The 57671-nt window shown below is 68.0% G+C and carries 40 protein-coding genes and 3 rRNA genes (1 of these 43 cut by a window edge); 18 read left to right on the forward strand and 25 right to left on the reverse strand.

Annotation, left to right across the window (positions count from 1 at the left end; translation table 11 throughout):
* The 3 genes in view from QE449_RS00600 to QE449_RS00610 are tightly spaced (at most 50 nt apart) and all read left to right on the forward strand, a layout consistent with a single transcriptional unit that may run on beyond the window.
* Positions 1-824, forward strand: partial view of a 6-pyruvoyl-tetrahydropterin synthase-related protein gene (locus QE449_RS00600; RefSeq protein ID WP_307107997.1) — the end only. It extends 892 nt beyond the left edge of the window; 824 of the gene's 1716 nt are visible here — the last part of the coding sequence; its start codon lies off the left edge, out of view; its stop codon occupies positions 822-824.
* Between the two features lie 47 nt (positions 825-871).
* Entirely contained in the window at positions 872-4141 is a 3270-nt protein-coding gene (locus tag QE449_RS00605) for an arabinosyltransferase domain-containing protein (protein WP_373428234.1), read from the forward strand.
* A gap of 50 nt (positions 4142-4191) precedes the next feature.
* Positions 4192-7503 (forward strand): arabinosyltransferase domain-containing protein, encoded by a 3312-nt coding sequence (locus QE449_RS00610; protein ID WP_307107998.1) that lies wholly within the window; start codon positions 4192-4194, stop codon positions 7501-7503.
* Positions 7504-7513: 10 nt separating this feature from the next.
* On the opposite strand, the gene QE449_RS00615 is transcribed toward QE449_RS00610, so the two are convergent.
* The 14 genes from QE449_RS00615 to glf form a co-directional block, all read right to left on the reverse strand.
* Positions 7514-8773, reverse strand: a complete 1260-nt coding sequence (locus tag QE449_RS00615; RefSeq protein ID WP_307107999.1) for a lipase family protein — start codon at positions 8771-8773, stop codon at positions 7514-7516.
* Between the two features lie 24 nt (positions 8774-8797).
* Complete coding sequence (locus QE449_RS00620) at positions 8798-10339, reverse strand: acyl-CoA carboxylase subunit beta (RefSeq protein ID WP_307108000.1); 1542 nt, start codon at positions 10337-10339, stop codon at positions 8798-8800.
* Positions 10336-15504: a polyketide synthase Pks13 gene (gene pks13 / locus QE449_RS00625; RefSeq protein ID WP_373428236.1), complete on the reverse strand. Its 5169-nt coding sequence runs from the start codon at positions 15502-15504 to the stop codon at positions 10336-10338. The genes QE449_RS00620 and pks13 overlap by 4 nt, the downstream gene beginning before the upstream one ends.
* 29 nt (positions 15505-15533) lie before the next feature.
* Positions 15534-17429 (reverse strand): long-chain-fatty-acid--AMP ligase FadD32, encoded by a 1896-nt coding sequence (fadD32, locus tag QE449_RS00630; RefSeq protein ID WP_027507279.1) that lies wholly within the window; start codon positions 17427-17429, stop codon positions 15534-15536.
* 196 nt (positions 17430-17625) lie between these two features.
* Positions 17626-18630, reverse strand: coding sequence for an LLM class F420-dependent oxidoreductase (locus QE449_RS00635; protein WP_027507278.1), 1005 nt, complete (start codon positions 18628-18630; stop codon positions 17626-17628).
* 113 nt (positions 18631-18743) lie between these two features.
* Positions 18744-19733, reverse strand: a complete 990-nt coding sequence (locus QE449_RS00640; RefSeq protein WP_081821493.1) for a cutinase family protein — start codon at positions 19731-19733, stop codon at positions 18744-18746.
* 10 nt (positions 19734-19743) lie between these two features.
* Positions 19744-20289, reverse strand: coding sequence for a DUF732 domain-containing protein (locus QE449_RS00645; RefSeq protein WP_027507276.1), 546 nt, complete (start codon positions 20287-20289; stop codon positions 19744-19746).
* A gap of 140 nt (positions 20290-20429) precedes the next feature.
* A complete protein-coding gene (locus tag QE449_RS00650) occupies positions 20430-22289 on the reverse strand; it encodes an alpha/beta hydrolase-fold protein (protein ID WP_307108001.1) in 1860 nt (619 codons plus the stop codon).
* Positions 22290-22520: 231 nt separating this feature from the next.
* The gene (locus tag QE449_RS00655; protein ID WP_261770348.1) at positions 22521-23477 is read right to left on the reverse strand and encodes an alpha/beta hydrolase family protein; all 957 of its coding nucleotides are present in this window, start codon (positions 23475-23477) and stop codon (positions 22521-22523) included.
* Between the two features lie 398 nt (positions 23478-23875).
* Complete coding sequence (gene zomB / locus QE449_RS00660) at positions 23876-25696, reverse strand: flagellar motor control protein ZomB (RefSeq protein WP_307109651.1); 1821 nt, start codon at positions 25694-25696, stop codon at positions 23876-23878.
* A 49-nt stretch (positions 25697-25745) separates the two neighbouring features.
* Positions 25746-26651 carry a decaprenyl-phosphate phosphoribosyltransferase gene (locus QE449_RS00665; RefSeq protein WP_027507272.1) on the reverse strand — a complete coding sequence of 302 codons (906 nt, stop codon included), beginning with the start codon at positions 26649-26651 and terminating at the stop codon, positions 25746-25748.
* On the reverse strand, positions 26648-27193 hold the full coding sequence (locus tag QE449_RS00670; RefSeq protein ID WP_056444193.1) for a phosphatase PAP2 family protein: 546 nt from the start codon (positions 27191-27193) through the stop codon (positions 26648-26650). Before QE449_RS00670 ends, QE449_RS00665 begins: the two co-directional genes overlap by 4 nt.
* A gap of 19 nt (positions 27194-27212) precedes the next feature.
* Complete coding sequence (locus QE449_RS00675) at positions 27213-29105, reverse strand: glycosyltransferase (protein ID WP_307108002.1); 1893 nt, start codon at positions 29103-29105, stop codon at positions 27213-27215.
* Positions 29102-30301, reverse strand: coding sequence for a UDP-galactopyranose mutase (gene glf / locus QE449_RS00680; protein WP_307108003.1), 1200 nt, complete (start codon positions 30299-30301; stop codon positions 29102-29104). The genes QE449_RS00675 and glf overlap by 4 nt, the downstream gene beginning before the upstream one ends.
* Before the next feature lie 223 nt (positions 30302-30524).
* Here glf and QE449_RS00685 point away from each other — a divergent pair, with 223 nt between their 5' ends.
* Entirely contained in the window at positions 30525-32615 is a 2091-nt protein-coding gene (locus QE449_RS00685) for an N-acetylmuramoyl-L-alanine amidase (RefSeq protein WP_307108004.1), read from the forward strand.
* A 10-nt stretch (positions 32616-32625) separates the two neighbouring features.
* On the opposite strand, the gene QE449_RS00690 is transcribed toward QE449_RS00685, so the two are convergent.
* Positions 32626-33477: a Cof-type HAD-IIB family hydrolase gene (locus QE449_RS00690; RefSeq protein ID WP_027507268.1), complete on the reverse strand. Its 852-nt coding sequence runs from the start codon at positions 33475-33477 to the stop codon at positions 32626-32628.
* Between the two features lie 94 nt (positions 33478-33571).
* Here QE449_RS00690 and QE449_RS00695 point away from each other — a divergent pair, with 94 nt between their 5' ends.
* The 3 genes from QE449_RS00695 (at position 33572) to QE449_RS00705 (ending at position 37274) form a co-directional block, all read left to right on the forward strand.
* Positions 33572-35254: an ABC-F family ATP-binding cassette domain-containing protein gene (locus QE449_RS00695; protein WP_307108005.1), complete on the forward strand. Its 1683-nt coding sequence runs from the start codon at positions 33572-33574 to the stop codon at positions 35252-35254.
* 111 nt (positions 35255-35365) lie between these two features.
* Entirely contained in the window at positions 35366-36748 is a 1383-nt protein-coding gene (locus QE449_RS00700; protein ID WP_307108006.1) for a GntP family permease, read from the forward strand.
* A 1-nt stretch (position 36749) separates the two neighbouring features.
* Entirely contained in the window at positions 36750-37274 is a 525-nt protein-coding gene (locus QE449_RS00705; RefSeq protein ID WP_373428237.1) for a gluconokinase, read from the forward strand.
* A gap of 108 nt (positions 37275-37382) precedes the next feature.
* On the opposite strand, the gene rrf is transcribed toward QE449_RS00705, so the two are convergent.
* From rrf to QE449_RS00720, 3 genes are all read right to left on the reverse strand, one after another.
* Positions 37383-37499, reverse strand: a 5S ribosomal RNA gene (rrf, locus tag QE449_RS00710).
* A 143-nt stretch (positions 37500-37642) separates the two neighbouring features.
* Positions 37643-40777, reverse strand: a 23S ribosomal RNA gene (locus QE449_RS00715).
* Positions 40778-41116: 339 nt separating this feature from the next.
* Positions 41117-42635 (reverse strand): 16S ribosomal RNA (locus QE449_RS00720).
* Together the 16S, 23S and 5S rRNA genes form the textbook arrangement of a ribosomal RNA operon.
* 615 nt (positions 42636-43250) lie before the next feature.
* On the opposite strand from QE449_RS00720, the gene QE449_RS00725 reads away from it, so the two are divergent.
* Complete coding sequence (locus QE449_RS00725; protein WP_027507307.1) at positions 43251-43679, forward strand: VOC family protein; 429 nt, start codon at positions 43251-43253, stop codon at positions 43677-43679.
* Here QE449_RS00725 and QE449_RS00730 read toward each other — a convergent pair whose 3' ends face one another.
* Entirely contained in the window at positions 43680-44438 is a 759-nt protein-coding gene (locus tag QE449_RS00730) for a 1-acyl-sn-glycerol-3-phosphate acyltransferase (protein WP_307108007.1), read from the reverse strand.
* Between the two features lie 61 nt (positions 44439-44499).
* Positions 44500-45513 (reverse strand): NADP-dependent oxidoreductase, encoded by a 1014-nt coding sequence (locus tag QE449_RS00735; RefSeq protein ID WP_307108008.1) that lies wholly within the window; start codon positions 45511-45513, stop codon positions 44500-44502.
* Between the two features lie 67 nt (positions 45514-45580).
* Between QE449_RS00735 and QE449_RS00740 the strand changes: the two genes are divergently transcribed.
* Positions 45581-46009, forward strand: a complete 429-nt coding sequence (locus QE449_RS00740) for a TetR/AcrR family transcriptional regulator (protein WP_307108009.1) — start codon at positions 45581-45583, stop codon at positions 46007-46009.
* A 199-nt stretch (positions 46010-46208) separates the two neighbouring features.
* The gene (locus tag QE449_RS00745; RefSeq protein ID WP_235579598.1) at positions 46209-46604 is read left to right on the forward strand and encodes a hypothetical protein; all 396 of its coding nucleotides are present in this window, start codon (positions 46209-46211) and stop codon (positions 46602-46604) included.
* Between the two features lie 115 nt (positions 46605-46719).
* On the opposite strand, the gene serS is transcribed toward QE449_RS00745, so the two are convergent.
* A complete protein-coding gene (serS, locus tag QE449_RS00750; RefSeq protein WP_307108010.1) occupies positions 46720-47982 on the reverse strand; it encodes a serine--tRNA ligase in 1263 nt (420 codons plus the stop codon).
* A gap of 28 nt (positions 47983-48010) precedes the next feature.
* The gene (locus tag QE449_RS00755; protein ID WP_027507313.1) at positions 48011-48421 is read right to left on the reverse strand and encodes an ankyrin repeat domain-containing protein; all 411 of its coding nucleotides are present in this window, start codon (positions 48419-48421) and stop codon (positions 48011-48013) included.
* 35 nt (positions 48422-48456) lie between these two features.
* On the opposite strand from QE449_RS00755, the gene QE449_RS00760 reads away from it, so the two are divergent.
* The 5 genes from QE449_RS00760 to QE449_RS00780 all read left to right on the forward strand — a co-directional run bounded on the left by QE449_RS00760 (position 48457) and on the right by QE449_RS00780 (position 52425).
* The gene (locus QE449_RS00760; RefSeq protein WP_081821501.1) at positions 48457-49677 is read left to right on the forward strand and encodes a septum formation family protein; all 1221 of its coding nucleotides are present in this window, start codon (positions 48457-48459) and stop codon (positions 49675-49677) included.
* 13 nt (positions 49678-49690) lie between these two features.
* Positions 49691-50023, forward strand: coding sequence for a metallopeptidase family protein (locus tag QE449_RS00765; RefSeq protein WP_081821502.1), 333 nt, complete (start codon positions 49691-49693; stop codon positions 50021-50023).
* Positions 50024-50108: 85 nt separating this feature from the next.
* Positions 50109-50420 (forward strand): PE domain-containing protein, encoded by a 312-nt coding sequence (locus QE449_RS00770; protein WP_307096827.1) that lies wholly within the window; start codon positions 50109-50111, stop codon positions 50418-50420.
* Entirely contained in the window at positions 50417-51598 is a 1182-nt protein-coding gene (locus tag QE449_RS00775) for a PPE domain-containing protein (protein ID WP_307108011.1), read from the forward strand. The genes QE449_RS00770 and QE449_RS00775 overlap by 4 nt, the downstream gene beginning before the upstream one ends.
* Positions 51595-52425: an ESX secretion-associated protein EspG gene (locus tag QE449_RS00780; protein ID WP_307108012.1), complete on the forward strand. Its 831-nt coding sequence runs from the start codon at positions 51595-51597 to the stop codon at positions 52423-52425. The genes QE449_RS00775 and QE449_RS00780 overlap by 4 nt, the downstream gene beginning before the upstream one ends.
* Here QE449_RS00780 and QE449_RS00785 read toward each other — a convergent pair.
* The 3 genes from QE449_RS00785 to QE449_RS00795 are packed head-to-tail and all read right to left on the reverse strand — an operon-like array spanning position 52368 to position 54641.
* Positions 52368-53030 (reverse strand): histidine phosphatase family protein, encoded by a 663-nt coding sequence (locus QE449_RS00785; protein ID WP_307108013.1) that lies wholly within the window; start codon positions 53028-53030, stop codon positions 52368-52370. The genes QE449_RS00780 and QE449_RS00785 overlap by 58 nt on opposite strands.
* Complete coding sequence (gene pheA / locus QE449_RS00790) at positions 53027-53944, reverse strand: prephenate dehydratase (RefSeq protein ID WP_307108014.1); 918 nt, start codon at positions 53942-53944, stop codon at positions 53027-53029. Before pheA ends, QE449_RS00785 begins: the two co-directional genes overlap by 4 nt.
* 1 nt (position 53945) lies before the next feature.
* Complete coding sequence (locus QE449_RS00795; protein WP_307108015.1) at positions 53946-54641, reverse strand: hypothetical protein; 696 nt, start codon at positions 54639-54641, stop codon at positions 53946-53948.
* 88 nt (positions 54642-54729) lie between these two features.
* Between QE449_RS00795 and QE449_RS00800 the strand changes: the two genes are divergently transcribed.
* The 3 genes from QE449_RS00800 to QE449_RS00810 all read left to right on the forward strand — a co-directional run bounded on the left by QE449_RS00800 (position 54730) and on the right by QE449_RS00810 (position 57631).
* Complete coding sequence (locus QE449_RS00800) at positions 54730-55506, forward strand: DUF2470 domain-containing protein (protein WP_222641321.1); 777 nt, start codon at positions 54730-54732, stop codon at positions 55504-55506.
* 30 nt (positions 55507-55536) lie between these two features.
* Positions 55537-56319 carry a CPBP family intramembrane glutamic endopeptidase gene (locus QE449_RS00805; RefSeq protein ID WP_051613717.1) on the forward strand — a complete coding sequence of 261 codons (783 nt, stop codon included), beginning with the start codon at positions 55537-55539 and terminating at the stop codon, positions 56317-56319.
* Between the two features lie 403 nt (positions 56320-56722).
* A complete protein-coding gene (locus QE449_RS00810) occupies positions 56723-57631 on the forward strand; it encodes an LCP family protein (RefSeq protein WP_373428238.1) in 909 nt (302 codons plus the stop codon).
* Positions 57632-57671 lie beyond the last annotated feature (40 nt).

A 57671-nucleotide genomic window follows, 5' to 3' on the forward strand; every position in this document is an offset into this window, starting at 1 on the left:
AGAACGCGTACTTCGGCATCCCGCTGCTGCTTCTCGTCGTGGTCTCCGCCGTGGTGCTGCGCCGTCGTCCGATCGCGGTGGCCGCCTTCGTGTCGATCCTGATCCTCGGCGTCGCCTCACTGGGCGTCGCCCTCGTGATCGACGGGACGGAGACCGGCATCGCCCTGCCCGGCGAGTACCTCGACCGGATCCCGCTCCTGCAGTCCGTCCTCGAGACCCGGTTCGTACTGGCCGCGGTGCCGGCCATGGCGCTGCTGATCGCGATGGTCACCGATCACGTCCTGACCGCACCCGCGTCGCGCCGCGTCGCCGTGGTGTGGACGGGCGCTCTCGCCGCCGCACTCGTCCCCCTCGCACCGACACCGCTGCCGACGGCCGACCGGGGAGAGACCCCGTCGTTCCTGGCCGACGGGACGTGGCGCGAGTACGTCGACACCGACGACCCGGGATCGATCGTCACCGTGCCGGTCCCGAATCCCGGCACCGCCGCAGCGCTGCGCTGGCAGGTGGACACCGGGCTCGAGTACCGCATCGCCGGTGGCTACTTCGTCGGACCGAGCGGACAACCGGACGGGGAGGCGAAGTACGGCGCGATCGATCGACCCACCGCGAAGCTGCTCGGCACCGCGGGACGCACCGGCATCGTCCCGACACTGAACGACGATCAGCGACGCACGGCGCGAGAGGACCTCGCGTTCTGGGACGCCGACGTGGTGATGCTGCCCCCGACCGAGAACCAGGACGCACTGCGCGACACCGTCGACGATCTGCTGGGTCGCACCGCCACCGAGATCGACGGCACGTACGTGTGGGACGTCCGCTGACGGTCGCGGATTCTGGCGGGGCGGGTCTCGTCGCCTAGCATCGTGGCGTGCCGACAACCGCCGAGACGACGACCGAACCACCGGCCCCGGCGTCGAGACCGAGTCGATTCGCCTTCGGGAAGGCCGGAGGCCGGTCGGGACAGTTCGCCACCACGCGCATCGTCGCGATCGTCACGGGTCTGCTCGGCACACTTCTGGCGATCCTCACTCCGCTCCTGCCCGTCGAGCAGGACGCCGCGTCCGTCACCTGGCCGCAGGACGGCTCGTTCACCAGCGTCGAGACGCCCCTCGTCTCGTACAACCCGCTCTCGCTGTCGGCCACCGTCCCGTGTTCCGTTCTCGCCGACGCCGCGCCGGGCAGCCTGGTGCTGTCCACCGTCGCGCCGCAGTCACCGGATGCCCGGCGCGTGGGCCTCGTGGTCACACGGACCGACGCCGGCGACGTCACCGTCGTGCTGCGCGACCAACTGCTGCTCTCGGTGCCCGCGGACACCGTGGCCGGCTGCGATGCACTCACTCTCACCTCGACGCCGGAGAGCACCACCGCGGCGGTCGGCGATCTCACCGGCACGGCCCCGGGCGACGTGCGCCCCCAGACCGTCGGGGTGTTCAGCGACCTGACCGGATCCGCACCGGCCGACATGTCGGTACGCATCGACGTGGACTCCCGGTTCTCCTCATCACCGTCGACGCTGAAACTGCTCGCGATCGTGCTGGGGTCGCTCCTGGTCGTCGCGTCGCTGGTCGCACTGCACCGGCTCGACGACGCCGACGGCCGGCGCGCACGTCGGTTCTTCCCCCGGCACTGGCTCCGGGTCACCGGCGTGGATGCCGTGGTCGTGGGGACGCTGCTGCTGTGGCACGTCATCGGCGCCAACACCTCGGACGACGGATATCTGCTCAACATGGCGCGGGTCTCCGAGCACTCGGGATACATGGCCAACTACTACCGGTGGTTCGGCGTGCCCGAGGCGCCCTTCGGCATGCCGTACTACGACATGCTGGCCGCACTGGCCAAGGTGTCGACCGCCAGCCCGTGGATGCGCCTGCCCGCGCTGATCGCGGCCGTCCTGTGCTGGCTCGTCATCTCTCGGGAGGTCATCCCGCGCCTCGGTCGCGCGGTGCGCACCCGACCGGTGGCCGTGTGGACGGCCGGTCTGGTCTTCCTGGCCTTCTGGCTGCCCTACGACAACGGCCTGCGTCCCGAGCCGATCATCGCGCTCGGCGCTCTGCTCACCTGGTGCTCCATCGAGCGCGCGATCTCCACCGGGCGCCTGCTGCCCGCGGCCGTGGCCGTGGTGATCGCCGCCTTCTCCCTCGCTGCCGGACCCACCGGCCTCATCGCGATCGCCGCGCTGCTGGCCGGCGCGCGCCCGGTCATCCAGATCGTCGTCCGTCGGCGCCACGCCGTCGGACTGCCCGCGCTGCTGGCCCCGATCCTCGCGGCGGGCACCGTGGTGCTGTTCGCCGTGTTCGCCGACCAGACCGTCGCCTCCGTCCTCGAGGCCACCCGTGTCCGATCCGCGGTCGGACCCAACGTGAAGTGGTTCGACGAGCGGTACCGCTGGGACGCTCTGCTCAACATCTCGCCCGACGGATCGCTCGCCCGCCGCTTCGCCGTCTTCGCGATGCTGCTGTGCCTCGTGACCTGTCTCGTCGTGATGCTGCGTCGCGGCGGCCGGATCCCGGGAACGTCGACCGGTCCGTCCCGCCGCATCCTCGGCATCGTCGCCGGAGCCCTCGCCCTCATGATGTTCACGCCGACCAAGTGGACGCACCACTTCGGCGTCTACGCCGGGCTCGCAGGGTCTCTCGCCGCGCTCGCCGCCATCGCCGTGATGTCGGCGACGGAGCGTTCACCGCGCAACCGGACTCTGTTCACGGCCGCCGTCCTGTTCCTCACCGCGCTGGCGTTCACCGGGTCCAACGGGTGGTGGTACGTCTCGAGCTACGGCGTGCCGTGGTTCGACAAGCCCCCGTCCATCGCCGGCAAAGGCTTCGCGACGCTGCTGCTCGGGCTCACCGTGCTGACGCTGGCGTACGCCGCATGGCAACACTTCCGCGCTCCCTACGTCGGCGCCCAGCCGGCGCGGACCCGGCGTTTCAGCGGGGCCTCGCTCACCGTCGTGGCCGGCCTCGTGGTGCTGTTCGAGGTGTTGTCCCTGCTGAAGGGCGCGGTGTCGCAGTACCCCGCGTACTCGGTGGCCCGGTCCAACGTGAACTCGATCCTCGGTCAATCGTGTGGCCTGGCACGCGACGTCCTGGTGGAGACCGATCCGAACGCCTCGATGCTCCAGCCGCTGAACCCCGAGCCGGGCGCCGACCCGCTCGCCGGGACCGCCAGCGTCGGCTTCACCCCGAACGGCGTCGCCGGCGATCTGAGCGCCGATCGCGAGAGCTCGGGTGCGACAGGCGGAGCCAACTCGGTCGACCCCTCGGACACCGATCAGCAGGCCACCGCGAACAGCGCGGGCACCGGGGGCGGCACCACCGCCGGCACCGGCGTCAACGGCTCGCGGATCGCGCTGCCGTTCGGGCTGGACCCCGCGACCACGCCGGTGCTCGGCAGCTTCGGCTCCGGTGACGCCGCACCGGCGAGCCTCACGTCCGGCTGGTACGCGCTGCCCGACGCCGCGCAGCGAGACTTCCTGTCCGTCACCGCCGCGGGTCGTATCCGCTCGGTCGACACCGACGGCATCGTCACCCCGGGGCAGAGCCTCGAGGTTGAGTACGCCACGGTCGGGGCGGACGGTGCCGAGGAGATCCTCGGACGCGTCGCGCCCATCGACATCGGCCCGCAACCGTCGTGGCGCAACCTGCGGGTCCCCCTCGACCAGGTCCCGCCGACCGCGAACGCTGTGCGACTCGTCGCCTCCGACGAGGATCTGGCGGGCGACCAGTGGCTCGCCGTCACCCCGCCGCGCGCACCGCGGACCAACGTTCTCAACGACGTCGTCGGGTCCACCGACCCGGTGCTGCTGGACTGGTCCGTCGGACTCGCGTTCCCGTGCCAGCGGCCGTTCGACCACCGCTACGGAGTCGCCGAACTGCCGGAGTGGCGCATCCTGCCCGACCGCAACGGGGCCGAGTCGACCAACGCCTGGCAGGACTCCGTCGGCGGCGGCCCTCTGGGCTGGACCGGACTGGTCCTGCGCGCGGAGACGGTACCGACCTACCTGGCGGACGACCTCGGTCGCGACTGGGGATCCCTCGAGCGCTATCTGCCCCTCGACCCGGACGCGGTAGCCGTCGAACCCGACGTGACCACGTCGTCGCGTTCGGGCATCTGGTCGCCCGGACACATCAAGTACCAGTAAGTAACCAGCGAGTGCAGCAACCGGATCACGGTCGCATAACATCGGGAGCCGTGCCCGACGCCCTCACCTCTTCGCCGACCGCGCCGACACCTGCCGGCCCGGATCGCTCGGTGGACGTCCGACAGCAGTACCGCACCACCCGCCTCGTGGCGATGGTGGCGGGGGTTCTCGGTGTTCTCTTCGCGATTCTGACCCCGTTCCTTCCAGTCACGCAGGACGACGCCGTCGTCCAGTGGCCGCAGGACGGCACCGTCGACAGTGTCGATGCACCCCTGATGTCCCAGGTGCCGGTCTCGATATCGGTCTCCATCCCCTGCAGCGCCGTCGCGGACGTGCCGGCCGCGGGCGGCATCCTCCTCTCCACCGCGCCGCCGCAGGGCGAGGGCGCCGCGCTGAACGCGATGTTCGTCCGCGTCGGCGAGAACACGGTCGACGTCCTCGACCGCAACGTCGTGATCGCCTCCGCCCCGCGCTCCGAGGTGCAGTCGGCCGCGTGCGGGGCGATCACCTTCGAGTCGACCATCGATGCCACGTCCGCGTCGTTCGACGGGCTCGTGGACGCACAGGGCAATCCCCGCGCGGGTCAGCTCGGCGGCGACCTGCGGCCCCAGGTGGTCGGCGTCTACTCCGACCTCGCCGGCAGCGCCGAGCAGTACCCGGGCCTCGACGTGTCGATCGCCGTCGACTCCCGTTTCTCGTCGTCGCCCACCGTGCTCAAGCTGCTCGCCATGGCCGCCGCCATCGCCTGCACGGCGCTCGCACTGAGCGCGCTGGCCAGGCTCGACGGTGTCGACGGCCGCACCCACCGCCGCTTCTTCCCCGCGCACTGGTGGAAGGTCACCGGTATCGACGCGGTGGTGGTCGGCGCACTCGCCGGCTGGCACTTCTTCGGCGCCAACACCGCGGACGACGGGTACCTGCTCACCATGGCCCGCGTCTCCGAGAACGCCGGCTACATGGCCAACTACTTCCGCTGGTTCGGTGTCCCCGAGGCGCCCTTCGGCTGGTACTACGACGTGCTGGCCGCGTTCGCCAAGATCTCGACGGCGAGCCCCTGGATGCGCCTGCCCGCGCTGATCGCCGGCATCCTGTGCTGGCTGGTCATCAGCCGCGAGGTGGTCCCGCGCCTCGGGCGCGCGGTGCGCGTCAACTCGGTCGCCGTCTGGACCGGCGGACTGGTCTTCCTCGCCTTCTGGCTGCCGTACAACAACGGGCTGCGTCCCGAGCCCGTCGTGGCCCTCGGCGCCCTGCTCACGTGGTGCTCCGTCGAGCGCGCCATCGCGACCGGACGGCTGCTCCCCGCCGCCATGGCAGCGCTGATCGGCGCCTTCACCCTCGCCGCCGCACCCACCGGCCTCATGTGTGTCGCCGCGATCCTGACGGGCATCCGGCCGCTGGTGCGCATCGTCGTCAAACGGCACCGCATGGTCGGGACGCTGCCGCTGCTGGCACCCATCGCCAGTGCCGGCGTGCTGGTCCTCATCGTCGTCTACGGGGACCAGACCTTCGCGGCGGTCCAGGAGTCGACGCGTGTGCGCACGCTCATCGGTCCGAACCTGCCCTGGTACAACGACTTCCTGCGGTACTACTACCTCTTCGTCCAGACGGTCGACGGATCGGTCGCCCGCCGCTTCGCCTTCCTGACCATGCTGCTGTGCCTCTTCACCACGGTGTTCGTCCTGCTGCGTCGCAAGCGGATCCCGGGCGTCCCGTCCGGTCCGGCGTGGCGTCTCATCGGTGTCGTCTTCGGCACCATCTTCTTCATGATGTTCAACCCGACGAAGTGGACCCACCACTTCGGGGTGTACGCCGGCATCGCCGGTTCGCTCGCGGCGCTCACCGCCGTCGCGGTCTCGGCCAGTGCACTGCGGTCGCGGCGCAACCGCACCGTCTTCGTCGTCGGTCTCGCCTTCGTTCTCGCACTGTCGTTCTCGGGCATCAACGGGTACTGGTACGTCTCGAGTTACGGCGTGCCGTGGTTCGACAAGGTGGTCTCGGTCAAGGGGATCCAGTCCAACACCGTGCTGCTGATCCTGTTCTTCGCCGCCGTCGGACTCGCGGCATGGCACTATCTCCGCGAGGGATTCGCTGCGCCGCAACCGAAGCCCGGAACCGAACGCGGGCGGCGCATCCGCAAGTTCGCGGCCGCGCCGCTCACCGTGGTGGCCGGGTTGCTCGTCCTGTTCGAGATCCTCTCGCTCCTCAAGGGTGCCGTCTCGCAGTACCCCGCCTACTCGCTCGGTCGCTCCAACGTGCAGGCGTTGGCCGGCAACAGCTGCGGACTGGCCGGGGACGTCCTCGTGGAGTCCGACCCGAACGCCGGTGTGCTGTCGCCACTTCCGGGACCGGTGGACACTGCCACGGGCCCACTGGGCGGCGCCGAGCCCGTCGGCTTCACACCCAACGGCATCCCCACCGACCTCAGTGCCGACGCCGTGGAGGTCAAGCCCGGACAGGGCAACACCGACCAGCAGTCTGTGGGCGCGTCCTTCGAGGAGGGCCAGTCCTCCGGTACCGCGGGTGGTGTCGGCGCCGCCGGCGTCAACGGCTCCACCGCGCGCCTGCCCTTCGGGCTCGACCCCGCCACGACACCGGTCCTCGGCTCGTACCAGACCGGGGTGCAGACACCGGCCTACGCGACGTCGAGCTGGTACGGCCTCCCCGCGCGCAGTGACGACGCGCCCCTGGTGGTGGTCAGTGCGGCCGGCCGCATCTGGTCCGAGAACCAGGAGACCGGCGAGAACACGTACGGTCAGTCGCTCCGCGTCGAGTACGGCGTCCGGCAGCCGGACGGCTCGGTGCAGGTCCAGGGCGACTACCTCCCCAAGGACATCGGCCCGGCACCGTCGTGGCGCAACCTGCGCATCCCGCTCGACGAGCTCTCCCCCGATGCGGATGCCGTGCGTGTGGTCGCCAACGATCCCAACCTCACCGGTGACCAGTGGCTGGCCTTCACGCCGCCCCGCGTGCCCGTGGTCGTCCCGCTGCAGGAGGAGATAGGCACGACGCAGCCCGTCCTGCTGGACTGGGCCGTGGGGCTGCAGTTCCCGTGCCAGCGTCCGTTCGACCATCTCGACGGCGTCGCCGAGGTGCCGAACTTCCGCATCCTGCCCGATCGCGGGTTGGCGGTCTCGTCCACCGACACGTGGCAGGCCGCGGAGAACGGTGGCCCGCTGGGCTTCACCGAGATGCTGGCGACACCCACCACCGTCCCGACGTACCTGAACCACGACTGGGGACGCGACTGGGGTTCGCTCGAGCGCTACGACAGGTTCGATCCGAGCGCGTCCGCAGCGACCGTCGAGGTCACCGAGCAGACCCGGAGCGGGCTGTGGTCGCCGGGGACGCTGCGGGTCTACTAGACAGCGTTCGTCACCCTGTGGGATCCGCCGGCGCGATCGGCGACGGGTGTGAGCACGAGTTCGGCGCGGGGACGCCGTCGAAGCGGTCCTGCAACCAGTCGACCGCCACCAGCCCGCCGACCTTCGCCGTGTCCTGGTGTGCCACCTGGCCGATCCAGGCGACGTCGGACTCGGGAGACGGTGCGGAGCAGGCCGTCCGGGCCAGCAGCGCCGTCGTGTTCGGGAGGACGACCGTGTCGGCGAGGCTCTGGACGACGAAGAGGGGTACGTCGACGCGCGAGAGGTCGATGGCCTGATCCGCTGCGGCGGCAGCCCAGTCCGGGTTCTGCATGGGGTCGGAGTCGAAGAACTGCTCCCCCTCGGCGCGCTCGAGCAACAGTTCGGGCAGTTCGTCCGTGATGCACCCGTCGGCCAGCGACCGGTAGCGCGACATCGCCGCGTCGCCGAGCACCCCCTCGAGCGGCAGGTCGGGATACACGACCGGCCACGAGACCGCGACGCTGGGCCCGATCCCCCACGCCACGAACGTGTTCCATTGTTCGGAGAACAGCGGACCCAGCAGCGCCGCGGGCGCTGCCGCCGCCGCGCCCACCGACCGGAGCTCGGGCGCGTAGCCGGCGAACATCGCCGTGCCGATCGCCGCGTGACCGCCTTGCGAGTGCCCGAACGTGGCGTACACCGAACTCGCTTGCGCCGGAGCGTGATCGCGCGCCGCACGCACCGAGTTCAGAACGTCCTGCGCCTCGCTGCGGGCGATCAGATAGTAGGTGTCACCGGCGGTGCCGAGGCCCGTGTAGTCGGTCGCCGCGACGACCCACCCGCGCTCCATCACGGACGGCAACCAATTCGTGAAGTCCAGGGTGTCCATCGTCGGGTGGTACCGCCGCGACGGGGTGCACTCGTCTCCGAAGCCGAGCGTGCCGTGAGACCACGCCAGAACCGGACGACCACCCGGCGGCGCCGGTGCCGTCGGCACGATGAGCATTCCGGACGAGACGGCGGGCGACCCGTCGGGACGCTGGGTGCCGTAGAGCATCCGGTAGGCCGTGCCGCCGGGCACGTCCAGATCGTCGATCGGCTCGATGCGGATCAGCTCACCCGGCGCGGCAGGCGTGTCCGGTGACTCGTAGAACGACGCGATCGACTCCTGGAACCGCGCATCGACGCGAGACGTCGTGGACGACCGCGTGATCACCACCGCCACCACCGCGGCCACCACCAGCACCACGACCGCTCCGACGCAGGCCAGGACGACCACGGTCCGTCTCATGGCAGCACGATAGCCCCGGCGGAACTAGATCGGGAACAGATGCTGCTTTCTCGGTCGCGGTTCCTTCGCCTTGTCGCGCAGGATGCGCAGGGCCTTGCGGATCTCGAGACGCGTGGTGGACGGCTCGATCACGGCGTCGATGTAACCGCGCTCGGCGGCCACCCACGGCGTCGCCACGTGCTCGTTGTAGAAGTCGATGAATCCCTGACGGATCGCCGGAGCGTTGTCGCCCGCCTCGGCCAGCTGCTTGCGCGCCATGATCGACACCGCACCCTCCGCGCCCATCACCGCGATACGTGCTGTGGGCCAGGCGAAGTTGATGTCGGCGCCGAGCTGCTTCGACCCCATCACCGCGTATCCGCCGCCGTACGACTTGCGGATCACGATGGTGACCTTGGGGACCGATGCGCACACGTACGAGAAGATGAACCGGCCACCGCGCTTGATGACGCCGATCTTCTCCTGCTCGAGCCCCGGCAGGAATCCCGGTGTGTCCGTGACCAACACGAGCGGGATCTCGAAGGCGTTGCAGATGTTGATGAAATGAGACGCCTTGTCGCTGCTCGCCGCGTCCAACGCGCCGCTGAGGTGCATCGGCTGGTTGGCCACCACTCCCACCGGACGACCGTCGACGCGGGCGAACCCGACGATGATGTTGGACGCGGTCTGTGCGGTGAGTTCGTGGAAGTCACCGTCGTCGAAGATCCGCAGCAGGATCTCGTGCATGTCGTACCCGGCGTTGTCCGAGTCCGGCATGAAGGTGTCCAGCGAACGATCGTCGTCCGTGATGGTCGGCTCGAGACCGGGGTTGATGACCGGCGGCTGCTCGTGGCAGTTCGACGGCAGGTACGACAGGTACTTGCGCACCCACTCGAACGCTGCCTTCTCGTCCTGAGCCACGTGGTGCACGTTGCCGTACTCGGCCTGCTTCCGGGCACTCCCGAGATCGTGGAGGCTGACGTCCTCGCCGGTGACGGACTTGATGACGTCCGGGCCGGTGACGAACATGTAGGCCTCTTCGGTGGCCACGATGATGTCGGTGTTGATCGGCGCGTACACGGCGCCGCCGGCGCACTTGCCCAGGATCACCGAGATCTGCGGGCACATGCCGGACAACGGTTCCTGCCGACGACCGAGCTCCGCGTACCAGGCCAGCGACGTGACGGCGTCCTGCACACGCGCGCCGCCCGAGTCGTTGATACCGACGCACGGGCAACCGACGTCCGCCGCGAACTCCATGATGAGCGCGACCTTGCGGCCGAACATCTCGCCGACGGTGCCGCCGAACACGGTCTGGTCGTGCGAGAACACGGCGATCGGTCGGCCGTCGACCGTGCCGTGGCCGGTGACCACGCCGTCGCCGTACAGCGAGTCCTGGTTGCCGGGCGCGCGGACGAGGGCGCCGATCTCGACGAAGGAACCCGGATCGAGCAGCATGTCGATGCGCTCGCGCGCACTCGGAATGCCCTTCTTCGCGCGCTTGGCGATGGCGACGTCCCCTGCGGGTTCCCGCGCCACCTCCAACTTCTCGCGCAGTTCGGCCAGCTTGGCGGCAGTGGTGCTCACGTGTGCGACTCGCTTCCCTCCGGCGTGATCGACGCCGAAATGTCTCGCATCTTGCCCGTCAGATCCGCGGCGATCGCGCGGATGTACGGCTCGTCGATCACCGCGAGGTGGTCACCGCCGATGTGCACGATGTCCAGATTCGGTGCGAACGGCGCCCAGCCGCCGTGGGGCTCCCGCTTGCCGAGCCGAGGCTCGAGCGCGATGGCGTCGTCGTGGTACTTGTCCGCCATGTAGAGCGTGACGTCCCCGTCGTAGTGCTGGGGCCGGGCGGTCTGGATCGCGCGGTTGTCCAACCAGGACGTGCGCTGGTGCTCGATGATGCCGCTGGGGATCTTGGCGCTGCTCATCTTGACCATGTCCATGATGATCTTGATCTGGCCGTCGTCGTCGGCCTGTGCCAGCTTCTCGTACGGCAGCGGGTAGTCGACGTTGTAGAGCTTCTTGCCCACCTGCGCGTAGCGCTTCCAGCGGAGCTCGATCTCCTCCGGGGTGTCCGGGATCGGCTCGTACGGCATGACGGTGTCGATGAGCCCGACGTTGCGCACGTCGGCGCCCTCCTCGCGGAGCATCGTCGCGACGGCGTACGAGAGCACACCGCCGAGGGACCAGCCCATCAGCACGTACGGCCCGTCGCCCTGGATCTCCCGGAGCAGGGGCAGATACTCGCGGGCGCGATCCTCGATCGGTCCCTCCGTGCGCTCGAAGCCGTACATCGGCGTGTCCGCCGGGAGTCGCTTGAGCAGCGGCTCGTACACGACGCACGAACTGCCCGCGGGATGGAAGACGAACACCGGCACCGCGGTGGAGCCCTCCGGGCGAGCGCGCAGCGTGCGCACCAGTCCGGTGACGTCGCCCGACTCGAGGAACGGCCGCACCACGTCGGCGAGCTGCTCGATCGTCTCCGAGTCGAGGATGTCGTCGAACGTGATCTCGCCCTTCGACCGCTCACTCAGACGCTCCGCGAGCTTCTCGGCCGTCGGATCATCCAGCACGGGAAGGGGATTGAAGATACCTTTGGCGGACTGCCCCGTCACCACGGCCCACGTCGCAAAGGTGAGGCGCTCCGCGGCGTCACGCGGTGCGACGTCCGTCCCGGTCGCCTCCGCGAACGACTGTGCGTCGCCCACGTCGGTCACCGCGTCGGACACGGGCGCCTCGAACGCCGTCGCCGTGGTCGGGCCCGCCTGCCCGCTGTCGGATCCCGGTACGGTCTCGTCGACCGCCGTCTCGGGCTCGGCGATCACCGGATCCGGCTGTGCGACAGGGGGTTCCTGCTCGGGCGTCTGATCGGCGGCCTGCTCGGCCGTGCGCTCGCGTTCCTGCTGCTCGGCGAGCGCCGCGACCTCCTCGCGATTGTCCAGCGCGTAGCGGAGGTACTTCTCCACCTCACGCAGGCTGGCGTCGCGCACGGCCTGCAACTGCACCTGGGGGATGTCGAACTCGAACTCCACGCGGTTCTTGATGCGCACGGCCATCAGTGAGTCGAGACCCAGTTCGATCAACGGGATCTCGGCCGGCAGATCCTCCGGCGCGTACCCCATCGACTCGGCGACGATGATCGCGAGACGATCCTCCATCGTCTGGGTCCCGTTCGGGATCCAGCGATCGCCGAAGTCGTCGACGACCTCGGGTTCCTCCTCCACGAACGGAGCCGCCGCGGCGGAATCGCCTGCGGGAGCCAGTGATCCGACACCGCCCGCCGCGGTGACCACGGCGTCGGCGACCGGCACGAAGAGGGTGCCGTCGTTCCAGTGCACCTGGAGGGACGCACCGCCCGGATGCGGGGTGAGCGTGGTGGTGAGCGAACCGGTGGTGGGCACGGGGCGCTGCGTGACCACGGCGCCGACCGTCACGTCGCCCAGCACCTCGCCGGCGAGTGTCGACACCAGATCGCCGATGGCGGACACACCGGCCACCGGTGTCTCCCAGACGACGCGGCCGTCGGGCAACGCGACTCGCGCGCCCCCGGCGCTGCCGCTGCCCAGATGCACCGCGGCGTCGATCCAGTGGTGTTTGCGCACGAAGGCGGTGCGTGGCGGTTTCGCGTACTCGCCGGGTCCGAACAGACTCGACAGCGTCACGGCATGGCCGTGCACGTAGAGGTCGGCGAGTGCGGCGAGGAACGTCGCGGGCTCGCTCTCCTTGCGCTTGAGCGTCGCGATCAGCGTCGCGTCCGGGACACCCGTCGCCCAGGCCGTGGCGGCCACGGACATCAGCGCCACCGGATTGGGCGACAACTCCACGAAGGTGGTGTAGCCGGCATCCACGGCCAGCTTGACCGCCTGGGTGAACCAGACGGGATGGCGCATGCCCTTGGTCCAGTACTCGACACCGTGGATCGGCTCGTGACCCGCGCGGTAGAACGCTTCCCTGTCCACCGACGAGAACACCGACACGGCGAGTGGGGTGGGCTCGATGCCCATCAGTTCGGCCGCGAGCTCGCCCAGCAACGGATCGACGGCCGAGGTGTGTCCGGCGCCCTTCACGTCGAGGATGCGGCCCATCTTGCCGAGCGACTCGGCGTACTCGACCAGCTGTCGCACCGGCTCGGCCGGTCCGCCCACGGTCGTGTGCGTCGGCGCTGCGTACACGCTGGGCTCCACCCCGGGGAAGCGATCGGTGAGGTCGGCGACCTCCTGCGCGGAGAACTCCACCAGCGCCATCGCGCCGGCCTCGGCGTCGCCGAGACCTTCCTGGCCCTCGCCGAGCAGTCGCGAACGCGCCACAATGATGCGCACCGCGTCCTCGAGGTTCAGACCACCGGCGGCGTACGCGGCGGCGACCTCACCCATCGAGTGGCCCACCACCGCGGTCGGCGCAGCGCCGTACGCACGCAGGGTCTCGACGAGCGCCACCTGGATCGCGAAGATCCCGACCTGCGAGTTCTCGAAGTCGTACGTGAGCGAGTCGTCCGAGACGATCGCCCGGATCGAGTACCCGGACTCGTCCTCGATGAGGGCGTCGACGCGATCGAGCGCCGCGGCGAACAGCGGCTCGGACGCGTAGAAGTCCTTCGCCATCGTGCGGTGCTGCGCACCGAAGCCGGAGAACACCCACACCGGGCCGTTGGACGCGGGCGCGTCGGCGGAGAACACGCCGGGGCCCGGCTTGTTGTCGGCGACGGCGCGCAGTCCGGCGACGGCCTCGGCACGCGTCGTGGCGAGCACGACGGCGCGGGAGCGCCCGTGATTACGACGGGCGAGGGACCGACCGAGAGCCTCGAGGTCCGTGGTGCTGCCGACCTCGGACTCGATCCAGTCGGCCAGATCCGATGCCGCACGACGACGGCGCGACGGCATGCTCGCCGACACGGCGAGGAGAACGGGTCCCGGCTCCGGCGCCTCCTCGGACTCGGCCGGAGACGCCGACACACCCGCGAGTACCCGCTCGATGTCCGCCGGCGTCTCCTCGGGAACGCCCACGGGCTCCCCGATCAGCGCTTCCGGATCGACCGCTGTCGAATCGAACTCCGGCGAATCGAACTCGGGTGCGCCGGCAACGCTCGGCGCCGACGCGGCGGGAACGTACTCGCGGACCACGACGTGCGCGTTGGTGCCGCCGAAACCGAAGCCGGAGACACCGGCGATGGCGGTGCCGGAGTACCGGGGCCAGTCCGTCGCGGTGTCGACGACGCGGAGCCTGGCCGCGTCGAACGGAATGTAGGGGTTGGGTCCGGCGTAGTTCAGGGACGGCGGCACCTGGTTCTCGCGCATCGCGAGGATCACCTTGATGAGCCCCGCGGCGCCCGCGGCACTCTCGAGGTGGCCGAAGTTCGTCTTCGCGGAACCGAGCAGCGCGGGCTTGTCCGCGTCGCGTCCGCGGCCGACGACGCGACCCAGTGCATCGGCCTCGATGGGGTCGCCGAGGATGGTGCCGGTGCCGTGCGCCTCGATGTAGTCGACGGTGGTGGGCACGATGCGGGCGTCGCGGTAGGCGGTCCGCAGGACGTCGGCCTGGGCGTCCGGGTTGGGCGCGGCCAGCCCGTTCGAGCGACCGTCCTGGTTGACCGCGCTGCCCGCGATGACCGCGAGCACGGTGTCCCCGTCGCGCTCGGCGTCCTCGAGACGCTTGAGCACCACCAGGCCGCCGCCCTCCGAGCGGATCATGCCGTCGGCGTCCGACGAGAACGCCTTGATGCGGCCGTCGGGTGCGAGCACGCCGGTCTGCCCGAATCCGAGCGTCGCGGCGGGCGAGAGCAGCATGTTCACGCCGCCGGCCAGGGCCAGGCTCGACTCACCGGTGCGGAGGCTGCGCACCGCCTGGTGCACGGCGACGAGGGACGACGAGCACGCGGTGTCCAGCGCGACGGACGGCCCGCGGAAGTCGTAGAAGTAGGACACGCGCCCCGCGACGACGGCGGTCGACGTGCCGGTCAGTGCATAGGGGTGCGGGTCGGGATCGCTGACGGCGATCATCTGGTAGTCGTTGGTCGACGTGCCGATGAAGACGCCGACCTGCGTGCCCTTGAGTTCGTTGGCCGGAATCCGCGCGTCCTCCAGCGCTTCCCACGTGAGCTCCAGCGCGAGGCGCTGCTGCGGGTCGACGTTGGCCGCCTCGCGCGGCGACATGGCGAAGAACTCCGCGTCGAACGTCTTGACGTCGTCGAGGTACCCGCCGCGGGTCACCGTCTTCTCCACCGCCTCGGCGATGGCACGGTCGCCGAGGAACTCGGACCACCGGCCCTCGGGCAGATCGGTGATGCCGTCGCGTCCGCCGGACAGCATGTCCCACATCTCGTCCGGCGTGTGGCCGGCACCCGGGAAGCGGGTGGACACGCCCACGACGGCGATGTCGTGACTGTCGTCGGTGGTGCCGGACAGGTAGAACGCGTCGTCGGTGGTGCCGCTCTCCGACTCGGGCTCCCCGTCGATGATGCGTGTCGCGAGCGAGGCGATCGTGGGGTGCTGGTACGCGACCGTGGCCGTCAGCGTGACGCCGACCAGATCCTCGATGTCGCCGCTCAGCGCGACGGCGTCGCGGGACGCGAGACCGAACTCCTCCATCGGACGGTCGTCGGAGATCTCCGAGACGTCCTTGCCGGTGGCCTCGGCGACCCAGGCGCGGAGCCAGTCCCTCAGCTGCGCGACGGTCATGTCGCCCGCCTGCGGGGCCCCGGCGTCACCTGTCGGCTCCGGTGCGGACGTCGTTGTCTCTTCTTCAGCCATCAGCTCGCCAAACTACCCGCGTCGGGTGATCAGTCTTCGGGATTGTCGGGGAACGCCGTCTGCTGGTAGCCACCACGCAGCGTGCCCTCGATGTACGCCGCCTTGCAGGCCCGACGCGCGATCTTGCCGCTGGACGTACGCGGGATCGAACCGGCGGGAACCAGGAGGATGTCGCGTGCCGTCACGCCGTGGCGAGTCGAGATCGCCGCACGCACGGTGTCCGCGATGGGCTGCGGATCCGCCTTGCCGGCGCCCGGCGCCCGCTCGGCCACGATGACCAGCTGCTCGGACGAGTCACCCGGGTCTCGGGTGAGTCCGGCGCCGCCGTGCTCGAAGACGAAGTCGGGAAGCTGGTTCGCGGGCACGGCGAAGGCCGCCACGAAACCGGGGCGCAGCGCCGTGCTCGCGTCCTGGGCGGATGCCTCGAGGTCCTGCGGGTAGTGATTGCGGCCGTCGACGATGACCAGGTCCTTCACGCGACCGGTGATGTAGAGCTCGCCGTCCACGTAGACACCGAAATCGCCGGTGCGCATCCAGTTCGCGCCCTCGGCCGCACCGTCGGCGTGGCTGTTCTCCGTCTGGCGCGAGACCAGCTTGTTGTGGAAGGTCTCCGAGGTCTCCTTCTCCCGACCCCAGTAACCCTTGCCGATGTTCTCGCCGTGCAGCCAGATCTCACCGACGTGCCCGTCGGGAACCTCGGACGCGGAGTCGGCGTCGACGATGGCAGCCCACTGGCTGCGTGCGACGTAGCCGCACGACACCTGCGGAATGGAGTTGGGCGTTCCCTCGGCGACCTGGACGACACGTCCGGAGTTGAGCTCCGTGCGGTCGACGTGGATGACCTTGGCCTCGTCCGAGTGCTTGGTGGAGGAGACGAACAGTGTCGCCTCCGCCATGCCGTACGACGGCTTGATGGCCGTCTTCGGCAGTCCGTACGGCATGAACGCGTCGTTGAACTTCTTCATCGACGTGGTGGTGACCGGCTCGCTGCCGTTGATCAGGCCGATGACGTTGGACAGGTCCAGCGACTCGCCGTTCTTCGGCAGGCCGCGCTGTGCCGCGTGCTCGAACGCGAAGTTCGGTGCAGCCGCAAACGTGCCGGCACCGTCGGACACGGCGGCGAGTTCCTTGATCCATCGCCACGGCCGCTGCACGAAGGCACGCGGGCTCATGATGGTGATGTACTTGCCGCCCAGCGCCGGCAGGATCACGGTGAGCAGGCCCATGTCGTGGAACAGCGGCAGCCACGTGACGCCGCGCGAGTCGTGGTTCAGCTCGATCGCGTCGACCATCTGCAGGGCGTTGACGCCGACGGCGCGGTGCGTGATCTCCACACCGGCCGGCACGCGGGTCGATCCGGACGTGTACTGCAGGTACGCGATCGCGTCGATGTCGGTGGGCGGCTCGGTCCAGGTGGCGCCGACGCTGTCCGGGATGGCGTCGACCGCGATGATGCGGGGGCGCTGCGCCGCGGGAAGAGCGCGGAAGAACTGGCGTACACCGGCGGCCGAGTTGGTCGCGGTGAGGATCGCCGACGGCGAGCAGTCGTCGAGCACGGCGTGCAGGCGGTCGCTGTGTCCGGGCTCGTCCGGATCGAAGAGCGGTACCGCGATGGTGCCCGCGTAGACGGCACCGAAGAACGCCACGACGTAGTCGAGGCCCTGCGGAGCGAGGATCGCCACGCGGTCACCGGGCGACGTCACCTGCTGCAGGCGCGCGGCCACGGCGCGCAGACGGGCACCGAACTGCGACCAGGTGAGCTCGTGCACCTCACCGTCGCGCTCCCGCGAGTAGTCCACGTAGCGGTAGGCCAGGTCGTCGCCGTTGTCCGCGACGTTCTGCTCGACGTGGCGGACCAGCGTCAGATCCTCGCGGATCACGATGTTGCCGGTGTCGTCGACGAAATCGTCGAACGAGTTACTCATCATTCTCTCCTCCGAAGCAGTGCGACACCGCCGGCTACACGACACCGCCCAGTTCTGATGTGGGCGCGGTCTGCTGGATGCACGCGCTCGTTCTCGAGCGTCGTCATCTTACTCACCGGTAAGTCTCACCGGTCCCGCTCACCGATCGTGACAGCGAGAACCACAAGCATGGTACAGACCCGCCGAGCGACGACCGTCATTCTCCCGCCAGCAGCGGAATGACCGGAGCGAAGGCGTCCATCTGCGTCGGGAATACACCGACGTACGACATCGTCGTCCGGGCCCGCACGTTCCGGATCTGGTCCGCGATCTCCTCGAAGCTCCCGATCGCGATGTACGGCGACTCCAGGATCTGCTCGACGGTCAGACGGGTGTCGACTTCCATGTTGGGCGGGAAGCCGTTGTCGAGCGCACCGATGACCATCTCCGCCGTCTGCTCCCGATCGTCCGAGATCAGGATGGTCGTGATGGTCCAGTTCAGCTCGATGTCGGCGAACCGGTCGCCCGCAGCGGCGCGGATGAGCTCGACACGCTCGATGCTCTTCTCCATGGTGATCTCGGACAGCTTGAGCTTGCCCTCGCGCGTGGTGCTGGGGACCAGGGAGATGATGTCGGCGTGCTTGGCTGCCATCGCGAGCATCTTCGGGCCGCCGCCGCCCACGGCGATGGGAGGCCGGGGGCCCTGGCGCGGCCGCGGGCTGCCCTGCAACCCGTTCACCTGGTAGTGCTTGCCCTGGAAGTGGCACTCCTGCCCACGCATCAGGGTGTCGAGAATGGTGAGCGACTCGTCGAGCTTCTCGATGCGCACACCGGGGCTCTCGTAGGCGATGCCCGCCTTGTCGTACTCCTCCTTGAGCCAGCCCGCACCGATGCCCAGCTCGAGCCGTCCGCCGGAGATCTGGTCGATGGTCGTCGCGTCCTTCGCCAGCACCGCCGGGTGACGGAAACCGTTCGCGAGGACTGCGGTCCCGAGGCGGATCTTGTCGGTGGCGACGGCCAGCGCGCCGAGCGCGGCGATGGGGCCGACCTGGTTGCCCAGGTGGTCGGGAATCATGAAGCTGTCGAAACCCAGCTCCTCCGCCTTCTGCGCCAACTTCACGAAACGCCGTGCGCCGCCCTCGTCCGGGTTGCCCTCACCGCCTGCCGCGAAGCGGAACGTGCGCAGTGGCGCAGTGGTGGCCGCGGCGTCGGCAGAACTCATGAATTTTCTCTCCTGCAGCGTCGAGGGAAGGTGCGGTGGCCGGAGTCGAAGCCGACTCGCCACTCTAACCGTTACCGGCTCGAGACCAAAGTTGCCCCGCGCAGCACCTTCCGTCAGCTGTGAGCAGGCGTCGGAGCCGACGCGACGAGCCCCGCCGCCCAGTTCGCCGTCCACTGTGTGGCGGTGGTGCCGGCGTCGTCTACGACGTACCGAGCGTAGTTGCCGTGCACCGGATTACCCGCCGCACCGGCCAGTGCGGTCAGCGACGACGGGATGTTGCGGAGCGACATCGCCTCGGGCGGCGCCGCGCAGATGAGGTCGCCGGGAGCGCAGATCGAGAAGGTCCGATCGGCGAGCGCACCGAACCCACCCTGGCGGGCACCGGTCATGGTGATTCCGGGTACGTCGAGACCGCCGAGAGCCACCTCCGCGCCCACGCCGTCCACCGGCGGGCCGATCTGCTGCGCGCTGGTGCCGTCGCGTCGGCCGTCCGCGATGACGGTGACGCCGAGGACTCGCTCCGCCGGAACCGGACCCGCCCCTGCGCCGATCGACGCGGCGAGATCGCCGACGATGACTGCTCCCTGCGAGAACCCTGCGAGCACGTAGGACGTGAGCGGGCACTCCGAGGACCGCTGCGCCAGGATCTCGTTCGCCTTCGCGGCGCCCTCCGACCGGCTGACGTTGTACGAGGCCTGGCCGTCGGGCGGGAACGCGATGGGATTGGAGAACTGCGCGACGTACGGAACCGTGTAGACCTCGGCGCGCTCGGGGCCGAACTGCTGCTGCAGCGGCTGAGTCACGTTCAGCATCAACGAGATCGGGTTCGCGGTGGGAGCGTAGGGATCGTCCGCCGCGTTCGACTCCCACGTGCCCGGCACCGAGAGCACGAACACGTCGGGGCACGACGCCGGCTGCGAGGTGGGCGGCTCGGCACCGGGAACCTGCGGCTCACCGGGACCGGGTGTCGTCAGTCGACCCGCGAGCAGGTACCAGAGCAACAGCAGGACGAGGACGACGACGAGCGCGACCGCGAGCAGGACGAGCAGTGTGCGCGCCACCGAACGCCGACGCGGCGGCCCGGGCCGACCGGATCGTGTCACGAGGCGCCGCCTATCCGCAGTACGTCGAGCGCGCGACGTCGACGTACGTCTGTGCGGTCCGCGACGCGTCCTCGGCGCTGATGGTCGCACCGGACGCCGACGCCTCGGCACCGACGTTCGCGGTGACGAAGGTGAGGACCTGGTCGTCCGCCACACCCTCGGACTGGGCGGCGCAGATGTAGCTCGCCGTGCCGATGGCGATGTCGCCGTTGCCGGCCACCGTGACGCCGCGGGACTTCAGAGCGTCGAGGAACGCGGTTCCACGGGCGTCGATCGGCACCTCGGTCGGGCCGGGGAAGCCACTGGGCACCGGCTCCGCCTCGTCGGGAGCGGTCGCCGCCGCGCCCGGACTCGTGGTCGCACCAGGCGAGGTCGACGTGGCGGACGCGGACGTGGAGGTCGGCGCCTCCGTCGTGGTCGCAGCGGCGGTGGCGCTCGACGTGAGGGACGGCGTGCTGCTGGCCGAGGAGTCGTCGCCGCCGCACGCGGTGAGCAGAGCACCGGCCGCGACGGCCAGCATCACGGGAGCGACGGTGGTGGCGAACCTCGAGGTCACGAAAACGTCCTTACTGTCATCGGGGCACGGCAACTGACAGCGGACGGTACCGGCACGGTCTGAGAGGACTCTGTGTGCGGGAAGGCCGGAGGCCGGCCGCGGGGCGAAGTCCCACCGTGTCGGCACCGCCCGGTGTCGGGTCAGGGAACGATCTGGACGACGCCGTCCCGCACCGTCACGAAGCCGTTCTGGAAGTTCTGCTGGACACCGCCGGGAATGTCGAACTGATCGCTGGTGACGTATCCCAGGCGACCGTTCTCGTAACCGGCGCTCTTCCACGCGTCGAATATCTGGCCGTTGAGGATGGACCACGCGCCGGTCGCGGGCGACCAGTAGATGTTGCCGCCCTGGAACTCGGTGAAACGACCGCCGTCACGGACCGGGACCTCGTTGGTCTTCGCGAAGCCGAGTGCCCCGTTCTCCCACCCGAGCTGGCCGTACTTCTCCATGATCTTGCCCATCACGGCGTGTGTGCCGGTGTCGGGCGAGAAGTACATCGCACCGATCTCGAAGCCCTGGACCGCACCCGGCTTGTTCGGGGTCTGCACCTCGTCGCGCAGCGGGTAGCCCAGCGGCCCACCCTCGTAGCCCTGGCGGGCCCACTCGTCGAGGATCGCGCCGCGCACTGCGTGCGCACCGGTCTGCGGGGTCCAGTAGACCATTCCGTTGCGGAACGAGTTGTAGCGTCCACGGCCGTCCGGGGTTCCGAGCTCACCCGACAGCGGCATGCCCAGCGCGCCGGCCGGACCACCGTTGGCCGCGTACGCGCCACCGATCGCACCGGCCACCACGTTCGTGCCCCCGTCGGAGGAGAAGATGCGACCGAACCGGAAGTCCTGTGCGCGCCCACCCGCGACGTCGTACTCGGAGGTGAGGCAGTCGCCGAGCCATCCGTTGGCGCTCGCGGTGCCGCCGATGTTCCCGCCGACGCTGCACGCGGGCTTGTCCACCTCGACACCGAGGGCGGTGGCGATCTGCGGCCATGCCTGGCGGAGCTCGAACTGCCAGTACTGCCACGAGTGAGTTCCGGACGGCCGGTAGTTGATCGAGGCCGGGATGCCGAGCTTGTTGAGCTTGGTCGCGAACGTCTGCGACGTGAGCCGCGACAGGATCTCGAGACCCATGCCGGCGTAGTTGGTGCTGATGCCGGGGATGTCGGACTGCTGGTCGTACGGTCCGGCGGTACCGCTGCCGCTCGAGACGTACAGGCTCATGCCCTTCAGCTTCTCCGCGAGAACGTACGGGTCGTGCTGAGCCCACAGCTCGCTCGACGGCACGCCCCACATGGCACCGGCGTCGAAGCCGCCCGCGTCCTGCATGGCGTACCCGATGGCCTGCGGCATGCCGAGCGTCGTGGTGCTGAGGATGCCGGAGAACGATCCGGCGAATCGGAAGAAGCCCGGGTTCCGCGCCGAGAGCGTCATCGCGGCGGTGCCGCCCATGGAGAGACCGGCGACCGCGCGCGTCTGGTTGGAGCGCCAGTCACGCTCGAGAATGGGCGGGAGCTCCTTGGTCAGGAACGTCTCCCACTTGTAGTTCCGGCCGTTGTTCTGCTCGGCCCAGTCGGAGTAGAAGCTCGACTGACCGCCGACGGGCAGCACGACGTTGACGTTCTTGTCGGCGAACCAGGACTCGGCATCGGTCTCGGCGGTCCAGCCGTTCTCGGTGTCGGTCGCGCGCATGCCGTCGAGCATCCACACCGACGGGAACGTGGCCTGCGGGTTCTTGTTCCAGTCGCGCGCGAGCAGCAGCTGCACCTGGATCGGGACTCCCATGGACGGCGAGTTCACCCACACCGCGACACGGCGGTCGGTGATCCAATCGACCGCGGACACGGTGGCGCCGGCATCCGCCTGCGCGCGCAGCGGCGCTGCCTGGACCGGTGCCGCGTGGACCGGAGACGCGACCGCCGTGGCGGCCTGGCCCCCTGCGAGCGGAAGAACCAGCGTGACCGCCAGGGCGGACAGGATCCGCGCTCTCCGGCCGTTCGGAACTCGCATGTGTGGGACTCGCTTCCTCGAAACGTCAGACTGTGCGGGGCCGTCGGCGTGCCGGAGAGGTCCGGTCCGTCGAGAGTGCCGCCGATCTTGTTCTACACGGTCACGACGACGGTCTCGGAGAGACTCGCTGTGACTGGTGGTGCAAATGTTACTGGAGTCGCCTCAGAACATGCGACAGCCCCGGACACCGTCGCCGAAGCGAGGGCCGGGGCAGTCGACTACCGAGCTGACTCAGCCGATGTTGGCCTTCAGGTCGGGCATCATCTGCACGATCTGATCGAACCAGTAACCCCACCGGTGCGTTCCCTGCGCGGGGAAGCTGTAGGTGACGTTGTTGGCGCCGATCGAGGCCATGCGGACCTGGAACGCGCGGCTGTTGGCGAGCGCCAGAGCCTCGAGGCCCATGCCGTTGGCGGTGTTGTAGTAGTCGAGCAGCGAGCCCGGACGGTCGTAGTTGCCCGGGAGGCCGCTGGCGGCCGAGACCCAGACACGCGTGCCGTTGTCACGCAGACGCGGCGCGAAGACGAACGGGTCGTTGCGGAGCCACGCCGGGTTCCAGGGCGGTCCCCACATGCTGTCGACGTTGTAGCGACCGGCGTCGAGCATCGCGACGCGGATGGCCTCACGCATGCCGGGCGCCGAGATGTTCAGGTAGCCGGACAGCGAGCCGGCGTAGCTGAACTGGTTCGGGTGGTACGCGGCGAGTGTCAGCGCAGCGCTGCCGCCCATCGACAGACCGACGATGCCGTTGTTCTGACGCGAGAAGCCGAGGTCACCCGCTGCGAGACGGTTGGGGAGGTCCTGCGTCAGGAACGTCTCCCACTTGTACGTGATCTGCTGGCCGTTGAAGTTCGACGGTGCGTACCAGTCGGTGTAGAAGCTGGACTCACCGCCGACCGGCTGGACGACGTTGATGTTGTTGTCCGAGAGGAACGACCCCGCATTGGTCTCGTGCTCCCATCCGCTGATGTCCGGCGTCGCGCGGAGACCGTCGAGGAGGTACACGACCTTCGACGTGTTGCCGTCGGCGGCGCGCCAGACGCGACTCTTGATCGGACCCATGGACGAGTCGGACCAGACGTCGAATCCGGCACGGATCTCGGCGTTGGCAGTGGCTCCGGTGCCCACGACCGCGAGGCCGAGGGGGATGGCGGCGGCCATCACGACGGAGACGAGGGCCTGACGCATGCGTCGGCCCACTCGGGGGGTGCGCAGGCGTGAAGCCTTACGCGGCAGAGCGCTGTCGTCACCAGCGACATCGGTAACGGACCCGTCACGCATACATTCGGCCTCTCACAGTTCCGTGCAGCCGGACGGCCGCACCGCTTCGTCGATCGATATCCGGTCACGCTCCGAGGAAGACCTCGGAACCTGAACCATCGGTCTCGTCTTCCGCGCACGATCGCCCCGCGGGCGATCCTGCACGTCGACGCACATCATCTACACATATCTCCGCCGACGGAGACAGCGTTACACAAACGAGATGCCGGAATCCAGCCGGGACGTCGAAATCGGAATACTCACGACACCGAAACGCCATGACCCGGTGATCTCACTGTGACGCGGATCTCACTTGCCGCACATCGTCACGATGCGGGCCGCTCCGGGGGCATCTCCAAATTACACCGTTGTATTTCGTACTTCGGCACCCGGTCGAATCGGTACCCCGCGAGATCCAACGAGTGCTTGAAGTTCTGCACGAATCGGGCCCGCGTGAGCTCCGAACGGTAGGACGTCAGCAGTTCCTGCGTCTCCGGACAGGTCAACGCGACCTGCGCCTGCTCCACCCATTCCTCGTCCAGATAGAACGGCAGGAAGGGATGCACGTCCACCATTCCGGTGTCCGCGACCACCCAGTCCGTGTACAGGTTCTTGTCGTGTCCGATGCGGCCGTTGTCGAGCCGTTCCGTGTGCGCCGCCAACGGATACGCCAGGCCCATCTGATCCAGCACCCGGACGTCGAGCCCCACGTTCATGCTGGTCATTCCCAAGTTGAGAAAGTAGACGACGTGCTCGTCGCCGCCCTCGGGAATCGGCAGGGGCGGCGGCACCACGTCCCAGTAGGTGAACTGCGCGGACGGCAGCAACAGACCGCCGTCCGGCGTGTTCTCGATGGTCTGCACCATTGCCCGCATGCGCGGGTAGTCCAGGTAGTCGCTGGCCAGGATCGGATGGCGGTGGCCGGTGTTCTCGGAGTAGAAGGCCCGCTCGTCGACGATGCCGCTACGCCCGACCGTCGTGCCCTGCGGCATGCCGGTGGTGGTGGCCGCGAAGATCGCCCAGACGACCACGCCGAGCCACAGCGCGACGCACGACACCAGCGCCACGATCCCGCGCCGCAGCGGGATCGGCACGACGGCGACCGGGAGCAGCAGCAGGAACAGCGCGGGGAGCAGAGTGCGGCCGTGCATGAAGTCGCCGCCCACGCGCACGGCGTACACCGTGGAGATCAGACCCGACACGAGCGCGAAGACCACCACGGCGCTCGGCGTCCGGATCCGCGAGACCAGTCCGGCGAGACCGCTCGGCGCCTCGCCACGGCGAGCCGCACCGGGCCCGATCCGGGTGGCGGCCAGTGCCGCGGCCACGACGACCAGCACCGCGGGCACCCACAGGGCGTAGGGCCCCACGAGGTTCCACAGATACGTCGAACCCTGCGCCCACTTGGCGCCGCCGGCGTCCTTCGACACCGCGGTGTTCGGGTACGGCAGCGCGTAGTAGCCCATGCGCCAGATCTGGTAGCCCACCGGGAGCAGACCGGCGACCACGACGACGGCGCCGCGGCGGATCCATCCCGACGTCGCGACGACGAGCATGAGGAGCGCGAGGCCGCCGACGATGACGAGTTCCGGGCGGACGAGGGGCGACAGTCCGCCCCAGAACGCGATGACGAGCACGAGTGCCGTCGACGGGTTCTCCACCCGCCGGTCCGCCCACCGGAGCATCAGCCACCACAGGACCGCGATCCAGAAGATGACCAGGCACGACTCGAGGCCGGACGTCGCGAAGTCGCGTGCCGGCGGTACGGCGATGTAGACGAGCGCTCCTGCGGGGAGCGCGAGCACCGCGCGCCCGGCGTACAGGCGTGCCGTGCCGATCATCGCGACCGTGACGGCCGCCGTCGTCAGCACGAGGGCGATGGTCAGCACCACGTACTCGAGGCGGACACCGCTGAGCCACGAGAAGGCGTACACGACATAGGTCCAGGCGGCGCTCGTGTTGGTCTCGACGCGCTCGCCCGCGTTGAACACCGGCCCGTTGCCGGCCAGGAGGTTGCGGACCGTGCGCAGCACGATCAGTCCGTCGTCCGCGATCCAACGGCGGTCCCAGGCGCCCCAGAAGGTCAGCACCGCGACCACGGCGATACCGGCGACGCCGGTCGCTCGGGCCCACCCGGGCGTTCCCACCCGGTCCTCGGCCCGCGACTGCTCGTCGCCGGTACGTTCTGTCAGTTCCTCATGCGAGGTAGACAGCGACACCCACCACTCCGATCCACACGATGGCGAGCATCTGGAGCACCCGGTCCCCGAGTGCGATCTCCTCGGGCTCGCCCGCTTCGCCACCGTCCACGTCCACTGCGTACCGCAGGATAGCGACAGTGAAGGGAACCATCGAGATCGCGAAGAGGGAACTGCCGTTCTTCGCGTCCTGGTCGAAGGCCCACAGTCCGTAGCAGATGACGACGGCCGTGGCGCTGAGCGTCCACACGAACCGCAGGTAGGTGGTGGTGTAGTTCTCCAGCGACTTGCGGATCTTGGCGCCGGTGCGTTCGGCGAGCTGCAGTTCGGCGTACCGCTTGCCGGCTGCCATGAACAGCGATCCGAAGGCCATGATCAGCAGGAACCACTGCGACAGCGGGATGTCGGCCGCCACGCCGCCCGCGATCGCGCGCAGCAGGAAGCCGGACGAGACGATGCAGATGTCGAGCACCGCCTGGTGCTTCAGGCCGAAGCAGTACGCGAGCTGGACCGCGATGTAGACGCCCATGACCACGGCGAGGTTCCAGTTGGCCAGGAACGAGAGCCCGATCGCGCCGCCGAGCAGCACCACCGCCATCGCGAAGGCCAGGTTGACCGGGAGGACACCCGCCGCGATGGGACGGAATCGCTTGGTGGGGTGCGCCCGGTCCGCCTCGACGTCCATCGCGTCGTTGACCAGATAGATGCCCGACGCGGCCATGCAGAAGACGAGGAACGCGAGCGCGACCGGCAGGAGCACCGAGCTCTCGGTGACCGAGCCGGCAGCCAGGGGCGCCGCCAGGACCAGCACGTTCTTGACCCACTGGCGCGGGCGCACCGCCTTGACGATGCCCGTGGCCAGGTTCTTCGGGGGCGCGCCGACGACGGCGGGTTCCTCGCTCATGCTGCTCCTGCTGTCGTGGCCGCTGCGTCTCCGCCGGTCAGGCCGAATCGGACCGCCGCGTTCTTCTCGGCTCGCACCGTCGCCGCCGCGGACAGCGCGCCGAGCGCGGAGCCCACGAGTACGTCGGAAGGGTAGTGAACACCGAGCACCAGGCGCGACACCAGCATCGCGGGCACCAGCACCGGTGCCACGGGCAGACCGCTCGCGCGGCCGATCAGCAGCGCCGCGGCCGTGGTGGACGTCGCGTGCGACGACGGGAAGCTGAACCGGCTGGGCGTGGAGACGCCGACGCGCACGGACGGATGGGTCGGGCGCCGACGCCGCGAGATGCGCTTGACGACGATCGACGCCGCGTGCGCACCGACGGCACCGACCGCGACCGACGCCCACTGCTCGCGCCGCGCCGAGTCGACCACGGCACCGATACCGCCGATGGCGATCCACCCGAGGGCGTGCTCACCGAAGTGCGACATCCCCCGAGCGACACGCACGGCGCCCGGCAGTGACCCGACGCTGCCCTGCACCGCGGTGAGGACCCGCAGGTCGGTTCGAACCAGGTTGTCAGTTCGGATAGGAGAAGACACGTTCCCAACGCTCCTTGCTGGTGAGTTCGGGCACGGCGCGACGGTACCGGTCGGACAGCTCGGGGAAGCGCGACGCCAACTCGCGGCGCAGCGAGAGCGCCTCTCCGAGCAGCGCGGAGGCGATCTTCGGATCCCGCTTGCGGTACACGACGCCGCGTCCGTCGGCGGTGGTGACGGTGACACCGTCGACCTGCGAGAGCAGGTACCAGCGCGCATCGAGCGTGGGCACGTTGAGCTGGGGACGGTCGTGGTGCTGCCGCTGCGCACCTCGGGCGTTGTGGATCAGGCCCTTCGCCAGCCGGGACACCTTGGCCACGGCGCCGACCGGCTCGGCGACGGCGGGTACGTCCGCGCCGCTGGCCGGCGGGAGCAGCGTCGACGACGGGACGACCACGGCGTCGGGGTACTGCCTGCGTACCCGGTGCACCTCGGCGAGCGCCGTCGGCAGGATGTCCATGATGTGCTCGGGGCCGGCGAGGAAGTCGCGGATCGCCATGTTCTGGATCGCGACCGTGGAGTACTCGAGGCACAGCAGATGCTTCATCGTGGCCTTGACGGTGTTCACCACGAGGCCGCGGGCGGAACCCGGGGAGTGCAACGCCGCCACCACGAGGCGGTTGCGCAGGTGGAAGTACGCCTGCCAGTCGATGGCGTCGTCCTTGTCGCTCCACGCCATGTGCCAGATCGCGGCCCCCGGGAGAGTCACCGTGGGGAACCCGGCCTCGCGGGCTCGCAGTCCGTACTCGGCGTCGTCCCACTTGATGAACAGCGGCAGCGGCTGACCGATCGTCTCGGCGACCACCCGCGGGATGAGGCACATCCACCAGCCGTTGTAGTCGACGTCGATCCGGCGGTGCAGCAGTGTCGACTCGCGGAGCGGCTTCTCGGCGAAGTCGTGGTCGTACTCGACGTTCTGGGCGCCACCCCACATGAAGATGCCGGTGTCGATCTTCTCACCCATCACGTGCAGGTGACTTCGTGCCTGCAGGTTGAGCATCTGGCCACCGACGAGTGTCGGCACCTTCGCGAAGCGGGCCATGGCGAGCGCCCGCAGGATCGAGTCGGGCTCGATCTCGATGTCGTCGTCCATGAAGAGGATGTGCTCGGCGTCGGTATTCTCGAGCGCCTCGTACATGATCCGGCTGTATCCGCCGGATCCACCGAGGTTGGCCTGGTCGTGGATGCTGAGGAGATCGCCGAACGCGGCCGCGGCGTCGTCGAATCCGGGCTCGTCGCGCACCTTGCGGGTGCCCTGGTCGGGCACGATGACGGCGTCGACGACGGCCATGACCAGTGGATCGGACGCGATCGCCGTCAGCGCCTTCACGCAGTCCGTCGGCCGGTTGAACGTGGGGATGCCGATGGCTACGGACGCGCGTCCGGGCGCGTCGACGGGTGCGAACCACCCGGCGGACCGCACCTCGACGTCGGTGTCCGTGGTGACGTCGAACCAGATCCATCCGCCGTCCTCGAAGGGACCGAGCTCGACGACGAACTCGAGAGTCGTGACGTCGCCGTCGACCGTCGTCGCGTCGTCGGTGTCGCCGCCCTGGACGTGGATCCGGGACCCGTCCGCCTTCGAGCGGTAGACGTCGACGCGGCAGTGGCCGATCAGCTCGACCCGCAGGACGACGGACTCCAGCGTGCTCCACCGTCGCCAGTAGCTCGCCGGGAACGCGTTGAAGTACGTGCCGAAGGAGACCTCCGACTCGGATCCGATGGACACCGAGGTGCGAGAGAGCGAATGCGCGCGGCGCGGGTTGGTGCGGGCCTCGTCCGTGTACAGGGTGCGGACGTCGAGCGGCTCACCGGCGCGCGGGAGCAGGATGCGTTGGAGCAGCGACCGCCCCAGCAACTGGTCCTCGCTCACGCCGAATCACCCAGTGAGGCACCGGTTTCGAGGTGGGGGCGCAACGTGTTCTCGAACGTGGTGAGCGCACTGGCGATGGCCATGTGCATGTCGAGGTACTGGTAGGTGCCCAGTCGGCCGCCGAACAGGACGGAGTTCTCGGCCGTCTCCTGCTTGGCGCGGGCCCGGTAGGCCGCCAGCTTCGCGCGGTCGTCGGGAGTGTTGATGGGGTAGTACGGCTCGTCTCCCGACTCCGCGAACCGCGAGTACTCGCGCATGATGACCGTCTTGTCCGCGGGGTAGTCGCGCTCGGGATGGAAGTGCCGGAACTCGTGGATGCGCGTGTAGGGCACGTCCGCATCGTTGTAGTTCATCACCGGGGTGCCCTGGAAGTCACCGGTGTCGAGCACCTCGGTCTCGAAGTCGAGTGTGCGCCAACCCAGTTCGCCCTCGGAGTAGTCGAAGTATCGGTCCAGCGGTCCCGTGTAGACGATCGGCGCGTCCGGGCTCTCGGCCCGAAGTTCGTCACGGACGTCGAACCAGTCCGTGTCCAGCCGGACCTCGATGAGGTCGCTCTTCGCCATGTTCTCGAGCCACGCGGTGTAGCCGTCGACGGGCAGACCCTCGTGGGTGTCGTTGAAGTAGCGGTTGTCGAAGGTGTAGCGGACCGGGAGCCGCGCGATGTTGCCCGCGGGCAGATCCTTGGGATCGGTCTGCCACTGCTTGGCGGTGTAGTCGCGGACGAACGCCTCGTACAGCGGGCGGCCGATCAGCGCGATGGCCTTCTCCTCGAGATTCGCGGCATCCTCGACCGAGATCTCGCTGGACTGCTCCTCGATGAGCGCGCGCGCCTCGGCGGGAGTGAAGTAGCGGCCGAAGAACTGGGACACCAGGCCCAGGCCCATAGGGAACTGGTACGCCTGGCCCTTGTGCAGGGCGAACACGCGGTGCTGGTAGCCCGTGAACTCGGTGAAGCGAGTGACGTACTCCCACACCTTCTCGTTCGACGTGTGGAAGAGGTGGGCGCCGTACTTGTGGATCTCGATGCCGGTACCGGGCTCGGGTTCGGAGTAGGCATTGCCTCCGATGTGGGAGCGCCGGTCGAGCACGAGCACTCGTTTTCCCAGTTCCGCGGCACTCCGCTCGGCGATCGTGAGGCCGTAGAAACCGGACCCCACGACGATCAGGTCGTACCGTCCTCGCGAAGTATCAGTCACGGGTGACCAGGGTATCCGACGCTGTGTAGTCGTCCCGCAACCCGCACGTCGACCCTCCCGACCGTCGAATCGTTCGAACACCTGGCCGAACCCTCTACTTGAGGTTGATGGTTGGTGTTTCTGTGGTTAGTGTGGCGCTTGTTGCGCATCATCTATCACATGAGTCACATCCGTCACATGTGACGGTGATCGCGGGGCAACGTCTACCAGGGGAGAAATCGTCTTGCACCGTCGACCGAAGCCGTCACTGATTCTGGGTGTCGTCGCCGCACTCGCGGTCACGAGTCCTGTCGTGGTCTACGCCGTCGGGGACAGCACCACCGGAGTGCGCGCGGCCAACGACACGACCACCGTCGTTCCCACGCAGATCGCCAAGCTGGCGCTCGCGAACGCACCCGACATCGTCATCCCCGTGAAGGAACTCACCGGGCTGGATCTGCCGGACATCGACCTGGGGTCGCTGCGCGATCTGTCGCTGCCCGACTCCTTCGAGATCCCGTCCATCCCCGGACTCACGGTTCCCGAGGTGCCCGCCGCGTCGCCCACCGATCCGGCAGCCCCCGCGCCGTCCGAGGTGGACGGCTCGCAGGACGGCGCCGTGGTCAAGGAGGTGTCCCAGGACACCCCCTTCAGCATGGTCGCGCTGACGGCCGACCAGCTCGGCTCTGCGGTGGCCCGTGTGCGTGCCCAGCTCGACGACGGTTCCTGGGGTCCGTGGAACGAGACGCAGTCCATCGACACCGGTCGCACCGATTCGGACGTGCCCGCCGTCGCCAATGGCACGGAGCCCATCTACGTGGGCCTGACCAAGCGCGTCCAGTTCCTGCTGAGCCCCACCGTCCCGGCCGGCGCCGTGCTGAACCCCGCCGACCCGGCCTTCCCGGTCGAGCCGCCGGCACCCGCTCCCGAGGCGGCACCGGCACCCGAGGCGGCTCCCGCTCCCGACGCGGCCGATCCCGTCGCGCCGGCACCCGAGCTCGGCTACGTCCCGGCGTCGTCGTCCCGCCCGCTACGGGCCCAGCCGATCGCGAACGCCCTCGCGGACGCGACCGCCGTGCTCATCACGCCCGGCACCTCGGCGGCCGACAGCACGCTGAGTGACATCGCGACCCCCGTCGACGGCTCCGGCCCCGCCGTGATCACCCGCGCCCAGTGGGGAGCGGACGAGTCGAAGCGCTGCGGTTCGCCCACGTACGACGACTCTCTCGGCGGCGCCACGGTGCACCACACCGCGGGCAGCAACAACTACAGCAAGGACGAGTCCGCGGGCATCGTCCGGGCGATCTACGCGTACCACGCGCAGACCCTGGGCTGGTGCGACATCGGTTACAACGTGCTGGTGGACAAGTACGGCCAGGTGTTCGAGGGCCGCGCAGGTGGCCTCGATCGCAACGTCGAGGGCGCGCACGCGGGCGGCTTCAACGAGAACACCATGGGCATCGCGCTGATGGGCGACTACAGCTCGGAGCAGCCGACGCAGGAGTCGCTCGACGCTGCCGGCAAGTTCCTCGGGTGGCGTCTCGGCAAGGCCGGCCTGGACCCGAAGGGGACCACCACGATGACGTCCGAGGGCACGCAGTACACGTTCGTCCAGCAGGGCCGCTCGATCGATCTCCCGGTGATCTTCGCGCACCGCGACGTCGGCAACACCGAGTGCCCGGGCGACGCCGCCTACGCACGTATGGACGACATCCGGTCCATCGCGGCAGCCAACCTGAACGGGACCGGCACCCCGACACCGGCGGAGCCCGGTACCGGGACCACGACCGACGAGGGCCTGGTGGCGCCGCCCGTCGCCGCTCCCCCGAGTGTCGACGCGTCGTCGCCGGCACCCGGCAACACGCTGACCGGGCTCGTGTCCGAACTCCTCGCGATGGGCGTCCAGAACCCGATCGTGCAGAAGTGGGTCGCCGAGGGCGGTGAGTCGGGTCGACTCGGCGCCGCCCTGACCGGACTGCTCCCCGCACCCGAGGGACAGACCCGCGCGGACTTCGCCAACGGATCGATCTACACGACGCCCACCGGCCAGGTGGTCTCGGTGCTCGGCCAGATCTTCAAGCAGTTCGTCGCCATGGGCTCGGAGTCCGGATCTCTCGGACTCCCGACGTCCGACGAGTACCGCATCCCGAACGGATGGCAGTCCGACTTCGAGAACGGGTCGCTCTCGTTCGACGAGATCACGGGCATCGTGACGACGGTCGTGAAGACCTTCACCGACACGTACACCGCGGAGATGAACGCCGGCGCGCCGGCGGACGCTCCCGCACCGGCCCCCGAGGCTGCCCCGGCTCCCGAGGCAGCGCCCGTCGGCTGATCGTTCTCCTCTAGCTCCACCACCGTTCGAGCACGCGGGCGACGCCGTCGTCCGCGTTGCTCGTGGTGACCTCGTCGGCCGCGGCGATCGCAGCAGGGTGCGCATTGCCCATCGCGACGCCGTGGCCGACCATCGTCAGCATCGGCACGTCGTTCGGCATGTCTCCGAAGGCGATCATCTCGGACGCGTCGATGCCGAGAGTGCGCGCGATCTCCAGCAGTCCCGACGCCTTCGACACTCCGGGCGGACTCAGTTCGATCAGCCCGTTGTCGGTCGAGAAGGTCACGTCGGCGAGGTGCTCCACATGGGACGTCAGCGCGGCCGCCATGTCCCCGCTCGTCATCGACGACTGCCGGATCAACAATTTCACGGCGGGGGCGGACAGCACCTCCTCCGAGGACGTCTCGGTGTTGTCGGGGTTGAGCCACGCGTGCTCGTAGCCGGGGGAGCTCACGAACTGCGGCGTCGCCGCGTCGTGCGCGCTGCGGCCGACCCGCTCCACCGCGAGGCCGCACCCGGCGATGAGGGACTCCGCAAGAGCCGCCAGCTCGGCCAGATCGGTCACGCTCAACGTCCGCGCCGACACGACCACGTCGTTCTCGCTGTCGTAGATCACGGCGCCGTTGGCGCACACGGCCATGGGCGCGTGACCCAGCTGCTCGACGATGGGCCCGATCCACCGCGGCGGTCGACCCGTCGACAGCACGAAGGTGTCCCCGGCCGCCACGACGGCGTGCACCGCGGCCTTCGTTCGAGCCGTCACGCGCTCGTGGTGGTCGATGAGCGTTCCGTCGACGTCCGATGCGACGAGCCGCGGCCGTCCGGTCTCGCCGGGAGTGACGGGTCGCTGTGTGGGCTGCATCGGTCAAGTTTGCCCGACGGGGTTCCGCGACGTCTCCAGCGACGCACGAATATGGCGTGGAGGACGCGATCGACCGGCCGTAGTCTGACGTCCTGTGTCCCATCTCGAACTGTCCGACGTCGACTACTTCCTGCCCGACGGCCGCCAATTGCTGGACGGCGTGTCCTTCCGGGTCGGTGACGGCGCCAAGACCGCACTGATCGGACCCAACGGCACCGGCAAGACCACCATCACCCGCATCGTCGCCGGTGACGTGCCGCCGGACGAGGGGAGCGTGACGCGCTCCGGAACGCTCGGGGTGATGCGGCAGTTCGTCGGCCAGGTGCGCGACGAGTCGACTGTGCGTGACCTCCTGCTGTCCGTGTGTGCGGAGCCCGTCCGTACGGCCGCTCGGCGACTGGACGACTCCGAGAACGCGATGATCGAGCACGACGACGAAGCGACCCAGATGGCCTACGCACAGGCGCTGTCCGACTGGGGCGACATCGGCGGGTACGACCTCGAGCCGTTCTGGGACGAGGTCACCATGTCTGCGATGGGCACCTCGTTCGAACGCGCGAAGTGGCGGGCCGCGTCCACGCTCAGTGGCGGCGAGCAGAAGAGGCTCGTGCTCGAGGCATTGTTCGCGGGCAACGATCAGCTGCTGCTGCTCGACGAGCCCGACAACTACCTCGACGTGCCGGGCAAGCGGTGGCTCGAGCGCACCATCGCCGCGTCGGACAAGTCGGTACTGTTCATCAGCCACGACCGAGAGTTGTTGTCCACGGCCGCAACTCGCATCGTGACACTGGAGCCGGGGATCAACGGCGCCTCGGCGTGGGTGCACGGCGGCGGCTTCTCCACCTACACCGAGGCACGCGAGAAGCGGAACGCGCGACTCGACGAGTTGAAGGCGCGGTGGGACGAGGAGCGGGTGAAACTGCAGGCGCTCGTACTGCGGTTGCGCGAGAAGGCGAAGTTCAACGACGGTGTGGCCTCGCGCTATCAGGCGGCCCGGACGAGGCTCGCGAAGTTCGAGGAGGCGGGCCCACCCGAGGCGGTGCCGCTCCGCCAGAACGTCGCTGTGCGGCTCACGGGAGGACGGACCGCGAAGCGTGCACTCGTGTGCACGTCACTCGAGTTGACCGGACTCATGCAGCCCTTCGACACGGAGATCTGGTACGGCGACCGCGTGGCCGTACTGGGCTCCAACGGGTCCGGCAAATCGCACTTCCTGCGGCTGCTCGCGGCCGGCGGAACCGATCCCGACCTCGAGCACCTCCCTGTCGGTGAACTCGACTTGGCACCCGTACCGCACACGGGCACAGCCACTCTCGGTGCGCGGGTCCGCCCGGGACTGTTCGCTCAGACCCACACCCGTCCCGACCTCGAGGGCAACACATTGCTGGACATCCTGCACCGCGGGACCTCGCACCGTGACGGGATGGGACGGGAGGCCGCGTCCCGCGCACTGGACCGCTACGGGCTCTCCCGCCAGGCGGAGCAGAGGTACGACGACCTCTCCGGTGGTCAGCAGGCACGGTTGCAGATCCTGCTGTTGGAGCTGTCCGGCACCACGATGCTTCTCCTCGACGAACCCACCGACAACCTCGACCTCGAGTCGGCCGACTCCCTGCAGGACGCGATCGTCGCGTTCGACGGAACCGTGGTCACGGTGACGCACGACCGATGGTTCGCTCGGAGTTTCGACCGGTTCCTCGTCTTCGGGGCGGATGGTCGGGTGTACGAGTCGGGTGAACCGGTGTGGGACGAGGGCCGCGTGGCACGCGCTCGATGACACCCCGCCGGACGTGACGATTCGGACACGGTGAGGCGCGTGCAACGCCGTGCGTGCGAGTCGCGCCGTTAGTGTCGGGACACATCTCGGCACGCGAAAGGGTGACTCGGCGTGGACATCATGGAACCGGTACACGGAACGGCCTACCTGCTGTCGGTCGCGGCCGTCGCCGTGGCCGTCCTGCTCTTCCTCATCATGAAGGTGAAGCTCCACGCCTTCCTGTCGCTCGTTCTGGTGAGCATGGTGACGGCGGTCGCCGCAGGCATCCCGCTCGCGGACGTACCCGACACGCTCCTCTCGGGCTTCGGAGGGACACTCGGCAACGTCGCGTTGCTCGTCGCGCTGGGCGTGATGCTCGGCCGGCTCCTCGAGAAGACCGGTGGTGCCCAGGTTCTCGCGGACACCCTCATCGCACGCTTCGGTGAGAAGCGCGCTCCCTTCGCGCTCGGCGTCGCGGCCTTGATCTTCGGGTTCCCGATCTTCTTCGACGCCGGTCTCGTCATCTTCCTGCCGATCATCTTCTCGGTGGCGCGGCGCTTCGGCGGATCCGTCCTGCTCTACGCGCTGCCGACAGCCGGCGCCTTCGCGGCCATGCATGCGATCGTGCCGCCGCACCCGGGACCCGTGGCAGCTGCGGACCTCATGGGCGGAGACATCGGCGTCACTCTCGTCGTCGGGCTCCCGGTCGCGATCATCGCGTGGTTCCTCGGTTCCTACCTGGTCGGCACACGCCTGGGTCGCCGGTTCGTCACCAGCCCGGCCGCGCTGTTCGCCGATGCCGCCGACGACCCCGACGCTCCTGCCGTCGCGCCACCGCGCTTCCTGGCCGTCCTCGGACTGCTCCTGTTCCCGCTGATACTCATCTGCCTGAACACCGGTGTCTCGACGCTGCAGACCGCCGGAATCGTCTCGGAGGACGCCGGATGGGCGGAAGCACTCATTCTCCTGGGGCAGACACCCGTCGCTTTGCTGCTGACGGTGCTCCTGTCACTCGTGGTCCTGGCACCCGGACGGTTCTCCGTCTCCAAGGCCACGTCGCTCATGGACGACGCCCTGGGCCCGGTGTGCGCGATCATCCTCATCACGGGCGCCGGCGGAATGTTCGGCGGAGTTCTTCGCGCCAGCGGCATCGGTGCGTCTCTGACGGAGTCGCTGTCGGATCTCGGGTTCTCGTTGATCGTGCAGGCGTTCCTCATCGCGGCGGCTCTCCGCGTCGCGCAGGGCAGCGCGACGGTCGCGCTGACGACCACTGCCGGCCTGGTCTCGGCTCAGGTGGTCGAGCTCGGGTTGGGTAACTTCGACATCGCACTGCTCGTGTTCGCGATCGCTGCGGGAGCCACCGTGCTCTCGCACGTGAACGACTCGGGTTTCTGGCTCGTCAGCCGATTCTTCGGCATGGACGAGAAGACGACTCTGAAGACTTGGACGGTCATGGAAACGACATTGGGACTCGCGGTCTTCGCGCTCGCCTCACTGCTCTGGGTGGTGTTCTGACGTGACGGACCACGCCGACGGCATTCCGAGACACATCGTCGTGATGGGTGTGTCGGGGACCGGGAAGACCACCGTCGGCAGCGCACTGGCGACGACACTGGGGAGCACCTTCATCGAGGGCGACACTTTTCATCCCAAGGCGAACATCGACAAGATGTCTGCAGGCCACCCGCTGAACGACGACGACCGTCGACCGTGGCTCGCCGCGGTGGCAGGTGAGATCGAACGAGTGGCAGACGAGGGTGGAACGTCGGTGGCGGCCTGTTCCGCCCTGACGCGGCGGTACCGGGACTGGCTGCGCGGGGGCTACCCGGATCTGTTCTTCGTCCATCTGCAAGCGGACTACGACACGCTTCTCGACCGCATGTCGCGCAGGAAGCACTTCATGCCCCCGTCTCTGCTGCAGTCGCAGTTCGACACCCTCGAGGACCTCCAGGCGGACGAGCACGGCGCGGGAGTGCCGGATGTCGACGGCGTCGAGAAGGTGGTCGCAGCTGCCATGAAGGCAGTGGGCGCCTCCCGGTAGCACCATGCCGGCCGGCGGGGGGCACGGCGAAAGTCCTTCTGCCGGTACATGACCCGTGAATGCAGAAAGCCCCCCGACCGGTGGTCGGGGGGCTTTCTGGGAAGGGTTGTTCGGCGGTGTCCTACTCTCCCACACCCTGTCGGGTGCAGTACCATCGGCGCTGGAGGGCTTAGCTTCCGGGTTCGGAATGGGTCCGGGCGTTTCCCCTCCGCTATGGCCACCGAAACTCTGTGAAACAACAGAGCACGAGGCACACACGTTTCCTGTCACCGGTGCTGCTGGTGATGGATCGGTGGTGCGGGTTTCAGTTATCTGCTGAGCAACTCGTGTGTTGTCTCAGATACTGCACAGTGGACGCGTAGCTTCTTTGTGGTAAGTCCTCGGCCTATTAGTACCAGTCACCTGCACCCATTGCTGGGCTTCCAGTTCTGGCCTATCAACCCGGTGGTCTGCCGGGGGCCTTACCCCCTCGAGGGGGTGAGAAACCTCATCTTGGAACAGGCTTCCCGCTTAGATGCTTTCAGCGGTTATCCCTTCCGAACGTAGCTAACCAGCGGTGCTCCTGGTGGAACAACTGGCACACCAGAGGTTCGTCCGTCCCGGTCCTCTCGTACTAGGGACAGCCTTCCTCAAGTTTCTGACGCGCGCGGCGGATAGAGACCGAACTGTCTCACGACGTTCTAAACCCAGCTCGCGTGCCGCTTTAATGGGCGAACAGCCCAACCCTTGGGACCTACTCCAGCCCCAGGATGCGACGAGCCGACATCGAGGTGCCAAACCATCCCGTCGATATGGACTCTTGGGGAAGATCAGCCTGTTATCCCCGGGGTACCTTTTATCCGTTGAGCGACACCGCTTCCACTTGCCGGTGCCGGATCACTAGTCCCGACTTTCGTCCCTGCTCGACTTGTCAGTCTCACAGTCAAGCTCCCTTGTGCACTTGCACTCGACACCTGATTGCCAACCAGGCTGAGGGAACCTTTGGGCGCCTCCGTTACATTTTGGGAGGCAACCGCCCCAGTTAAACTACCCACCAGGCACTGTCCCTGAACCAGATCATGGTCCGAGGTTGAGGTATCCAATACGATCAGAGTGGTATTTCAACAACGACTCCACACACACTGGCGTGCATGCTTCACAGTCTCCCACCTATCCTACACAAACCGAACCGAACACCAATACCAAGCTGTAGTGAAGGTCCCGGGGTCTTTTCGTCCTGCCGCGCGTAACGAGCATCTTTACTCGTAATGCAATTTCGCCGAGTCTATGGTTGAGACAGCTGAGAAGTCGTTACGCCATTCGTGCAGGTCGGAACTTACCCGACAAGGAATTTCGCTACCTTAGGATGGTTATAGTTACCACCGCCGTTTACTGGGGCTTAAATTCTCAGCTTCGCTCCCGAAGGAACTAACCGGTCCTCTTAACCTTCCAGCACCGGGCAGGCGTCAGTCCGTATACATCGTCTTACGACTTCGCACGGACCTGTGTTTTTAGTAAACAGTCGCTTCTCACTGGTCTCTGCGACCCACACCAGCTCACACTGCAAGAGTGATCACCAGCAGGGGTCCCCCTTCTCCCGAAGTTACGGGGGCATTTTGCCGAGTTCCTTAACCATAGTTATCTCGATCGCCTTGGTATTCTCTACCTGATCACCTGTGTCGGTTTGGGGTACGGGCCGTGTACCAGCTCGCTAGAGGCTTTTCTCGGCAGCATAGGATCACTGAATTCGCCTCATTCGGCTATGCATCACCTCTCAGGCTGTGTGAGACCCGGATTTGCCTAGGTCTCGCCCTACAGGCTTACACCAGTGTTACCACTGACTGGCTCAGCTACCTTCCTGCGTCACCCCATCGCTTGACTACTACCAGGAAAGGTCCCGTGCATCACCACACCCGGCACCCGAAGGTGCTCCTGGCGGCTCTGGACGGTTAGTACTCCTGATTCATCATGGGCGCGGATACACGGGTACGGGAATATCAACCCGTTGTCCATCGACTACGCCTGTCGGCCTCGCCTTAGGTCCCGACTCACCCTGGGCGGATTAACCTGGCCCAGGAACCCTTGATCATTCGGCGGACGAGTTTCTCACTCGTCTTTCGCTACTCATGCCTGCATTCTCACTCGCGTGGCCTCCACACCTGGATCACTCCGGCGCTTCCCTGGCCACACGACGCTCCCCTACCCACCCACACACCTGGCCCACCCCCCGCAGGGAATGAGCAGATTATTGTGTGAGTGCCGCGGCTTCGGCGGTGTACTTGAGCCCCGCTACATTGTCGGCGCAAAATCACTTGACCAGTGAGCTATTACGCACTCTTTCAAGGGTGGCTGCTTCTAAGCCAACCTCCTGGTTGTCTTCGCGACTTCACATCCTTTTCCACTTAGTACACGCTTGGGGGCCTTAGCCGGCGATCTGGGCTGTTTCCCTCTCGACTACGAACCTTATCGCCCGCAGTCTCACTGCCGCGCTCTCACATCCTGGCATTCGGAGTTTGGCTGATTTCGATAAGCTTGTGGGCCCTCTAGACCATCCAGTAGCTCTACCTCCAGGATGAAACACGCGACGCTGCACCTAAATGCATTTCGGGGAGAACCAGCTATCACGGAGTTTGATTGGCCTTTCACCCCTACCCACAACTCATCCCCTCAGTTTTCAACCTAAGTGGGTTCGGGCCTCCACGACGTCTTACCGTCGCTTCACCCTGGCCATGGGTAGATCACTCCGCTTCGGGTCTAGAGCATGCGACTGAAACGCCCTATTCGGACTCGCTTTCGCTACGGCTACCCCACACGGGTTAACCTCGCCACATACCACTAACTCGCAGGCTCATTCTTCAAAAGGCACGCCATCACCCCCAGCGACAAGTCACTCGAAGGCTCTGACGGATTGTAAGCGCACGGTTTCAGGTACTATTTCACTCCCCTCCCGGGGTACTTTTCACCTTTCCCTCACGGTACTAGTCCGCTATCGGTCACCAGGGAGTATTCAGGCTTATCGGGTGGTCCCGACAGATTCACAGCAGATTTCACGGGCCCGCTGCTACTTGGGCATTCATCACGACAGTCACACAGTTTTCGTCTACGGGACTCTCACCCTCTACGACAGGCCATCCCAGACCACTTCGACTAACCACATGATTTCTTACTGTCGGCCGATCCGGCAGAATCGACAAGACAAACCCCACAACCCCACACGCACAACCCCTGCCGGGTATCACATGCACATGGTTTGGCCTCTTCCGCGTTCGCTCGCCACTACTGACGGAATCACTGTTGTTTTCTCTTCCTGTGGGTACTGAGATGTTTCACTTCCCCACGTTCCCTCCACACACCCTATATATTCAGGTGCAGGTAACACGACATCACTCGTGCTGGGTTTCCCCATTCGGACACCCTCGGATCTCAGCTCGGTTGACAGCTCCCCGAGGCTTATCGCAGCCTCCTACGTCCTTCATCGGCTCCTGGTGCCAAGGCATCCACCGTACGCTCTTCATTACTTACAACAAAGATGCTCGCGTCCACTGTGCAGTTCTCAAACAACACACACCACCCGAACAGAACGTGGCACCAGCCGGCGACAAACAACATCACCGCGGTATGACCACAGTTCGGGCGCTGTACATGTTTTCCTCGAAAGAAACACTCGCGTGTTCTCTCAGGACCCAACAGTGCATCGATATAGAACCAGCGGAACAACACTGAGGAAGTTCGCTACTGCCGGCTCTGGTTGTCAGTGTTCCACCCATGAGCGTCCACCCGACCAACGAATGTGGTCGGCGTGGTCTCTGCGGGGTGTCCCTCCCACCTGTGTGGGTGGTACTGCCCCGAGATGTGCTCCTTAGAAAGGAGGTGATCCAGCCGCACCTTCCGGTACGGCTACCTTGTTACGACTTCGTCCCAATCGCCGATCCCACCTTCGACGGCTCCCTCCCACAAGGGGTTAGGCCACCGGCTTCGGGTGTTACCGACTTTCATGACGTGACGGGCGGTGTGTACAAGGCCCGGGAACGTATTCACCGCAGCGTTGCTGATCTGCGATTACTAGCGACTCCGACTTCACGGGGTCGAGTTGCAGACCCCGATCCGAACTGAGACCGGCTTTAAGGGATTCGCTCCACCTCACGGTATCGCAGCCCTCTGTACCGGCCATTGTAGCATGTGTGAAGCCCTGGACATAAGGGGCATGATGACTTGACGTCGTCCCCACCTTCCTCCGAGTTGACCCCGGCAGTCTCCTGCGAGTCCCCGGCATAATCCGCTGGCAACACAGGACAAGGGTTGCGCTCGTTGCGGGACTTAACCCAACATCTCACGACACGAGCTGACGACAGCCATGCACCACCTGTACACCGACCACAAGGGGGGCCGTATCTCTACGGCTTTCCGGTGTATGTCAAACCCAGGTAAGGTTCTTCGCGTTGCATCGAATTAATCCACATGCTCCGCCGCTTGTGCGGGCCCCCGTCAATTCCTTTGAGTTTTAGCCTTGCGGCCGTACTCCCCAGGCGGGGCGCTTAATGCGTTAGCTACGGCACGGATCCCGTGGAAGGAAACCCACACCTAGCGCCCACCGTTTACGGCGTGGACTACCAGGGTATCTAATCCTGTTCGCTACCCACGCTTTCGCTCCTCAGCGTCAGTTATTTCCCAGAGACCCGCCTTCGCCACCGGTGTTCCTCCTGATATCTGCGCATTTCACCGCTACACCAGGAATTCCAGTCTCCCCTGAAATACTCAAGTCTGCCCGTATCGCCTGCAAGCCAACAGTTGAGCTGCTGGTTTTCACAGACGACGCGACAAACCGCCTACGAGCTCTTTACGCCCAGTAATTCCGGACAACGCTTGCACCCTACGTATTACCGCGGCTGCTGGCACGTAGTTGGCCGGTGCTTCTTCTGCAGGTACCGTCACTTGCGCTTCGTCCCTGCTGAAAGAGGTTTACAACCCGAAGGCCGTCATCCCTCACGCGGCGTCGCTGCATCAGGCTTGCGCCCATTGTGCAATATTCCCCACTGCTGCCTCCCGTAGGAGTCTGGGCCGTGTCTCAGTCCCAGTGTGGCCGGTCGCCCTCTCAGGCCGGCTACCCGTCGTCGCCTTGGTAGGCCATTACCCCACCAACAAGCTGATAGGCCGCGGGCCCATCCTGCACCGATAAATCTTTCCACCACACGGCATGCACCGCGCAGTACTATCCGGTATTAGACCCAGTTTCCCGGGCTTATCCCGAAGTGCAGGGCAGATCACCCACGTGTTACTCACCCGTTCGCCACTCGTGTACCCCGAAGGGCCTTACCGTTCGACTTGCATGTGTTAAGCACGCCGCCAGCGTTCGTCCTGAGCCAGGATCAAACTCTCCGTTGAAGACTCTTATCAACCCCACCCTAGAAAGGCAGAGTCAATGAAAACTAGAGAGCCAAATCCAGCAATAAAACTCACGCCAGCAATAACTCCATTGCTGACAAAAAAGAACCGGTCCCTCCCCGACGGGAAGAAGGAGAAGAACCAGCAAACCAAAACAAAATATTGGCACTGACATTCATCGACACACTGTTGAGTTCTCAAAGAACACGCACACACCACCACCACCCACCAGAAGGCGGGAGGATCCGGGGCAACCGTTCCAGCCTAACCACACCGCAACACCCGAGTCAAACACCAGGCACCACGTAGATCAGGAAGTTGGACTGTACGCTCAGCCTACACGAGGTGCAGACGAACCTTTTCTGTCCGATCGGCCATGCGACTCCGTCCCACCTCGTTCGCCCAGCCCCGTAAGGCCTTCGGTCGGTGTCCGTGTCGCTCTGACTCGAAGAAAGTTACGTGAGTGATTCGCGAGATGCAAATCGCCTGGTCACGGCGTGTCGAACAGTGCGAGAGGCCGACACATCGCTCTCATGCACGGCCACGAATACCTCCAGAGTGCGCCCGAGCCGGCCCGATGGTCGTGTCGGCAGGCGTACCGGAACGGAGTAGCTCGTGCCTATCGCAGCAGTCGACTACAACCATGTGCGACTCACTGTCAGTGACATCGCGACCTCGCGGAAGTTCTACGACGACGTCTTCGGTTTCGAGGTGGCCTTCGAGCTCCCGCCGAACCCGGACGAGGCGACGAAGGAAGCGCTGGGGTTCCTCTTCGGCGGAGTCATCTACAAGTTCGGCGGCGGGCTGCTCGGTCTGCGCCCCGTGGCTCCGGGTGACGACACGTTCGCCGAGGACCGCGCCGGCCTGGACCATCTCAGCTTCAGTGTCGCGTCGTTGCAGGATCTGCACGACGCCGCCGCACTGCTGGACACCCTGGGCATCGAGCACGAGCCGGTGAAGGATCTCGGTGACGCCGGCATGGCGATCCTCGAGTTCCGGGATCCCGACAACATCGCCCTGGAGATCGCCGGTCCCAACAGCTAGTCAGTCCGAGGCGCGCTTGCGCTCGTCTCGCGCTGCCATCCGAGCCTCGAGGTCGACGGCATCCAACTTGTCGGCTTCCTCGAGGGTCGGGGCCGTCCCCCCGAGACGGGCCGGTACCCAGTACTGGCCGGCGGGATGGTGATAGTTCTTCTGCACGTCGGCGAGCATGGTCTGCATCGTCGATCGCAGGTGGGCGGTGAGGTCACCGGCCGACATGGTCGGCGCGATCGGCTCTCCCACCGCGATGGAGATCGGGGTCTTCGTGCGTCCGAGCTTTTTCGGGAACCCCTTGGTCCACACACGCTGCGCGCCCCAGATGACCACCGGAATCACGGGGACCCCGGCCTCGATCGCCATCCGGGCCGCGCCCGACTTGAACTCCTTGATCTCGAAGCTGCGACTGATCGTGGCTTCGGGATAGACCCCCACCAGTTCGCCTCGCGACAACGCGTCGACCGCAGCCCGGTACGACTCCGCGCCGGCGGCGCGGTCGACCGCGATGTGCTTGAGAGAGCGCATGATCGGCCCCGACTTGGGGTTGTCGAACACTTCCTTCTTCGCCATGAATCGGATGTACCGCTTGTGCTTCCGCGCAGGCAGGCCGGCGTAGGTGAAGTCCAGGTAGCCCGTGTGGTTGATGGCGATCACGGCGCCACCCCGAGCGGGGATGTTCTCCGCGCCCTCGACGTCGAACTTCAGCCCCTGCGCCGCGAAGACGGTGCGAGCGATTCCGATGACAGTGCGATAGACGGGGTCCACACGGTGCAGCGTAGCGGCTCGTCGCCGCCCCCGAGAGGGGCTCGTCCGGTAGGGCACTCTGTTAGCGGGAGTTGCCCACCGCCACGACCATCTTCCCGGTGTTCTCCCCGCGCAGCATCCCCAGGAACGCCTCCACCGTGTTCTCGATGCCGTGCACGACCGTCTCGTCGAAGGTCACGCGACCCTCGGAGAGCCACGTCCCCATGTCCTCCGCGAACTGGGGGAACCGGTGCAGGTAGTTGCCGACCGTGAATCCCTGCAGGGTGAGACCGCGGGTCACGATGTTCGACATGTTGTCCGGCCCCGGCGTCGTTCCCACAGTGTTGTAGGCGGATATCGCTCCGCACAGTGCGGTCCTGCCACCGTCGTTGAACGCGTCGAGCGCCGCTTCGAGGTGGTCGCCGCCGACGTTGTCGAAGTACACGTCGATGCCGTCCGGAGCCGCTGTGCGCAGCTGGTCGCGAACCGGAGCCTGCTTGTAGTCGAACGCCGCGTCGAAGCCGTACTTGCCGGTCAGAAGGTCGACCTTCTCCGCCGAGCCCGCAGAGCCGATGACGCGTCCCGCGCCGAGGATCCGTGCGATCTGCCCGACCGCGCTGCCGACGGCGCCCGCTGCACCGGACACGAACACCGTGTCGCCCTCCTGCAGGCGCGCCACGTCCTGCAGTCCGACGTAGGCGGTGAGTGCGGTCATGCCGAGGATGCCGAGGTAGGCCGAGGTGGGGACACCGTCGATCTCGCGCACCACGCGGAACTGCGACGCTTCGGCCTGCGCGACGTCGCGCCACCCGAGCTGGTGCACCACGACGCTGCCCACGGGATGCTCGTCCGAACGGCTCTCGACGACCCGGCCCACGGCGCCACCCGTCATGGTCTCGTTCAGTGCGAAGGGCGGCACGTAGGACCGCACGTCGTTCATGCGCCCTCGCATGTACGGGTCGACGGACAGGAAGTCGTTGGCGACGCGCACCTGGCCGTCGCCGAGTTCGGGCAACTCCGTCTCCACGGTGCGGAAGTTCACCTCGGTGGGCCATCCGGTGGGACGGGAGACCAACTGGATCTGGGTGCTCTTCACGAAATACTCCTTTTGTGGATCGTTCGGTACAGTAAATACCGTACGCCTCACCGACGAAAGGTGACAGATGGGTAGGAGAGCGACGTTCGATGCGGCGCAGGTCGTCACTGCTGCGCGGGATGTGTTCTGGCACAGAGGCTTCGATGGCGCATCTCTGCCCGAACTCGAGGCGGCGACCGGGCTGTCCCGGTCCAGCATCTATCACGCGTTCACCAGCAAGCGCGGCCTGTTCGACGCAGCGGTGCAGGACTATCTCGACACGGTGGTGGCACCGCGGCTCGCCCTGTTGCGGACCGACGACGGTCTGGACGCGTACTTCGCGTCGATGGACGTCGAACTCGAGAACCTCGATGCCGAAGCACCACGTCGCGGCTGTCTTCTGGTCAACACTGCTGCGGGATCCGCCGCGCACGACGACACCCTCGCCGCCGTCGTCGACGCCTACCGTCGGCGACTCACCGATGCGGTCACCGACGCCCTGGTGAACCGGGGGTGACGACGATCCCGAGAATCGGGCTCGCATTCTGGTGACGATGAGCTCGGGCGCACTTCTGCAGGCACGCGTCGACCGGGACGAGGCACGCGCAATCATCGCCTCGGCACGGAAGTTGGCGCGGTCCTGGGAATCATGAGCCGACGCGGACATCGGTACCGTCGAGGAAGTGGATATCGACCGGTGGCGTAGCCGACTCCCCGTGACCAGAGCATCGGACGGTGAGCTCGTGGGGTGGACCGTCTCCGACATGGCTCGCGACGACGGCGAACTCGTGGACGCCGTCAACCCTGTCGGCCACGTGATCGCCGAAGACGTGCAGCTCGAGGCGGCAATCGACGTTCTCGAAGCACGCGGGCTGAGTTCGCTGTCCGTTCCCTATTGGGCGCGTGCGCCGTTACCGCTGGTCAGCGAGCTGGATCTCCGGCGTGCGACACCGGAATGGCAGTGGCGTCGGATGGTCATGACGCAGTTGGACGACACCAAGGTCTGGATCCGCCCCGCCTACCCGTCGTATCCGGAGCGGATGGTGGAACTCGCCGTCCCGCTGCCGGCGGACGACGTCCTGGTCACCGAACCGCCGACACGGGACGAGTAGCGAACCCGCACTGCTGATTCTCGGCCTCACAGATGCACGTGAGCGCACCCGATCGATCGGAAACCTGCGACACGGCAGATCCAGTCACGATCGGGTGCGTTCACGTGCAGTACGGCTATGAAGTCGGCGGACGCAGGACGTCGGTGCCGACGAACGGGACGAGCGCAGCCGGGATCTTGACGCTGCCGTCGGGCTGCTGGTGGTTCTCGAGGATCGCGGAGATCCACCGAGTCGTCGCCAAGGTGCCGTTGAGCGTCGCGGCCGTCTGCGGCTTGCCGTTCTCGTCCCGGTACCGGACACCGAGTCGACGCGCCTGGAACGTGGTGCAGTTCGAGGTGGACGTGAGTTCACGGTAGGTGTTCTGCGTGGGAAGCCATGCCTCGCAGTCGAACTTGCGTGCAGCCGACGATCCCAGGTCGCCGCCGGCGGTGTCGATGACGCGGTACGGCAACTCGACCGCGGCGAGCATCTCCTTCTCCCAGCCGAGGAGCCGCTGGTGTTCCGCGTCCGCGTCCTCGGGACGGGTGTAGACGAACATCTCCACCTTGTCGAACTGGTGGACACGGATGATGCCGCGGGTGTCCTTGCCGTAGCTGCCGGCCTCGCGGCGGAAGCACGACGACCATCCCGCATAGCGCTTCGGGCCGCCGTTCAGATCGAGGATCTCGCCCGAGTGGTAGCCGGCGAGGGGCACCTCCGACGTGCCGACGAGGTAGAGGTCGTCGTCGTCCAAGTGGTAGATCTCCGACGAGTGCGCGCCCAGGAAGCCCGTCCCGGCCATGATCTCCGGCCGCACGAGCACCGGTGGGATGACCATCGTGAACCCGTTCGACACTGCCTTCTGGGCAGCGAGCTGCAGCAGACCGAGCTGCAGCAGTGCGCCGTAACCGGTCAGGAAGTAGAACCGAGCGCCCGACACCTTGGCGCCGCGCTCCATGTCGATGATCCCGAGAGCCTCGCCGAGCTCGAGGTGGTCCTTCGGATTCTCGATGGTCGGGATCTCACCGATCGTCTCGAGGGTGACGAAGTCGTCCTCGCCGCCGGCCGGCGCGCCCTCCTGCACGATGTTGGAGATCGCACGGTGTGCGGTGTCGAGAGCCGCGTCGGCGGCATTCTGCTCGGCCTCCGCCTCCTTCACCCGTGCGGCGAGCGCGGACGCCGTCGCGAGAAGTTCCGGGCGCTCGTCGGGAGTGGCCTTACCGATCTTCTTACCGAACGCCTTGTGTTCGGCACGGAGGTTGTCGGCAGTGGACACGGCGGCCCGGCGCGCGGTGTCCGCCTCGAGCAACGCGTCCACCAGGGACGGATCCTCGCCACGGGTGCGCTGCGACTGGCGGACGGCGTCGGGGTCCTCGCGGACAACTCTGAGGTCGATCACGGGACGTCAGCCTACTGGGGCGATGTGGTCACCCTCGTCCGAGGACGTCCAGGTAGTCCTCCCGGCCGAACATGCGCGCGGCGTCGACCGCGGTCGGATGCCCCGCATCGGCGTCGGCTCCGGCGTCGACCAGTGCCCGGACGACCTCGTCCTCGCCCTTGAACACGGCACCGGCGAGCGGGGTCTGACCCTTGTCGTTCGCGCGGTTCACGTCGGCTCCGCGGTGCGCGAGGGCCACGACGCTCTCGGCGTGACCGTGATAGGCCGCCAGCATCACCAGGGTGTCCCCGGATCCGTTCGTCAGATCCACGGGCACGCCCGCGTCGACGTACGCGGTGAGTGCGGCGGTGTCGCCGCTGCGTGCCATGTCGAACACGCGCGTCGCGAGGTCCTCGATCCCGGCCTCGAGCCCGGTGTCCTCGGTATCAGCACCACTCATACCGTCCGAACCTACCGGCAGGCATGATGGAGCCGATGTCTCCGAAGCCCGAAGATCCCACCCCGAGCCCGTCCGGCGAGGACGGCCCGGTGGTCGACGACGCCCCGACGTCCGAGATCGCGACACCCGACGCGTCCACATCCGACACGTCCGCGCCCGACGCGGTGGTACCCGAGGCATCGACGGCCGACGAGACCGACACCGCGACGGACGAGAAGAGTGGCCCCCGCACCGTCCAGGCCTCGAACGCCCGTCGGCTGCTCGCCCTGGTCGCGATCGGCGCCATCGGAGCCGCCGCCGTCACGATCGGTGTGTCCGGTGGGTTCGACCGGAGCGAGAAGCTCGCCACACCGTCCACGGCAGGAACCGTCGGAACCGCGTCGACGACGTCCTTCGGCTCGTCCGACGCAGGCGACTGCCTGCAGTGGACTCCGACCGACGACCCCGACACCGACCGCCAGGACCTCGCCGAGGTGAGTTGCGCGGAGCCGCACCGCTTCGAGGTCGCCGAGACGGTGGACCTCGGGGTGTACCCGGTCGCCGAGTTCGCGACGGGATCGCCGTATCCCGACGCGGCCCGCTTCGCCTCCCTGCGCGACGAACACTGTGAGACCGCGGTGCAGGACTACACCGGGGGCCGCTTCGACCCCACGGGCAAGTACTCGGTGGGCCTCATGTTCCCCAGCCAGGCCGGGTGGGCCGCGGGCGAGCGCGCGATCCGGTGCGGCATCCAACAGACCGGCGCGACCAGCGCGCTGCAGGTGATGACCGGCAGCGTCGCCGACCAGGACCAGTCGATGGTCTGGGAGACCGGTAGTTGCGTCGGCGTCGAGTCGGGCGTGCCGACAGACCCGATCGACTGCACCGCTCCGCACGCCTTCGAGGTGGTGTCGGTGGTGGATCTCGCCGCGCAGTTCCCCGGCGGACTACCGTCCGTCGAGGACCAGGACCGCTATCTCGAACCCACGTGCACCCAGGCGTCGGACGCCTACCTGGGCGGTCCGGACGTTCTCCGGGAGAAGACACTGACGCTGTTCTGGGACAACGTCGACGCCTCGAGCTGGTTGGCGGGCAGCAAGAAGGTGAGCTGCTCCATCGGCAAGGAGGTCGAGTCGGGCGGGTTCGCGTCCATCGTCGGCTCGGCGAAGGGCGACATCACCATCGACGGCGCTGCGCCGGTTCCGCCGCCTCCCGTTCCGGACGGCCGCAGCCTGCCGATCCCGCTCCCCGGAGCGTCTCCCCTGCCCGGTGCGTGACGTGTCGGTCAGCATGTCCGAAGCGGAGTTCGAGAACGCGGTCGGCGATGCGCTGGACACTCTCCCGGACGAGCTGGCCGCATACATGAACAACGTCGTCGTGCTGGTCGAGGACGAGCACCCGACGGAGGATCTCCTGGGTCTGTACGAGGGCGTCGCTCTGACCGAACGGTTCGAGTACAGCGGGCACCTGCCGGACGTCATCACGATCTACCGACTGCCGATCCTCGACATCGCCCGTGACGAGGACGACGCGCGCCGCGAGATCGCGGTGACCGTCGCCCACGAGATCGGGCACCACTTCGGCATCGACGACGATCGCCTGCACGAACTCGGCTTCGGCTGAGCTCCGTTCTCCACCTGCGGAACCGATTCCCGCCGTCGCGCGTCCAAGTCTCGAGATCCGACCGGACGCTCGAACGGAGACCCCCATGCCCGGCCACGTACTCGTCGATCCCGAGGCGCTGCTCGCGGCCGCGTCGGAGCTCGATGCCGCGGCGATGCGCCTGGCGTCGTCTCTCGCCTCCGCGTCCGTCGCGCTCCGTCCTCCCCCCGCGGGCAGCGACGAGGTGTCCGCGCTGGCGGCACGCTACTTCTGGTCGACCGCGCAGTCTCTCGACACCTCGACGTCCGCGGCGGTGACCGAGCTCCACGAGACGGCGGCTGCCCTGCGAGTCCAGGCGGCGGCGTACCGCGAGGTCGACGCGTCGTTCTCCACGGCCCTGACCGCGGGCACCGCGTGACGGCCGGGCCCACCGGGGTGTTCTGGCTCCCGCGTACCGCGGCGGTGAACTCGGCCGCACTGCTCGCGGGTGCCGGCCCCGCTCCGCTGGCCGCCGCCGGCACGGCGTGGGCCGCGGTGGCCACGGCACTCGCCGCGGCCACCGCGACGGTCAGCGGTGTCGCGTCCGCACTGGCAGCCACGTGGGACGGGGATGCCGCCGACGCCGCCGGAGCGGGGATGACGGCGTTCGCGACGTGGGGCACGGGAGCGGCGCAGCACGCCTCGGCCGTGTCCGCTCGGGCCGCCGCCCAGTCCGCGACGGTGGTGACCGCGCTCGCCGTCATGCCGACACTGCCGGAGATCGCCGCGGTGAAGGTCGGACGCACCACCGCGTACGCCACCGGCGGCGCCCTCACCGGCGCGGCGCAGGCTGCCGATGCCGCCGACGCCGCGCTCGATCTCCGCGCCGCCCTGGTCATGGAGGCGTACGAAGCGGCGACGGCGCAGCTCGCGCTCGTCGACGGTCTGCAGATGCCCCCGCAGATCACCACGGCGGTCACCGCGGCCACCTCCACGGTCATCTCTGCTGTCCCCGGTCACGGGCCGGTGCCGGGCGAGGCCGGGACACCGCCGTCGGACGACAGCGGATCCGACCGGCAGAAGCATGGATTCTCGGACGGGGCGGCGCACCAGGGTCACCGGTCGCCCCTCACCACGGACAGCATCGGACACGATCCCGCCGTCACGAGGGCGGCGTCGCTGATCCAGCAGATGCCCGCGCAGGCCGGGTCGACGCTGTCCTCCGTTCTGTCGTCGGCACCGCAGGCCGGTGCGGCACCGACGATCACCCACGCTGTGCCGCAGCAGGTTTCGATGGTCGCCACCGGGTGGGGTGGCGGCGGGGGGCGAGGTGGCAGCGGGCAGGGTGGCTCCGTGCACGCCGCCGGTGGCTCGTTCGCACGGACGCCGTCACCGTTCCTCGGTGCGGGCGTCGGATCGGACACGGCGGTGTCAGCGGGACAGGACGCGTCCGTGTCCGGCGCCGCGCATGCCCGGTCGCCGTTCGGCGCGGGACTTCCCATGGGTCACAGCAGGCTCGGCTCCGACGAGGTCGTGCACGCCCGCAGGACACCCGCCGTCGTCGAGGAGGAGGCGGGAGTTCCGGTCGTGCCCGCCGTCATCGGGGCGCGGCGATGAGCGCGGCGCCGGTGCTGGGCGGGGACGTCCCGCTCGAGGGTTCGCTCACGCTCGACACGGACGAACTGACGTACCTCCTGGGGGCGATCGGGGGACATACTCTCCCTGCCGTTCTCGGATGGCACCCGGCCGGCGCGACCGTCGCCGATCGCGCGACCGTGCTCGCGAGTGCCGCCCGACGCCTCGCCGATCGTCTCCTGGTGTCAGCCGACGGCGGCCTGCACCGTGATCTGGCCGCGATGCTCCGTGCGGCGGCGGTGCCTCGCTGGAGTGTCGACGTCCGCATCGTCGGCCACTCCACCGGCATCGAGAACCGGCGAGGGTGTCTGTGCGGCAACGACATCGACGATCCGGTGTGGATGACCGCGAGCGAGGGATCGGTGACGATCACGCGGGTCGACACCGACATGGCCGCCCTGATCGCGGCCTGGCTCGGCGACGCCGCAGGAGCGCCGATCGATCCGCTGACCGAGTACACCGACGTCCTCACGGCCGGTATCGAGGACGTCGTCCCGCACTGCACCCGCCACACCGAGATCGTCGGACTCCGACACGATCACGGTGTCACCACCACGGTCGACCCGTCGATCGCGGTGTACGACAGCGACTCCGGCCGTGTCGTCGCGACCACGGTCCAGGATCCGACCGGACGATCGAGCACGTCCGTGCGATCCGCGACACCGGTACGCACCGTCGGAGCACTCCGCTCGCTGATCACCTCGCTGGAACGGCGCTCGATACTCGACGACCACCTGGTCCGTGTGTCCGCTCAGCCCATCGGATCGTCGGGAGTGCGGCTGCCCTTCGTCTCGAACGGGGGCGTGTAGTCGCCCCAGCGCACGCAGTCCCAGGCCGAGACACCCTCGGCGGGAACCAGTTCGACGGTCCCCGTGTTGTCGAGATGGTTGTCGGCGGCGAAGTCGCGATCGATCCCGGACAGCGCCGCGGCGACGAGCCGAATCGCAGCACCGTGACTCACCACGTGGACGGTGGCGGAATCGTCGCCGAGGTGGGTGGCGCGGAGCTCGTCCAGTACCGGCACGTAGCGGGCGAGCACGTCGGCGCCGGACTCGCCCCCGGGCAGGCGGGCATCGAGGTCACCGTCCAGCCAGGTGCGGTACACCGCGGTGAAGCGGGCGTGGTCCTCCTCGGCGCTGCGGTCCTCGAGGTCGCCGACGAACGTCTCCTGCAGACCGTCGCGCACCGTCAGCGGCGTACCGGTCGCGTCGGCCAGGTACTGCGCGGTCTGACGTGCGCGGACGGCGATGGACGACACCAAGGCGGCCGGGGTCCGCGTGACCGTCCGGGCGTACTCCTGCGCCTGTCGGTGTCCGAGCTCGGTCAGCTCCGCGCCGGGCGGCAGGGTGTCGAGACGACGAGCGACGTTCGAATGGGTCTGACCGTGCCGCACCAGGACGAGTCGGCCGCTCACCGATCTCCCCGTCGCAACGCGTCCAACCAGTCCCGGCCGCGGTCGTCGGTGGGGCGAGGACCGCCGGCGGCGACGTGCGCACTGGGCCAGGAGCCGAGGAACCGCACGTCGGTGCGCGAGTGCAGGACCCGCAGGGCGTCCGCCACCGCGACGTCGTCGATGTGGCCGACGCAGTCGATGTAGAAGCGGTAGGTGCCCAGATGGGTACGGAGAGGGCGAGACTCGATGAACGTCAGATCGATGTCGCGCGTGCTGAATTCGGCCAGCGCGGACACCAACGTGCCGGGCCTGTTGGCGGGAGTGAGCACCACGGCAGTGCGATCCGCCCCCGTGGGCGCGGGCGGCGGGCACGGGCGCGTGACGTACACGAAGCGGGTCCGTGCGTTCTCCACGTCGGCCACGCCGTCGGCCAGCACGTCGAGTCCGTGCCGTCGGCCCGCCAGACCGGTGGACACCGCGGCGTCGGCGAGTCCGGCCGCGACGTCCTCGGCCGCACCGGCATTGGACGACGCGAACTCCACCTGAGCATCGGGCATGGTGGCGGCGATCCACTGCTGGACCTGGGCGGCGGCGTGGGGGTAGGCCCGGATCGTGCGGACGTCCGCCATGGCGGTGCCCGGACGAGCGACGATGGTGAAGGACACGTCGAGTTCGGTCTCCGCGAGGATCTGCAGCCGGTCCCCGATCGCGAGCGCGTCGAGGGTGGGCGGGACCGAGCCCTGCACCGAGTTCTCGATGGGCACCACCGCGCCGTCGGCCGCACCGGAGCGCACCAGTTCGAGGGTGGCGGGCGGGCTCGACGCACTCACGCGCTCGACGGGAGCGCCGAACGCCCCGTCCGCCTCGAGCTTCCCCAGGGCCATCTCGGTGAACGTTCCCGAGGGTCCGAAGTAGGCGATGCGCACCCCGGTCACGCTACGCGTCCCCCGCCGCGTCGCCGGTGATCTCGTCGATCCGACGGCGAAGTTCGTGTGCGATGTTCCCGACGTTCGGCACCAGGACACCGAGAAGGACCTCTCGGGTCGCGGCCGCGGCGTCGGGATGAAGGGCCACCAGCGCGGCCAGATCCGGGGAGCGGAGCGCGCTGCGGACGTCGTCGCCGCGCAGTGCGGCCACCGTTCCGGCGAGCACGGCGAGCACCGAGGACGTGTCGGTCGCGACGGCGAAGAACCCGTGTTCCGCGTGCGCGACGACCGCGAGGAAGTCGGCGACCCGATCCTCGGACCACCCCGCGTCCAGGCCGGGATGCCGACCGGCCCGATCGACGAGCGCCGTCGTCTCCACGACGTCGCCGTCCGGACAGAGCACGACGACGGACGAGCCCGGCGCGATCGCCACCGCGTCGCCCAACTGCTCGGCGGTCGCCTCGACCACGTAGGCGCGCACCGAGGGCGGCTCGTCGGGCGGAGCCACGTCCAGTCGTACGAGGAACCGTTCGAGGGCGGCCGAGTCGTCCACCGCACTCAGCGGGACACAGGCCGTTCCGACGAGTGGGTGCGGTTCGAGGGCCTCCGCCGTCGCCACGTCGTCGACGGTCGCGACGAGCAGGTCGGCGAACAGGGCCTCGGGATCTCGCCGGGGGCGCACGCCCAGGGTCAGCATCGTGGGCACGCTCCGAGTCTAGTTCGACGTCTTGCGCACCGGCGCGAGGGCTGGTTAGCTAACCCTTACCTAATTACTTCCACCCGAGGGGGCCGTCATGAACGGTGTCGTCACCACCACCGCGCCGTCCACCGCCGAGCGGGTGCGCAGCGTGTGTCTGCGTGCCGAGCACACCGTCCTGGCGGTGGAGGGCAGCGCACCCGTCGCCACGACCATGCACTTCCTGCGCTCGCCAGGCGAGATCGTCATGGTGGTGCCCGCGGACAGCACCGTGGGGGCCGTGTCCTTCCAGGCCGGCTCCGCGGGGATCCCCGCCGTGCTCGAACTGACCGACCACACTCCCCTGGACCTGCGCGAACCCGTGCGCTCGCTGGTCTGGCTCAGCGGTGAGCTGCGCCGCGTCCCGGACACCGCCGAGCGCGCGGTCGCCGCGGCGGTCGCCTCCCAGTACCCGCACGCCGGACTGCTCGACATCGGACACAGCGGCATCCTGCTGCGTCTGCTGCTCGAGTCCGTCGTCGTGGCCGATGCAACGGGGGCGGAGCCGGTGCCGGTGCGCGACCTCTTGAACGCCGATCCCGATCCGTTCTGGGAGGTCGAGGGAGGCTGGCTGCAGCACCTCGACAGCGACCACTCGGACATGGTCGAGCAGATCGCGCGGCGACTCCCGCCGTCGTTGCGCATCGGTCGCGCCCGGCCGCTGAGCATCGACCGCTACGGCGTCGGGATCCGGGTGGAGGGGCAGGGCCAGGACCACGATGTGCGGGTGCCGTTCGCGAACCCCGTGTCCGACGTGACCGAGCTCGGTCGCGCGCTGCGCGTGCTCGCCGGATGCCCGTTCATGAACGGCCTGCGGGCGCGCGACCACCACTGACCACGACCCTCGAGACGGGTCACGGGCACAATCGACCGGGTGCATCCGGAGAAGACACCCACCACCGAGTCGCCACGGTCGATCCGGATCGAGATCGTCGTCGTCCTGCTGTTCACGTTCGGGCTCAGCGGACTGTCGAGCATTCTGTCGCTCGTCGAGAGCGCGCTCGAGCAGGGCGCCCTGTCGGACCAGACCGTGGCGATCAACGTGCCGCAGTCGACTCTCGGACCGATCGACTTCCTCCGTCAACTGATCGGCGTCGTCCGGCTCTGCGCATGGGGGGCACTCGGTCTGTACCTGTTGTGGCGCAGCGGAATCGGGCCACGCGCCATCGGCTTCGCACGTCCCCGCCTGCGCCCGCACGTGCTGCACGGCGTGGGGCTCGCCGCGATCATCGGCATCCCGGGCCTGCTGTTCTACCTCGTCGCCGTCGCACTGGATCTCAACGTCACGGTGCTGCCGAGCACCTTGAACGACGTGTGGTGGCGCCCGATCACGCTGACGCTCTCCGCGGTGGCCAACTCGGTCGCCGAGGAGGTCCTGGTGGTGGCGTGGCTGATCTCGCGGCTGCGCGCCCTCGGGTGGACCGACAACCGATCGCTGCTCGCGTCGGCCGTGTTGCGCGGGAGCTACCACCTCTACCAGGGCTTCGGGGCCGGCGTCGGCAACCTCGTCATGGGTCTGATCTTCGGCCGGTACTTCCAGCGCACCGGTCGACTGTGGCCCCTCGTGATCGCCCACGCCCTCATCGACATCGTGGCGTTCGTGGGGTTCGCCGCCCTGCGGGATCACGTTTCGTGGCTGCCGGGCTGACAGGTCGGCCGGTTAGAGTCGCCGGATGAGCCAGCAACCTCCGTACGACCCGCGGCGGCGACCGCCACCCCCTCGCCGTCCGGGTCCGGAGGAACCGCCGGTGGTGCGGCGACGGGCGGGCAGCCCTCCGGGGTGGGCCGACCAGACCCGTGTGCAGCGGGGTCCTCAGCAGCCACCACCCCGGCAGGATCCGCGGGCGTGGTCGGCGGTTCCCCCGGCGCGGGACGCGCCACGGCGTGACGATCGGTACCGGGACGACCGGCGACCGTACGACGACGGGCGTGGGCCGGCCGATCGAGGCCGCGCCCCTGCTCCCGCCCCGGTTCCGCCGCGCCAGGTGCCGCCCGAGCCGACGCGTCGACGCCGGCGGCCACGGTGGGGTCGCCGCATAGGTATCGCCCTGGTGGTGTTGCTCCTGCTCGTCGTCGGGGGCGCCGTCTGGGCGGACACGTCGCTGTCCCGAGTCGACGCGCTCGGGAACTACGAGGGTCGCCCGGGGGACACCCCGGGGACCAACTGGCTGCTCGTCGGATCGGACAGTCGTACCGGACTCACTCCCGAGCAGGAGGCCGAACTCGCGACCGGTGGGGACATCGGTGCGGGCCGGACCGACACGATCCTGCTGATCCACGTGCCGGCGAGCGGCCCGACCACGATGGTCAGCCTCCCGCGCGACTGGTACGTGCCGATTCCCGGCAACGGCACCGACAAGCTCAACGCCTCGTTCTCCCTCGGCGGCGCGCCGCTGCTGGTGCAGACCGTGGAGGGTGTGACGGGCCTGCGCATCGACCACTACGCCGAGGTGGGCTTCGGCGGGTTCGCCGACATGGTCGACGCGATCGGCGGGGTGGACATCTGCGTGCCCTACGACATCGTCGACCCCCTGGCAGGAATCGACCTGCGTGCGGGCTGCCAGGAGCTCTCGGGTCCGCAGGCGCTCGGCTTCGTCCGCAGCCGCGCGACGGCACTCGCCGACATCGATCGGATGAACAACCAACGACTCTTCCTGTCGTCGTTGCTCTCGAAGGCGACCAGCCCGACCACCTTCCTGAACCCGTTCCGGGCGGTGCCGCTGGTACGGGGGGTCGTGAAGTCGCTGCAGGTCGACGACGGCGACCACATCTGGAACCTGGCCTCCCTCGGCTGGGCGCTGCGCGGGGAGATGGTCACCACCACCATTCCCGTCTCCGGGTTCGAGGACGTCGACGGCTCGGGCAACGTCCTGCTGTCCGACCGCGAGCGGGCGTCCCGGTTCTTCGAGCTCCTTGCCACCGATCAGCAGCTGCCCCCCGACCTCGTCGGCGGCGGATGACGCGTCCCGACGGACACGCTCGACCCAGTACCGTGTGTCG

This window comes from Rhodococcus sp. SORGH_AS_0303, from assembly GCF_030819335.1.
Classification (GTDB): domain Bacteria; phylum Actinomycetota; class Actinomycetes; order Mycobacteriales; family Mycobacteriaceae; genus Rhodococcoides.

Excerpts from the sequence above, each read along its gene's own strand:
- QE449_RS00665 (WP_027507272.1), bottom strand. The coding sequence starts at position 26,651 with ATGAGCGAGGAACCCGCCGTCGTCGGCGCGCCCCCGAAGAACCTGGCC.
- QE449_RS00690 (WP_027507268.1), bottom strand. The coding sequence starts at position 33,477 with ATGCAGCCCACACAGCGACCCGTCACTCCCGGCGAGACCGGACGGCCG.
- QE449_RS00780 (WP_307108012.1), top strand. The coding sequence starts at position 51,595 with ATGAGCGCGGCGCCGGTGCTGGGCGGGGACGTCCCGCTCGAGGGTTCG.
- pks13 (WP_373428236.1), bottom strand. The coding sequence starts at position 15,504 with ATGGCTGAAGAAGAGACAACGACGTCCGCACCGGAGCCGACAGGTGAC.
- fadD32 (WP_027507279.1), bottom strand. The coding sequence starts at position 17,429 with ATGAGTAACTCGTTCGACGATTTCGTCGACGACACCGGCAACATCGTG.
- QE449_RS00740 (WP_307108009.1), top strand. The coding sequence starts at position 45,581 with ATGGGTAGGAGAGCGACGTTCGATGCGGCGCAGGTCGTCACTGCTGCG.
- QE449_RS00765 (WP_081821502.1), top strand. The coding sequence starts at position 49,691 with ATGTCCGAAGCGGAGTTCGAGAACGCGGTCGGCGATGCGCTGGACACT.
- QE449_RS00755 (WP_027507313.1), bottom strand. The coding sequence starts at position 48,421 with ATGAGTGGTGCTGATACCGAGGACACCGGGCTCGAGGCCGGGATCGAG.
- QE449_RS00655 (WP_261770348.1), bottom strand. The coding sequence starts at position 23,477 with ATGCGTCAGGCCCTCGTCTCCGTCGTGATGGCCGCCGCCATCCCCCTC.
- QE449_RS00615 (WP_307107999.1), bottom strand. The coding sequence starts at position 8,773 with ATGAGACGGACCGTGGTCGTCCTGGCCTGCGTCGGAGCGGTCGTGGTG.
- QE449_RS00650 (WP_307108001.1), bottom strand. The coding sequence starts at position 22,289 with ATGCGAGTTCCGAACGGCCGGAGAGCGCGGATCCTGTCCGCCCTGGCG.
- QE449_RS00800 (WP_222641321.1), top strand. The coding sequence starts at position 54,730 with ATGAACGGTGTCGTCACCACCACCGCGCCGTCCACCGCCGAGCGGGTG.
- QE449_RS00760 (WP_081821501.1), top strand. The coding sequence starts at position 48,457 with ATGTCTCCGAAGCCCGAAGATCCCACCCCGAGCCCGTCCGGCGAGGAC.
- QE449_RS00635 (WP_027507278.1), bottom strand. The coding sequence starts at position 18,630 with ATGAGTTCTGCCGACGCCGCGGCCACCACTGCGCCACTGCGCACGTTC.
- QE449_RS00770 (WP_307096827.1), top strand. The coding sequence starts at position 50,109 with ATGCCCGGCCACGTACTCGTCGATCCCGAGGCGCTGCTCGCGGCCGCG.